49 protein-coding genes and 1 riboswitch (1 of these 50 cut by a window edge) are annotated in these 57671 nt (G+C 43.0%); of the genes, 11 read left to right on the forward strand and 38 right to left on the reverse strand.

Annotated features, from left to right (window positions below; genetic code table 11):
• Positions 1-208 precede the first annotated feature (208 nt).
• A complete protein-coding gene (locus EV146_RS00295) occupies positions 209-409 on the forward strand; it encodes an alpha/beta-type small acid-soluble spore protein (RefSeq protein ID WP_121609465.1) in 201 nt (66 codons plus the stop codon).
• A 46-nt stretch (positions 410-455) separates the two neighbouring features.
• On the opposite strand, the gene EV146_RS00300 is transcribed toward EV146_RS00295, so the two are convergent.
• The 13 genes from EV146_RS00300 to EV146_RS00360 all read right to left on the reverse strand — a co-directional run bounded on the left by EV146_RS00300 (position 456) and on the right by EV146_RS00360 (position 15214).
• Positions 456-1697 (reverse strand): anti-sigma factor domain-containing protein, encoded by a 1242-nt coding sequence (locus EV146_RS00300; RefSeq protein ID WP_132000663.1) that lies wholly within the window; start codon positions 1695-1697, stop codon positions 456-458.
• The gene (gene sigI, locus EV146_RS00305; RefSeq protein ID WP_241993761.1) at positions 1694-2452 is read right to left on the reverse strand and encodes an RNA polymerase sigma factor SigI; all 759 of its coding nucleotides are present in this window, start codon (positions 2450-2452) and stop codon (positions 1694-1696) included. Before sigI ends, EV146_RS00300 begins: the two co-directional genes overlap by 4 nt.
• Before the next feature lie 194 nt (positions 2453-2646).
• Positions 2647-3411, reverse strand: a complete 765-nt coding sequence (locus EV146_RS00310; RefSeq protein ID WP_132000667.1) for a TerC family protein — start codon at positions 3409-3411, stop codon at positions 2647-2649.
• Between the two features lie 127 nt (positions 3412-3538).
• Positions 3539-4021: a hypothetical protein gene (locus EV146_RS00315; RefSeq protein WP_132001430.1), complete on the reverse strand. Its 483-nt coding sequence runs from the start codon at positions 4019-4021 to the stop codon at positions 3539-3541.
• A gap of 318 nt (positions 4022-4339) precedes the next feature.
• The gene (locus EV146_RS00320) at positions 4340-7651 is read right to left on the reverse strand and encodes an efflux RND transporter permease subunit (protein WP_132000669.1); all 3312 of its coding nucleotides are present in this window, start codon (positions 7649-7651) and stop codon (positions 4340-4342) included.
• Positions 7652-7773: 122 nt separating this feature from the next.
• Positions 7774-9168: a Na+/H+ antiporter NhaC gene (nhaC, locus tag EV146_RS00325; RefSeq protein WP_132000671.1), complete on the reverse strand. Its 1395-nt coding sequence runs from the start codon at positions 9166-9168 to the stop codon at positions 7774-7776.
• 165 nt (positions 9169-9333) lie between these two features.
• Positions 9334-10911, reverse strand: a complete 1578-nt coding sequence (locus EV146_RS00330) for a peptide chain release factor 3 (protein ID WP_132000673.1) — start codon at positions 10909-10911, stop codon at positions 9334-9336.
• A 201-nt stretch (positions 10912-11112) separates the two neighbouring features.
• Positions 11113-11325, reverse strand: coding sequence for a hypothetical protein (locus tag EV146_RS00335; RefSeq protein ID WP_121609471.1), 213 nt, complete (start codon positions 11323-11325; stop codon positions 11113-11115).
• 259 nt (positions 11326-11584) lie between these two features.
• Positions 11585-12454 carry a carbohydrate ABC transporter permease gene (locus EV146_RS00340; protein WP_132000675.1) on the reverse strand — a complete coding sequence of 290 codons (870 nt, stop codon included), beginning with the start codon at positions 12452-12454 and terminating at the stop codon, positions 11585-11587.
• Entirely contained in the window at positions 12454-13425 is a 972-nt protein-coding gene (locus EV146_RS00345; protein WP_132000677.1) for a carbohydrate ABC transporter permease, read from the reverse strand. Before EV146_RS00345 ends, EV146_RS00340 begins: the two co-directional genes overlap by 1 nt.
• A gap of 91 nt (positions 13426-13516) precedes the next feature.
• Positions 13517-14815, reverse strand: a complete 1299-nt coding sequence (locus EV146_RS00350) for an ABC transporter substrate-binding protein (RefSeq protein WP_132000679.1) — start codon at positions 14813-14815, stop codon at positions 13517-13519.
• 128 nt (positions 14816-14943) lie between these two features.
• Entirely contained in the window at positions 14944-15078 is a 135-nt protein-coding gene (locus EV146_RS00355; RefSeq protein ID WP_132000681.1) for a YjcZ family sporulation protein, read from the reverse strand.
• Positions 15079-15112: 34 nt separating this feature from the next.
• Complete coding sequence (locus EV146_RS00360; RefSeq protein ID WP_121609476.1) at positions 15113-15214, reverse strand: YjcZ family sporulation protein; 102 nt, start codon at positions 15212-15214, stop codon at positions 15113-15115.
• A gap of 231 nt (positions 15215-15445) precedes the next feature.
• Here EV146_RS00360 and EV146_RS00365 point away from each other — a divergent pair, with 231 nt between their 5' ends.
• Positions 15446-16300, forward strand: coding sequence for a glycerophosphodiester phosphodiesterase (locus tag EV146_RS00365; RefSeq protein WP_132000683.1), 855 nt, complete (start codon positions 15446-15448; stop codon positions 16298-16300).
• A 63-nt stretch (positions 16301-16363) separates the two neighbouring features.
• On the opposite strand, the gene EV146_RS00370 is transcribed toward EV146_RS00365, so the two are convergent.
• From EV146_RS00370 to EV146_RS00385, 4 genes are all read right to left on the reverse strand, one after another.
• A complete protein-coding gene (locus EV146_RS00370) occupies positions 16364-17833 on the reverse strand; it encodes a UDP-N-acetylmuramoyl-L-alanyl-D-glutamate--2,6-diaminopimelate ligase (RefSeq protein ID WP_132000685.1) in 1470 nt (489 codons plus the stop codon).
• A 156-nt stretch (positions 17834-17989) separates the two neighbouring features.
• Positions 17990-18739, reverse strand: coding sequence for a protein-glutamine gamma-glutamyltransferase (locus EV146_RS00375; RefSeq protein ID WP_132000687.1), 750 nt, complete (start codon positions 18737-18739; stop codon positions 17990-17992).
• 155 nt (positions 18740-18894) lie between these two features.
• Positions 18895-21513 carry a cyanophycin synthetase gene (cphA, locus tag EV146_RS00380; protein WP_132000689.1) on the reverse strand — a complete coding sequence of 873 codons (2619 nt, stop codon included), beginning with the start codon at positions 21511-21513 and terminating at the stop codon, positions 18895-18897.
• A gap of 2 nt (positions 21514-21515) precedes the next feature.
• Positions 21516-22325 carry a cyanophycinase gene (locus EV146_RS00385; RefSeq protein ID WP_132000691.1) on the reverse strand — a complete coding sequence of 270 codons (810 nt, stop codon included), beginning with the start codon at positions 22323-22325 and terminating at the stop codon, positions 21516-21518.
• Between the two features lie 212 nt (positions 22326-22537).
• On the opposite strand from EV146_RS00385, the gene EV146_RS00390 reads away from it, so the two are divergent.
• Positions 22538-22666 (forward strand): 3-methyladenine DNA glycosylase, encoded by a 129-nt coding sequence (locus tag EV146_RS00390; protein WP_121609482.1) that lies wholly within the window; start codon positions 22538-22540, stop codon positions 22664-22666.
• On the forward strand, positions 22663-22872 hold the full coding sequence (locus tag EV146_RS00395) for a hypothetical protein (protein WP_132000693.1): 210 nt from the start codon (positions 22663-22665) through the stop codon (positions 22870-22872). Before EV146_RS00390 ends, EV146_RS00395 begins: the two co-directional genes overlap by 4 nt.
• An 83-nt stretch (positions 22873-22955) precedes the next feature.
• Here the strand turns inward: EV146_RS00395 and EV146_RS00400 are convergent, their stop codons facing one another.
• Positions 22956-23519: a M15 family metallopeptidase gene (locus tag EV146_RS00400; RefSeq protein ID WP_132000695.1), complete on the reverse strand. Its 564-nt coding sequence runs from the start codon at positions 23517-23519 to the stop codon at positions 22956-22958.
• 254 nt (positions 23520-23773) lie between these two features.
• On the opposite strand from EV146_RS00400, the gene EV146_RS00405 reads away from it, so the two are divergent.
• Positions 23774-24994, forward strand: a complete 1221-nt coding sequence (locus EV146_RS00405) for a sensor histidine kinase (RefSeq protein ID WP_241993762.1) — start codon at positions 23774-23776, stop codon at positions 24992-24994.
• A 39-nt stretch (positions 24995-25033) separates the two neighbouring features.
• On the opposite strand, the gene EV146_RS00410 is transcribed toward EV146_RS00405, so the two are convergent.
• The 4 genes from EV146_RS00410 to EV146_RS00425 form a co-directional block, all read right to left on the reverse strand.
• Positions 25034-26494, reverse strand: coding sequence for an alanine/glycine:cation symporter family protein (locus EV146_RS00410; RefSeq protein WP_132000699.1), 1461 nt, complete (start codon positions 26492-26494; stop codon positions 25034-25036).
• Between the two features lie 158 nt (positions 26495-26652).
• Positions 26653-27558: a YsnF/AvaK domain-containing protein gene (locus tag EV146_RS00415; RefSeq protein ID WP_132000701.1), complete on the reverse strand. Its 906-nt coding sequence runs from the start codon at positions 27556-27558 to the stop codon at positions 26653-26655.
• Between the two features lie 159 nt (positions 27559-27717).
• Positions 27718-28560: an STAS domain-containing protein gene (locus tag EV146_RS00420; protein ID WP_132000703.1), complete on the reverse strand. Its 843-nt coding sequence runs from the start codon at positions 28558-28560 to the stop codon at positions 27718-27720.
• Positions 28561-28596: 36 nt separating this feature from the next.
• Positions 28597-29628 carry an STAS domain-containing protein gene (locus EV146_RS00425; protein WP_132000705.1) on the reverse strand — a complete coding sequence of 344 codons (1032 nt, stop codon included), beginning with the start codon at positions 29626-29628 and terminating at the stop codon, positions 28597-28599.
• A gap of 303 nt (positions 29629-29931) precedes the next feature.
• Between EV146_RS00425 and yfkAB the strand changes: the two genes are divergently transcribed.
• Positions 29932-31074, forward strand: a complete 1143-nt coding sequence (yfkAB, locus tag EV146_RS00430; RefSeq protein WP_132000707.1) for a radical SAM/CxCxxxxC motif protein YfkAB — start codon at positions 29932-29934, stop codon at positions 31072-31074.
• Between the two features lie 101 nt (positions 31075-31175).
• Here the strand turns inward: yfkAB and aroD are convergent, their stop codons facing one another.
• Together aroD and EV146_RS00440 are read right to left on the reverse strand one after the other, a co-directional pair.
• The gene (gene aroD, locus EV146_RS00435) at positions 31176-31940 is read right to left on the reverse strand and encodes a type I 3-dehydroquinate dehydratase (protein ID WP_132000709.1); all 765 of its coding nucleotides are present in this window, start codon (positions 31938-31940) and stop codon (positions 31176-31178) included.
• 163 nt (positions 31941-32103) lie between these two features.
• The gene (locus EV146_RS00440) at positions 32104-32598 is read right to left on the reverse strand and encodes a shikimate kinase (RefSeq protein WP_373566077.1); all 495 of its coding nucleotides are present in this window, start codon (positions 32596-32598) and stop codon (positions 32104-32106) included.
• Between the two features lie 355 nt (positions 32599-32953).
• Here EV146_RS00440 and EV146_RS00445 point away from each other — a divergent pair, with 355 nt between their 5' ends.
• Entirely contained in the window at positions 32954-33367 is a 414-nt protein-coding gene (locus EV146_RS00445; RefSeq protein ID WP_132000713.1) for a Fur family transcriptional regulator, read from the forward strand.
• Between the two features lie 246 nt (positions 33368-33613).
• Here the strand turns inward: EV146_RS00445 and EV146_RS00450 are convergent, their stop codons facing one another.
• From EV146_RS00450 to EV146_RS00465, 4 genes are all read right to left on the reverse strand, one after another.
• Complete coding sequence (locus tag EV146_RS00450) at positions 33614-34564, reverse strand: siderophore ABC transporter substrate-binding protein (RefSeq protein WP_132000715.1); 951 nt, start codon at positions 34562-34564, stop codon at positions 33614-33616.
• Positions 34565-34951: 387 nt separating this feature from the next.
• The gene (locus tag EV146_RS00455; RefSeq protein WP_132000717.1) at positions 34952-35878 is read right to left on the reverse strand and encodes a hypothetical protein; all 927 of its coding nucleotides are present in this window, start codon (positions 35876-35878) and stop codon (positions 34952-34954) included.
• A 109-nt stretch (positions 35879-35987) separates the two neighbouring features.
• The gene (locus EV146_RS00460) at positions 35988-36875 is read right to left on the reverse strand and encodes a peptidylprolyl isomerase (protein ID WP_132000719.1); all 888 of its coding nucleotides are present in this window, start codon (positions 36873-36875) and stop codon (positions 35988-35990) included.
• 214 nt (positions 36876-37089) lie between these two features.
• Positions 37090-37317 carry a PspA/IM30 family protein gene (locus EV146_RS00465; protein WP_132000721.1) on the reverse strand — a complete coding sequence of 76 codons (228 nt, stop codon included), beginning with the start codon at positions 37315-37317 and terminating at the stop codon, positions 37090-37092.
• A 425-nt stretch (positions 37318-37742) separates the two neighbouring features.
• Here EV146_RS00465 and cls point away from each other — a divergent pair, with 425 nt between their 5' ends.
• Positions 37743-39191: a cardiolipin synthase gene (gene cls, locus EV146_RS00470; RefSeq protein WP_132000723.1), complete on the forward strand. Its 1449-nt coding sequence runs from the start codon at positions 37743-37745 to the stop codon at positions 39189-39191.
• A 62-nt stretch (positions 39192-39253) separates the two neighbouring features.
• On the opposite strand, the gene EV146_RS00475 is transcribed toward cls, so the two are convergent.
• A complete protein-coding gene (locus tag EV146_RS00475) occupies positions 39254-40162 on the reverse strand; it encodes a GNAT family N-acetyltransferase (RefSeq protein WP_132000725.1) in 909 nt (302 codons plus the stop codon).
• A 123-nt stretch (positions 40163-40285) separates the two neighbouring features.
• Complete coding sequence (locus tag EV146_RS00480; RefSeq protein WP_132000727.1) at positions 40286-41380, reverse strand: AI-2E family transporter; 1095 nt, start codon at positions 41378-41380, stop codon at positions 40286-40288.
• A gap of 144 nt (positions 41381-41524) precedes the next feature.
• Here EV146_RS00480 and EV146_RS00485 point away from each other — a divergent pair, with 144 nt between their 5' ends.
• Entirely contained in the window at positions 41525-42199 is a 675-nt protein-coding gene (locus tag EV146_RS00485) for a DUF421 domain-containing protein (RefSeq protein WP_132000729.1), read from the forward strand.
• Between the two features lie 84 nt (positions 42200-42283).
• Here EV146_RS00485 and EV146_RS00490 read toward each other — a convergent pair whose 3' ends face one another.
• Positions 42284-43540: a cation:dicarboxylate symporter family transporter gene (locus tag EV146_RS00490; RefSeq protein ID WP_132000731.1), complete on the reverse strand. Its 1257-nt coding sequence runs from the start codon at positions 43538-43540 to the stop codon at positions 42284-42286.
• Positions 43541-43673: 133 nt separating this feature from the next.
• Positions 43674-43819: riboswitch (cyclic di-AMP (ydaO/yuaA leader) on the reverse strand.
• 95 nt (positions 43820-43914) lie between these two features.
• Complete coding sequence (locus tag EV146_RS00495; protein ID WP_132000733.1) at positions 43915-45234, reverse strand: uracil/xanthine transporter; 1320 nt, start codon at positions 45232-45234, stop codon at positions 43915-43917.
• Positions 45235-45588: 354 nt separating this feature from the next.
• On the opposite strand from EV146_RS00495, the gene EV146_RS00500 reads away from it, so the two are divergent.
• Both EV146_RS00500 and EV146_RS00505 read left to right on the forward strand, forming a co-directional pair.
• Positions 45589-46164: a TetR/AcrR family transcriptional regulator gene (locus EV146_RS00500; RefSeq protein WP_132000735.1), complete on the forward strand. Its 576-nt coding sequence runs from the start codon at positions 45589-45591 to the stop codon at positions 46162-46164.
• A gap of 70 nt (positions 46165-46234) precedes the next feature.
• Positions 46235-47257, forward strand: coding sequence for a quercetin 2,3-dioxygenase (locus tag EV146_RS00505; RefSeq protein WP_132000737.1), 1023 nt, complete (start codon positions 46235-46237; stop codon positions 47255-47257).
• Positions 47258-47946: 689 nt separating this feature from the next.
• Here the strand turns inward: EV146_RS00505 and EV146_RS26700 are convergent.
• The 6 genes from EV146_RS26700 to EV146_RS00530 form a co-directional block, all read right to left on the reverse strand.
• On the reverse strand, positions 47947-48093 hold the full coding sequence (locus tag EV146_RS26700; RefSeq protein WP_158286953.1) for a hypothetical protein: 147 nt from the start codon (positions 48091-48093) through the stop codon (positions 47947-47949).
• Positions 48094-48263: 170 nt separating this feature from the next.
• Positions 48264-48500 carry a hypothetical protein gene (locus EV146_RS00510; RefSeq protein WP_158286954.1) on the reverse strand — a complete coding sequence of 79 codons (237 nt, stop codon included), beginning with the start codon at positions 48498-48500 and terminating at the stop codon, positions 48264-48266.
• Positions 48501-48732: 232 nt separating this feature from the next.
• Positions 48733-50289: a response regulator transcription factor gene (locus EV146_RS00515; RefSeq protein WP_158286955.1), complete on the reverse strand. Its 1557-nt coding sequence runs from the start codon at positions 50287-50289 to the stop codon at positions 48733-48735.
• Positions 50282-52030 carry a sensor histidine kinase gene (locus EV146_RS00520; protein WP_199232646.1) on the reverse strand — a complete coding sequence of 583 codons (1749 nt, stop codon included), beginning with the start codon at positions 52028-52030 and terminating at the stop codon, positions 50282-50284. The genes EV146_RS00515 and EV146_RS00520 overlap by 8 nt, the downstream gene beginning before the upstream one ends.
• 338 nt (positions 52031-52368) lie before the next feature.
• Positions 52369-54723, reverse strand: coding sequence for a glycoside hydrolase family 95 protein (locus tag EV146_RS00525; RefSeq protein ID WP_132000745.1), 2355 nt, complete (start codon positions 54721-54723; stop codon positions 52369-52371).
• Between the two features lie 104 nt (positions 54724-54827).
• Positions 54828-57671: the 3' portion of a glycoside hydrolase family 3 protein gene (locus EV146_RS00530; protein ID WP_241993763.1), read on the reverse strand. It continues 21 nt past the right edge of the window; 2844 of the gene's 2865 nt are visible here — the last part of the coding sequence; its start codon lies off the right edge, out of view — the gene reads right to left on this strand; it ends in the stop codon at positions 54828-54830.

Genomic DNA, 57671 nt, shown 5'->3' on the forward strand with positions numbered 1-57671 from the left:
TAAAGTTTTAAAGTAATAATCCCTCTTCGGTTATTTTACCTGTAATTCCTTTTTGACCCAACCATCGATTCCCTATTTCCGAAAATGATTACCATACATATGATTATCTAAAACGAGGGAAAATACAAGTGTAGAAAAAAAGCCGAAGCGTATTACTTAACGCTGCATCTTGGTATGGTTTCTACAAATCAGCAAGGAGTTGACTAAAATGGCAAGGAACTCAAATAAGCTACTCGTTCCAGGGATTGAACAATTTCTTGACCAGGTAAAGTTTGAAATCGCCCAGGAATTCGGTGTACAGCTTGGCTCAGATACAGTCTCCCGGGCAAATGGTTCCGTTGGCGGCGAAATCACTAAACGCCTGGTTCAGCAAGCACAGGCTGAACTATCGGGCCGGAATCAGCAGTAAATTAAATAAAAATGACAAAAAAGTCCGGTTTTCACCGGACTTTTTGCTATCTATTCTGTTTCTTTTCATTTGGATGTTCTTTTGAAACAGGCTGGGGATGGCTTTTCTTATCTTTATTATCCACTTTGCCCGGCTTCTGTTTTTCAGATTTTCCGTTGGAGAGATTCTTATTCTCTTTTACAGGAGGTCTAGATGAATTATTATTTGCTGACTTTCCTGGTTTCTTGGCAGATGGAGTCTTCTTTTGCTGCTGCCCCGTTTCTTTGTTCTTTTTGGGCTGGACCGGTTTTTCCACCTGAACTTGAGGTTTCGGATTCGCCGTTGGTGCTGCCTTCTTTGCTCCACCCTGACTCTTGCCTTGTTCTTTTGTTGTTTCCTTCTGTACTTTCCTTACTATTTTTTCTGCTTTCTTCTCTTCCTTCTTCAGTGCTTTTTTCTCTGTTTGACTTCCATTGTTTTGAGCTAGGCTGTTATCTTTATTCTTTTGAACCAAGGCTGCTTTTTTATCTTGTATGTCTTTAGGAGACTCCGTACGGTCTGTCGCTTTGCGAATTTCTAGATCCCGAGTGGGTTGCTTTATTTCTGCAGGCACTTCCGTATCCTTCTGGGAATTCCCAGGCTTCGGCTTAGTTTGAGTCTTTTCTTTAAAAACCCCGGTGGTGACCCCTTCTTTTATAGCCGTTTCCCTCTCTTCGGCCGTACCAGTAAGAACGGTAAACTCCAGCTCTTCTCTCTCGCCAGTCTCTTTAATCTCTGTTATCGCAGCATTAAGCTCTTTGTCGATAGAGTTTTTGCTCTCATCTGTTTTAACCGTAGCAATCAACACACTATCTTCTGTTTTTAGATATCCCTGCTCTTCTATTTCGTCCAGGACCTGTTCAGCAACCTGGGTGGCGTCTTTTCCTTTCCATTTCTCAAGACCTGATAGTATGCGTTCTCCTTCTTTATTGTACGGCTCTGCGCTGATCACTTCCAGGTGATCATTCAAACCAAGTTCTATGCTTGGATTAACATCAATCGTCATATAGGCATAGACTTGCCTGTTCTCGTAAATGGGTGCAAAAGTAAAAAACACAAGGACGATGCTTGATACCAGCACCATCATTTTACCGTTAAATCCGGTCCAAAACTTCAGGTGCTTTCTTTTCTCAGCCTGTATTGGAAAGAAGTGAATTTCCTTTCCAATTTCGTATGTCTGTTTAAGCTTGCGGGTCTGCAGGAATTCACCTTCAGGAGTCAATAATGTCACATAACGATCATTGACCTCAAGGATTACACCCTTTCTCATGTATCTAGCACCCCTTTAATATAATCCTTCAAGTAAATATAATCCCCAATTAAAATGAGCGAAACGGCTATTATATATTTACGGTTCCGCTCGATTGTTTTTCTGCTTAAATCGACTAAGTTTTCAAGTTGTTTTATTGGGAGGCGCTTCTTTTCCAGCAGCAGATCTTTAAGGTCCTGATTCTCACTCAAAATTTTCGCAACTTCCATTGCATTCCTTCTGGCATCGGCATGTTTCGGTGAATTTTCGACTAGATCCTTAAAAGAAAGCCCGAAATCCTTGAGTATATGCTGAAACTGTACAATTTCCTCTCTTCGCCGCTCTTCATCGGTCTTTTTACGGAAGCTTTCAATGGATAGTTCTGCATCTATAATGGTTGAGCGATGGTTTTCATCTTCGTCAGATTCGCTGCCAAAATTCATGGTAATAGCCTGGTTTCTGCTCTGCTGACGGATAAAATCAATGACTCTGCGCTTAATAAGGATATCGGCAAAGCTAAGGAGTGAATTGCCTTTTTCCGGTGAATATTTCTCAATGGCTTCATTAAAAGCAATGAGCCCAATGCTAAATTCATCATCCGTCTGGCTTATATACCTTTTGCACACTGCTGAAACGCTTTTTGCAATAAATGGTTTATACGCTTTAATAAGATCGTCACGAAGCACCAGATCCCCTTGCTGAATCAATGCAACTTTTTCCTCAAGCGTCTTTTGTTTCTTTTTTCCCAAGAATAATAGACTTAGCATTAGTCTCACCTCTTTTCTCCCAACATTATATCATGGGTGTCAATTTGGGTGTTCAGAGGTGGACAATCAAAAACGGCCGTTTTATCACTAAAGGATTACGGAGGGAATGTCATGGTTCTGGGGGTGCCAGTGTGATTATTTGATATTGTCTCTCTGCAGAATTGAAAGAGCCCAGCGTTAGCAGCCGAGCTCTGTTCCATTTATCACCCATGTTCATGGATCTTGATTTTTTTCCCTGAAACAATATATCCTCCGATTGCAACCAATAGCAGCACTGCCCAGAAGGTGACTTTCCAGACAGAAGATTCGGGGAAGTGTGGGTCTAGAATCCCAACTTGAGGATGCGCAAATGTAAAAATGGCAAGCTTAACACCAACCCAGCCAACAATGATGAAGGCAGCTGTTTCTAGCGCTGGGCGCTCTTTCAGCAGTCTCACGAACCAGGTGGCAGCAAAACGCATGATGACAAGCCCGATAATTCCGCCAAGGAACATAACCATAAATTGCCCGCCATCAATTCCTCCTATCCTGAACCACCCGGACGGAGTCAAGGTTACAGCCAAAGCCACCGCTGCAAGCATAGAATCAATTGCAAAAGCAATATCAGCAAGTTCAACTTTTAGTACGGTCCACCAGAATGACGAGGTTCCTTGTTTTGGCAGTTCTTCATCTGATTGGTTACCACGGGACTTCTTAATGAGGTTGCTGCCCGCAATATAAAACAGGTAAACAGCTCCAACAGCCTGGACCTGCCAGTAATCTGCAAGATAGGAAATGACAAATAGGGTCAAGAAGCGGAAAATAAAGGCACCAAACAATCCATAAAACAGTGCCTTTTTCTGCTGGTCAGCAGGAAGGTGCTTCACCATTACAGCCATAACCACCGCATTGTCTGCGGCGAGGATTCCTTCAAGCCCTATTAGGACCAGCAGCACCCATCCATATTCAAGCAGAAGTGCTGATTCCAAAAGAATCACCTCCTGCCCTTATTATTGGTGAAAACAAACCATATCAAAGTGTGTAAATCTTGGGCCAGGTTAGAGCTCAAACATGTTTTCAAAAATTAAGACCCTACCCTAGGGCAATGGTCATTGTTCAATTCACATTCTTTTTCCTTATACTATAGAATTTTAGCAGGATTGCCCTTACGATAAAACCGATTGCCAGCCCCGGAATCAAAAACAGCATCGGAAGGAAGACAGGCCCAAGGGATACGCCAAACAGTGTTATTTTGGGAGAGAGCATTAATCCGACTGTTATAAAATAAGCACTAAACGCGAACGGTAAGTAAGAGCCTTTAATATCCCCATCCAGCGTATTCCGAAAGGCATCCCACATTCCAAACATGTACAAACATGGGTAGAACATCACCCATTGATAATCAATCACTGAAAAAGCCTTATCAATTTCCCATAAGAAACTATACATAATGGCAGCATTGAAATGCCCATTTACATTAATCACGAATTCCAGGATTACAAACAGCGTTCCTTTAAGGAACTGCCCCGACAACAGCTGCGGGAAACCTGGGAGAGCAACGCTCCATAGGATCGCTTCAAGTTTGCTAAGTCGTTTCATCACTATGTTGTCATTCCTTTAATTAATAAAATTACGATCTTTTTGCTGAATATACAAATGCGTGCCATATTTAAATGAGCTGTTATTGAGACGTTTCGATTTTCTTATGATGTCCCTGGAGGAATTAATTTATTTCAATTGAAATGTAAAAAACCGCCCATAAATGAGATGTGAGCAATACAGTAGGCAAAAGGTCTGGATGGACTTAACTGATTTTACACGGGAAACGAAAAAGACTGCGGAAAAACTCGATTGTGATCGAATTTTATCCACAGTCTAAACTGTCTCCTAAATGAACGGCTAATAATTATCATTCACCTATTTATTTCGCTTTTGGTCACCCCTTTTATCTACATCATCCTTCACCATCTTTAAGAGTTCCTCAAGCATCCGCGCCATGTCATCCCGTGAGTATTCCTGGTCTGTCAGGCCGCTATTTTGAAGGTCATGAGTGGGGGATGTTTTAGTTGAATCCTCTTCCTTCCCTAATTCCCGCAATTCGCTGGGAAGATATCTCTTTTTCCCTTTCAGCAAATAACCCGGTACTAGATGGCCATCAGGAGTAGCATACATTTTATTCATCCTTCTGGTTTCCTTATCCAAAAGACTATATACGACAGGAATGATAAACAAAGTTAACAATGTACTGCTGACCAGGCCGCCAATAACTGCAATCCCCATTGGCTGGTTGATTTCTGTTCCTTCCCCAAAGCCCAGAGCAAGAGGGACCAGTCCCAGGATCGTTGTCAGAGCGGTCATTAAAATGGGGCGGAGCCTGTCCTTCACAGAGGTGACAATAGCCTCATAGGAAGGCATTCCACTCTTCTTTTTCTGATTGATATAATCAACAATAACAATCGCATTGTTCACAACAATTCCGGCAAGTACAATCAAGCCAATGATCACAGTCAAACTTATTGGTGTATGTGTTAAGGTCAAGGCTGCAGAAACCCCAATAATCATTAAGGGAACTGTAAACATGATGACAAACGGATATTTTAATGATTCGAATTGGGCAGCCATAACAAGGTAGACAAAAATAATAGCGAGTCCGAAGGCCAGATAAAGATCATCCATGGAGGAATCAAGCAGTTCCCTGTCCCCGCTGAACACTACTTCGGTTCCTTCGGACAGCCCCAGCCCGGCTATCTCTTCATCAACCTGCTTTGAAATGTCTCCAAGGTTAGTGGACGATTTATATTTGAGCGTAAACTGTACCGCATCCTGCTGATTGATCCGCTGAATCCGGACCGGGCCGCTGCCAGTTTCAATATTTGTTACTGCATCAAGCGGGATATAAGTTCCATCCGGCTTTCTTATCAGCAACCTTCCAAGGCTGTCAAGGTTCCTGGTAATGTCCGTGTCATATTCGACATTGACACCAAAGACTTCCTCTCCTTCAATCATTTGGGTTGCGATTGTTCCCCTCGTTACATCATTGACTGCCATTGCTATTTGCGCCGGGGCCAATCCTTGAGCATAGGCTTTCTCCCGATCAACTCTCACCTGCACTTCTTCAACCTTATCCATTAAATCAGTCGTCAGCTCATTGACATCCTCTAAATCCTTCAAGGATTCTGAAACTTTCTGCACTGCATCACGGAGGCGTTTTTCGTTCGTATCTCTAATACTGAAGCTTAGGGTGTTAGGACTGGAGCCGGAAGTAGACTGCATGTTAAAAGTGACCTCTGCAGTTTTATTTGCCTTTTTTGCCGCTTTCTCGAATTGGTCTTTTATATCATCGACAAAGGCAAATGTAGAGCGTTCCCTTTTTTCCATGTCTTTCATCTTAACGTACAGTTCAGCGACATTCGCATTGGTAGTGCCCCGGAAGCTCGCCTCCTGGGTCGTTCCGATCAGACTGACATAAACGTCTACTTCATTTTCAGCTTTTAATTGCGCTTCAAGTGCAGACAATACCTTTTCTGTTTCTGATAGTGCCGCTCCGTTTTCAAGTTCAACCCTGGCACTGAAAAATCCTTCATCCTGCGGAGGCAGAAACTGAGTTCCGACGGTAGTTAAACCATAGGCACTTCCTCCAAGTAAAAGAAGTGTGATCAGGATAACCAGAAGCCGGTGCCCCAGCACCCACCTGATTGTCCTGTCGATCCCCTTCATTGAACGGGAGCGCTGCCTTCTTGCCTCATAATTTTTTTTAGGAGCCTTGAGCAGCCGGCTCGCGAGCATCGGGATAACCGTCAGTGCCACTACCAGCGAGGCTAATAAGCTAAAGGAGATGGTCATCGCAAATTCTGTAAAAAGTTCCCCGATGATTCCGCTGATGAAGACAACCGGCAGGAAAACCGCTACTGTCGTCAATGTGGACGCAGTAATCGCTCCACCTACCTCCTTAGCCCCATCTCTTGAAGCAGTCTTGGGGTCTTTTCCCATAGATAAATGCCTGTAAATGTTTTCAATAACAACAATCGCATTATCGACGAGCATCCCAATGCCAAGGGCCAGACCGCCAAGGGTCATAATATTGAGCGTGAAATCGGAAAAATACATCAGCACAAATGTAAAAATGACCGAGTATGGAATAGCAATCCCTATTATCAGCGGACTTTTTATATTCCTGAGGAACAGGAATAAAACAGCCATTGCCAGGGCCCCTCCCAGAATCAGTGAATCCGAGATGTTGGAGATGGCCATCCGTATGTAATCTCCCTGGTCAAACAGTACGTCCGACTTCACACCAGCATATCTTTCCTGGCCAAGAAGTTCATCAAGCCTTGTTTTAAACTCTTTAGAAACGGCTGCTGTATTGGCATCCGATTGCTGTAAAACACTTAATAATACTGATGGTGACTGGTTTGTTCTGGTGATTGTCCGGTCATCCTGATTAACCAGACTGACGGAAGCAATATTTTTCAGGAGAATTTTTTGCCCGGTCCGCAGGTTGGACGAAACAGTTAAATTCTCCAGGGTTTCCACAGAATCAATTGAACTGACAATCCTGGTCGTCAATTCCTTTCCTTTTGTCTGAATCGTATCCCCAGGCATGGAAACATTGTTTGCACGGATGGTGTCCACAATATCAGCCTGGCTCAATTTATAGGTCCTAAGTTTGTTTTGATCCAGTTCAACCTTTACTTCCTTTACGGATGTACCTGACAGGTTGACACTTGCAACCCCTTCTAATTTTGTCAATTCCAGCTTTAAATCCTCCGCAAGCTGCCGAAGTGTGTCTTCTTTCTCTTCAGCACTCAGGGATAACTGAATGATTGGAAACTGGGAAGGATCGAATCTCATGAATCTTGGTTTTTCTGCATCTTCAGGAAGCTGGGCCATATCGAGCCTTTGAATAATATCATCCTGGATTTCTTCAATATCCGTCGTCCAGGAGAATTGCATCAGGATTAAATTTGCCCCTTCCTGTGAGGTAGAAGTCATTGTTTTAATGCCTGGGAGCGTAGCAAGGTTCGCCTCAAGAGGTTTTGTAACCTTCTCGACAATCTCCTCTGGACTTGCACCAGAATAATTTGTTACCACTACCCCCACCGGAGGGCTGATTTCAGGGATCAATTTAAGTGGTATATTCAACAGGCTTACTGCCCCAAGGATAAGAACCAGAAACATGGTAACAAGGGTAAAGATGGGTCTCCTAATCGAAAATTGGCTGATTTCCATACGAAAGCTTTCTCCTTTCAAGTCCTGGTGTTCGTAGACCTCATTCCATTTTAATCTATTATTATAATTTTTAAAAATTAAAGCCTGTCAATCACAGGGGAAATAAAAAACGGCAAGCTCAATCAAGCTGCCGTTTTCCCATCTTTCGTTATTGAAAAGCCTGTTAATCCTGCCAGAATTGTCAAAACCGGGGAGACCAGGCAAAAAACTGCGAATATTGCATAATCTACTGTTTCAACCCCAAGTACACCGCTTAAAAACACTCCGCATACACCCCATGGAACTAGGGGATTGACCACTGTTCCGGAATCCTCAAGAACTCTGGAAAGGTTTTTCCGGTGCAAACCTAATTTTTTAAAATGAGGCTCGAATGTATTGCCGGTTAAAACAATTGATAAGTATTGTTCTCCCAGTAAGAAGTTTACCCCAATAGCAGATGCTGCCGCTGAGGAAATTAAAAGGGATGCTTTTTCAAGGCCATTCCCGATTCCCGATAAAAGTGCAGGCAGGATGCCGAGCTTAAACAGCAGCCCTCCCATCGACAGAGCCAGCAAAACCAGGGACACAGAGAACATCATGCTTTCGATTCCGCCTCTTGATATTAAGGAGGAGACCTCTTCTACATTCGTCTCTGCTTTATAGCCTGAAAAAAGAATGGCTGCCAGGGAAGCCCATTCCCCTTTTCCATTGAGAAAAAAACTGACAATCAGCCCGGCAACTGTCCCGCTTCCAAGCGTGACCACCGCTGATACTTTTTTCAGGGCGAGGACAGCCAATAGAAGAAATGGAATTAGAGAGTACCAATGGACAAGATTTAGCCTGAGCAATTCTTCCTTGACAGCTGCGGCTCTTTCAAAGCTTGCTCCTGTTTCAGGAGGAGACAGGAGCAGGAAAATGATAAAAGAAATAATGAATGCAGGGATGGTCGTCCACAGCATATTTTTAATATGCTCGAAAAGGTCTACGCCAACAGAAGAAGAAGCCAGTGTCGTTGTATCTGACAAGGGAGACATTTTATCCCCAAAGAAGGCTCCCGAGACGATTGCTCCGGCAGTTATCTCCGGTGACAGTCCAAGCGCAGCCGCCACACCCATGAAAGCTGCCCCGATTGTTGCAGCCGTTGTTAACGAACTGCCAATGCTTAACCCGATTATTGAAGTCACAACAAATGCAATTGCATAAAACCACTTTCCATTAATCAATTCAAAGGCGATATAAATAAAGGTAGGAATGGTTCCGCTGGCCATCCAGGAACTGATCAGCATCCCAATGAAAAAGAATATGAGAACAGCACCCAGACCGGATTTTGCCCCTTCCATCATCCCCGTTTCGAGATCTGCAACCCGGACTTTTTTAATCATCCCATAAATTAATAAAAAGAAAATTGCCAGAATCACAGGTATATGAGGAACCAGCTGTAGTTTTATAATGCTGAAGCTTATGCCTGCCAACAAGATGATCGTGACAATGCCCGCTTCTAATGGATTTAATTTGAGTAGTGCGTTTCGTTGGTACATGTTACCCCTCCGCAGCTTTTTCGCTTAAACGCTTTTACGCACAAAAGCAATTTATGATTTTACTATAGTGATATATTATTAAGTTGTCAATTAGTTTTAACTAAGTTTCATAAAAATCCTGAAAATAGTGAGCCCGGCATGACTATTCATGCCGGGCTCTTTGTTTTATTCTGATCTGTCCATTGGGTTGTAAAGCTTGATTTCAGGGTTTTTCTCCTGGAACCAGCGTAATGCAAAATCATTTTCAAACAGGAAGGCTTTCTTATCATACCGGTCATGCACAAGCAGACTGCGGGAATTGGATAAGTTCTCATTAATGTCTTCATTTTCAATCCAGCGGGCTATTTTGGAACCCACTCGTTCCATATTTACTTCAACATTATATTCATTTCGCATCCTGTGCTCAAACACCTCAAACTGAAGCTGGCCCACAGCACCAAGGAGATATTCTTCCGTCTTGACGGTTTTAAAAAGCTGGATGGCGCCTTCCTGAACCAATTGCTGGATGCCTTTGTGGAAATGTTTTTGTTTCATGACGTTCTTTGCCGTAACCCGAACAAACAGTTCTGGCGTGAATTGCGGCAAACGTTCATATTCAAATTGATCTTTTCCTGTGACAATTGTATCACCGATCTGATACGTGCCCGGATCATATAAACCAATAATATCGCCTGCAACGGCCTCATTAACAGTGCTCCTGTCATCTGCCATAAACTGTGTTGATTGAGCCAGCTTTATTGGCTTGCCTGTACGGGATAAGGTAACCGTCATACCCCGTTCAAACTTTCCGGAACATATACGCAGAAAAGCAATCCGGTCACGGTGAGCAGGATTCATGTTTGCCTGAATTTTAAAGATGAATCCAGAGAAGTCTGTTGACAATGGATCGATTTTGCCCGTTGTGGAGTTCCTTGCCTGCGGTACAGGAGCAAACTCGAGGTAGGACTCCAGGAAAGTTTGAACGCCAAAGTTTGTCAGAGCGCTGCCGAAGAAAACGGGAATTAGATCCCCATCACTTACACGTTCAGCCGAGAAAGAGTTGCCTGCCTCGTTCAGAAGCATGATTTCTTCGAGGGTCTGCTCATACAGCGGAGAGTCCTTTAATGGATGTACTCCATCTATTTCCCCGTCTTCATTGAGAGAGACAAACTTCTGCTCTTCTTCCACACGGAATTGTTCAATCCGATTATGATGGCGGTCATAGATTCCCAGGAACTCCTTGCCCATACCAATCGGCCAGTTCATAGGGTAAGATTCAATTCCAAGGACTTCCTCTAATTCAGCGAGCAATTCAAGGGGAGTACGTCCCTCACGGTCAAGTTTATTTATAAAAGTAAAAATCGGAATGCCCCTCATTCGGCAAACCTTGAAAAGTTTCAGCGTCTGTTCTTCAATTCCCTTGGCAGAATCGATGATCATGACCGCACTGTCAACGGCTGTCAGGGTTCTGTATGTGTCTTCACTGAAATCCTGGTGACCAGGTGTATCGAGAATATTGACACGAAAACCATCATAATCAAATTGCATGACAGAGGACGTTACGGAAATACCGCGCTGCTTCTCGATCTCCATCCAGTCACTTGTTGCAAATTTCCCCGTCTTTTTCCCTTTGACCGTACCTGCATCCCTAATAGCGCCTCCAAATAACAGGAGCTTTTCGGTCAGCGTCGTTTTCCCGGCATCGGGGTGGGATATAATGGCAAACGTACGCCGTGATAAAACTTCTTCGTTAAATTTCGTCATATAGATAGATCCTTTCTGCTAAACAAGCATTGCAGTTATTGCAATCCACATTTTATCTCAATTAAGGAATGGGAAAAAACCATACTCTGGTTAAAAGCCTCATAACCTTTATCATATAGTTTACAGAAAAAGTTTTCAATTGCTTTTAATATCCAAAGAAAATAAAAAGAGGCAGCGTTTCTTCCGCTGCCTACCGTCCTATTAAAATTGCTGCTCGATATCTTCAATAATTTCGTCAATGGTCTCAGATACTTCATTCGTTTTTCTGGCTATGGAAATACTGAACTCCAATAGCTCTTTATATAAATCAACAGAGATCATGGTGTTTGTTTTTTGATAATCATTAATCTGCAAACCGATATTCTGCAAGATGACCAGCACTTCTTCCATTGAACCCTTTTGAACATCAAACATTTCCTTTTCCCCCTGTTTTTTATATTTTTATCTCATTATGGGGGAGTTTGCAAAAATATGAAATGGTAATATTTCCAACTATTATGCCATAATTGCCCATTATGGGTCTATACGCACAGAAAAAGGGCTCGAAACTTCCAAATCGGTTAGAAAAGGAGTCGCAAAATGATTCCATCGGCCCAGTTTATCCCCCATGAAACGAGGGCAGACATGCACTGATTCGTCTACTGTGCAAGCCCCCTATATAAGTGCCTGTTTCTTACCCTTTCGTTCCCGAAGATATATTCGATCCCTCTATAAAGTACCTTTGGAAGAAAAAGAACAATAGAACAACAGGCAGCAGGACAGTCACCGACATCGCCATCAAGTAATGCCATTGAGTCTGGACAGTGCCCTTGAAAGTCTGCAGGCCAATTTGAAGGGTATATAGATTTTCATCGTTAATATACAGCAGCGGGCCCAGCAAATCATTCCAGGCACCATTGAAAGAAAAAATGGCAACTGTGATCAGCGCAGGCTTGGTCAGCGGAATCATGATATGCCACCAAATCTGCAAATGGTTGGCCCCATCGAGATACGCTGCTTCAATTAATTCATTTGGAATGGTCATCATGAATTGTCTCAGAAGGAAAATGAAAAAAGCACTCCCTAAAAACGCGGGAACAATCAATGGAAGATAAGTGTTCAACCAGCCCAATTTTGAAAATAGAATATACTGCGGAACCATTGTGACAAAACCAGGAATCAACATTGTGGAAAGCACGAGCACAAACAATGCATTCCGCCCCTTGAAACGGATTTTTGCAAAGGAATAGGCTACCAGGGAATTCACGAGGACACTTCCCAAAGTCCCGCAGGCAGCAATAAAAAATGTATTAAAAGCCCACCTAGTAAAAGGGGCTGTCCGCCATGCCTCCATATAATTGGAAAAATGAAAATCATTTGGAATCAAGGTTGGCGGATACTGGGCAATTTCTTCCGGTGACTTCAGCGAGGTTGAGATCATCCACCACAGAGGTGCCAGAACAACAATGCTTCCGAGCAAAAGAAGAAAGGTGACAGCAGTACCCTTCGCTTTTTCTTTAAATCGTTTTGTCTCATAAAACCTGGGTGCCAACGCCGTCTTCATTACTTGTCCCCTCCTTCATAATGGACCCAGCGCTTCCCTAGCTTAAGGTTCAGGACTGTCAGGACCATAACAATGATAAATAAAAGCCAGGCCATTGCAGACGCATAGCCCATATCGAAAATTTCAAAAGCATTATTCCACATATGGAGATTATAAAACAGCAGGGAATTCGCGGGGCCTCCATTACCGCTCTCAGTCATTACATAGGCTTCCTGAAAAATCTGGAACGACCCGATGGTGCTCGTAATAACATCAAAAAAGATGATGGGAGAAATCATGGGGGCTGTTATGTAAAAGAACCTCTGCATAGAGCTCGCTCCATCCAACTCAGCCGCCTCATACATTTCATTGGACACTCCCTGGAGACTGGCTAAGTAAAGCAGCATCCCGCCGCCGACACTCCACATTTTCATCACAAGCAGGGCAGGCTTGGTCCATTCAGGGTCAAAAAGCCAGGCCGGCCCCTCAATCCCAGCCCAGCCAAGGACCGTATTTACCAGCCCTGTTGAAGGGCTAAGGAGCTGCATCCACAGAAAATAAACAGCGACACCTGACAGGACTGCAGGAAGATAATAGATGGTACGGAAAAACTTCATTCCTTTAACTTTCTGGTTTAGCAGCAAGGCGAGCAAAATTGCGCCTGCCGTTGTAAGTGGTACGGAGAACACAACATAATATAATGTATTTAATAATGAAGTCCAGAATAAATCATCCAGGGTGAACATCCGTTTAAAATTATCCAGTCCGATAAAGTTCATTTTCGAAGTAATATTATAATCCGTGAAGCTTGCATATAAAGAGAAAATTAGCGGGCCCAATGTCAAACCCGCGAACCCGATGAGCCATGGGCTGACAAACAGGTATCCGATAATGTTTTCCCTGGCCGTCCTGCTCAGCCTTTTCTTCTTTTTACTGGCAGCCTCTGGCTCATGGATATATGTTTCTGATGGCAGAATTTCCGTTTGTTTCATGCCTTCCGCTACTCCTCTCAAAGTGATTATAGTAAAGAGAGAAGCTATGCTTCTCTCTTCCGGTCCATGGGATCAGGAGAATCAGCACTCCCTATTCCCTTTTAATCTTGCTAACATCTTTTTCAGCCTGCCTCAGTCCATCCGCAGGAGAGTATTTACCTAACAGGATATTGTCTATGATTGGATTGATTCGATTATGATAATCAGGGTATTCAACCGGCACCGGGAACATTTTTGTTACCTTCAGATTATCTACGGTGGCCTGGTAAACGGTCTGCCCATCTCCGGTTAGTTCATCAATTACTGATTCTGCTGCTTTTATATTGGCCACATTGTCAAAATTTTTCTGTGCCCAGTATTTTTGTGCCTCCGGGCCTGTAAGATAGTCAATAAATTCCATTGCTTCTTCTGGATGATCGGAGCCTTTCGGAATCTCAGCGACAAACCCGCCGCCTTCAGCCCAGTGTTCGGAATCCTTAGAATACGAAGGGATTGGTGCCACCCCAAATTCTATATCCTTGCCGTAGTCCCTTAATTGTGTATAAAAAGTGCCGATATCAACCCACATGGCCACCTTTTCAGCTATAAACGGATTCGCTTGTTCACTGCCAAACTCTGCCTGAAAGGCCTGTACGGTATTTTCCCCAAGCCTCTCCTTCCAGCCTGCAATCCATTCAAGGGCCTTTACCTTATTAGGGGTATTGATTTTCAGCTCTCCGTCCTCAATGAACCCAGCCCCATTATCCGCGTTTGTCATCCAGCTGGATGCCCCGATGCTCCCCCATAATGGATAGAACCCAATACGCTCATAACGGCTGCCATTTTTAATATCAAGTTTCTTTGCGTATTCCTCCAGCTCCTCCCAGGTTTGCGGAGGCTTGTTTGGATCCAGTCCTGCTTCCTTAAATGCTTTTTTATTGTAGTAGAGCAGGCGGGTATCGGTATTAAATGGAACCGCGAATGGTTTATTCTGATATTGAACACTTTCCCATAAATGGGGATAGAATTGATCTTTAAATGAATCATCTATGTATTTGCTTAAGTCCTCCACCTGCTTGTTTTCTGCCCTTTGCGCCACGGTGTTGATATCATTAATAATGACATCTGCAGGATTTCCGGCAGCTACAGAAGCAAGATTCTTTGTCCAGATGTCGCCCCATGGCAGGAAAGTATGTTTTACAAAAATGCGATCTTGTGATTGATTAAAATCATCAATGATTTTTTCTATCACTGGCCTTCTTGTTTCCGATCCCCAGAATGACCAAAAATCTACCACTGTTTTGCCGTCTTGCGTCTTTTCCGCCTGTACGTTTTGTTCTCCTGATGAACAGCCTGTCAGCACCGCGAACATCAGTACAAACGGAATGAATATGCTTAAACTCCTTCTCATGATATCCTCCTATAATATATTGATATAAATACAATTCTTCCTATACCACATACAATTTCAGGTTAAACCTAAAAAAGTGCCCGCTGCTGCGGGCACTTCCTCTTTTTTCAGTATTCAGGTCAAAGTAATTAATTATAGCAGGCACATCCAACAATTATCAGCAGGATGAATAAGACAACAATCAGAACAAACCCGCTGCCGTATCCACATCCGCCGTAACTGTACCCGGATCCGCCAAAGCCGTGCCCATATCCGTATGGCATACTCCAACCCTCCTTTGTTTACAAACATCGGGGATTAATAGCCGCCGTATCCCCAAGAAGCTCCAATGATGATTAAAAGAATGAACAATACAACCAGCAGGGCAAAGCCGCCGCTATATCCGCATCCATCGCTCATTAATAATTACCTCCTTTTCAAATGTCAATATATCCTATTCAATTCAGGCAATTTGTGCAATTGAAGGACAAAAAAAATCTTGCCCAATTCCTTCCTTTTTTTAATAAAAGAAAGGAACATCTTGCTTCAGAGCCTGCAATGATTTATTTTTTAGCTAAAGGGAAAAGAAAGAGGAACCCTAAAAAACGGCACTGAACACCTTAATTATGTGTTCGAATTGGAGGCAGATCCATGTATTTCTTAAGACAGCTAAACCGCTTCCTCCATGTTTACCTGTCGATTCTGAGACATTTGCACTTGCCCCTTGCCTTTTTAACAGGCAAAAAAGATCGCCCTATCTTTATTGGCCATCGAGGGGCCTCCGGGTATTATCCAGAAAACACGATCCTTGCCTTTGACAAGGCGGTCGCTCTTGGCGCCGATATGCTTGAATTCGATGTCCAGCAGACAAAAGATGGAACTTTGATTGTAATACATGATCCAAAGGTAAACCGGACAACTTCCGGAAAGGGATATATCAAGAATTTGACCTATGAGGAAATCAAGGTACTTGATGCTGGAAGCTGGTTTGATCCCCGGTTCAAAGGTGAGAGGATTCCTACTTTGGATGCAGTACTGGACCGGTACCTTGGAAAAGTCCGCTTATTGATTGAACTGAAAAAACCATCCTTATATCCGGATATTGAAAGGCATCTGGCTGAAAAACTAAGAGAACGGGGTGCAGATCAACTCGGGGACGGCCAAATCATTGTCCAATCCTTTGACAGGAGATCGATGCAAGAGTTTCATCGTATTTTCCCCGCCGTTCCGGTGGGGGTACTCATTAAGAATCGACCAGCAGGAATATCGCCTAGGGAGATCCGGGGCATAGCTCAATATGCAAGTTACCTGAATCCAAAGGTGACCCTGGTGAATAAGCGACTTATCAAAAGGATTCATGGCTGTGGAATGAAAACCTTTGCGTGGACGGTCAGGGATAAAAAAACGGCAGGTGCGCTGTTAAAAATGGGCATGGATGGCATTGCAACAGACTACCTTGATTATTTAACAAAACCTGGCCCCATAGAAAAGGACCGCGGCAGATGAGCAGCGGTCCATTCTTAATGTATTCGGATCATTGGATATGGGCTTTAGACTCTTTACCCTCAACTATACGACTTGCTCTTCGGCGCATGTTTCTTGCAAGTACAACAAGGCTTCTTTATCGGATGAAACGGGCAATATGAAATCGGTCTTGTATTCTTCCGGACCCTTTCCGGTTATAAAGACCCAATCACCGTTCCGGGCATTTTCCCAGGCAAATTGGATTGCCGCGGTCCTGTCTGTAATAACGAGGCCCTTTTGGTAGCCATAGCGCGAATTCAGTGCATGCATTTCCTCAATCATTTCTTCTTCTGGAACACCGTTCAGGTCATCCAGGGTAAGGATGAATTGGTCACATAGCGAGGAGGATGCCTTTACCATATCTTCCCGTTTTGAAGCATCCCTGCCTCCCCGAAATCCATAGATATGGGTTATCTGCCTAGCATGATGCTGTTTGGCTGTATGGAGACAGTATTCAATCGCATCCCTGGTATGGGCATAGTCAATAATAAATATTGCTCCATTCGGGTGTGAAATCATTTCGAACCTTCCAGGTACTCCTGGAAATTCCTCTAACGCCCTGACAATTTGCCCTGGATTGATTCCGATGTCATAAGCGGTCAAAAATGCGAGTGCAGCATTATACACATTGTGAAGTCCAGGGCAGGGCAAATCCACTTTGAATTTTTCACCTTTGATGGTGACGGTGAATTGTGTGATCCCATTTAGTTTAATTCGATCGATTGACAAATCTGTACTTTTTGAATCACTTAATGTTAACGAAGGAATTTTCCTCTGTGCCAGTTCTTCCGACATTCGGCAGCCCCAGTCACTGATTTCTGACACAATAGCCTTCCCCTCAGGTTTTAGATAATTAAACATTTGGGTTTTAACTTTAAAATACTTCTCCATGGTTTGATGATAATCGAGATGATCATGTGACAGATTTGTAAATAAACCGTAATCAATCTCCAGCCCTTCGGCACGTGATTGAACTAAAGCGTGGGAAGATACTTCAAGAATCGCATACTCATCCATGCTCTGTGCAAGCAGCCCCTGTAATTGAAGAGCGTCGGGTGTTGTATTAGTAGGCTTGTACACTTCTTTATTGACCACGTAGGAAACTGTTCCAAACAACGATACCGTTTTTCCTGCAGATTCGAGGATATGTTTCAGCATATAGGAAACGGTTGTTTTTCCATTTGTGCCTGTGATGCCAATTACTTTTCGTTTTCTCGAAGGGTAATGATAAAACGCGCTTGCCAGCTTTCCAAGAGCTAAGCGGCTGTCGGCAACTCTGAAATAAGGGACCTCGAGCTCGAGATCCTCCTCACCTATAACCGCTGCAGCGCCCTTTTCAATTGCATCTTTTATAAACCTGTGTCCATCCATATTAAAACCCGTGATGGCCACAAAGATATTTCCCGGGATAATCTTTCTTGAATCCATTTGTATGCCGTTGATTTCGGTTTCCTTAACAGCAACATCAGCTGTCAGACATCCATCCAGGCACTCCAACAATTCGGCTAGTCTCATTTTCCAAAACTCCCTTATACCTTCCGTCAATTTCAGTCTGCATTTTTCTTAATAAATTTTGTCTCTTTTTATTTTCCCCTTTTTACTTAAACTATCCCGGCTTTATGAAGGTTTCTGTTTTATTCGTTAAAATAAGAAAAAAGACCGAAGTTCCCTTCAGCCTTTTTCCCTAAAAAAAAGTTGTTTTTTTGAAAATCGGAATAAATACCTGGCATTTAGCCTGCTGTGCTGATTGAGCATGTAAGCCGATCTCTTTGCTCCGGGTCTCCTTCTGGTATTGAGGGATTCAATCATTCCCTTTGCCGTCTTTACTCCTATTCCGTGCCCATAGTATTGGTCATTCCCCAAAACAACACCATTCTCTCCCCTCCAGATTGGCAGCTGGTAATCTGGATTATAAAAATAGACGATATCTCCGGGAATGAATTCCCGCCCAGACCGTGTAATAATCACAAGGTCAGGGTCATTATTCCAGTTCCAGACCAGCAATCCCCCAAATAAATAATTAAAATCTGATTCCCTGATAGAATCCAGTACCGCTTTGTAATAAATGAGAATCATTGCTGTAGAGCATTCAAACCCATATTTCTTCCCATTGACAAATATATCCCTGATTGCCTCAGATGGAAGTACATCCGGTCTTAGCAGATACCCGTATGAACTTCGCACCCAGTAAGCCGGATTAAAGGCTGAATACTCAAACGAGGTGAATACAGCGCCGCTTTTGTTAAGCTCTAATGCAGCTTTGATAATATTTTCCCTTAGAATAAGCTCAAACAGTAAGATGGCTGCTTCCTCATAATAAAAGATCTCGCTGCTTGCCTGCATGGCCAGGTAAATCTCTCTTTGTTTCCCTTTTAGGCTTGCAATCGGAATACCACTGGGGGCGTTTGCAATTCTTATCATGCCTGCCTCCTTTTATAAAAAGCTCCTTGATTCATTATTTTTATCGGATGTGATGCCTTTAAAAGCACCAGGATATCATTATCTAAATGGTATGAAGAAAAACAATTATTAAGACGTAAAAAAACTCAACCCTGATGGATTGAGTTTGTCTATTTTTATCGGTCTACCCTTGTCTTGCTTCCGGTGAGCTCAATAAACTTTTTAACTGCCTGAAAGTCCTCATATAAAAACAAGAGGAGGTCACCAGGTTCGGATATTTCCCATGCTTTTATAAAGGCTTCAGCCTCTGGCTTCACCAGATGGATATTTGATGGTGACAAATGTTTTTTCGCCGCTGTTTTTATTATTCCGGGTACCTCCCACGGCACTCTGCCTCTTAATTCAGCATCTTCCTTTATGACCATCACATCTGTATTTTTAGCTGCAATTGTTCCCAGCTGGGCAATATCCTCATCAAGTCTGTCACCCGGCGCGGACAGCACCGTTAGAACCCTGCCCATCTTTAATGATCGAACAGCTTCAAACACGGCATTAAGACCTGCACAGTTATGAGCATAATCGATGATGATCTGCCTGCCCTCCATTTCTATCCTGTTAAACCTCCCCTTTGAAAAGTGAAAATCAGGGACAAAGGAAAGTGCTTTACGCTTTAAATTTTCCAGGTCCACTCCCTGTGAACGGACAGCAGCAAGAGCCTGAAGAAGGTTTGAAACATTATGTTTCGCTGTGCCGTCAAAGGTGACTGGAACTTCACTGACAAGCAAAAACTTGGTGCATCTCCCATTTTCTGAACAGATGATCCAGCCTGCCAGATCAACATACCAGGCATCCTCTCCTTTTTTTAAAGCCTTTTGTATAAAAGGGTTTTGTTCATCTAAAGAGGTAAAGATCACTTTTCCTTTAGTATGGGATGCCATTTTTGCCACTTCAGGATCATCACCATTCAAAATGCAAGCCCCGCCATCAATGACGACCTCAGGTATAAGCCGCTTTAATTTCACCAGTTGATCAAACGTTTCAATCCCGTCAATTCCCAAATGATCTTCCGCTACGTTAGTGACAACTCCAACATCGCAGTAACGGAAAGCAAGGCCTTCCCTTAGAATTCCGCCCCGTGCGGTTTCGAGGACCGCTGCATCAACCTGCGGGTTGCTCAGTACTTTGCGGGCACTGATAGGTCCGCTGCAGTCTCCTTCGTCTATACAATGGCTGCCTATGTACACCCCATCAGAATTCGTCATCCCGACGGTCCTTCCTTCTGACTCGAGAAAATGCTTGATCATCCTAGTGGTGGTTGTCTTTCCGTTCGTGCCAGTTACAGCCAGGACCGGTATGGCCGCTTCTTCTCTGTCCTTAAATAAATAATTGACGATGGCCTTCCCTGCGTCCCTGCTTTTCCCTTTGCTGGGGTGGTGATGCATCCGGATACCCGGAGCAGCATTGACCTCAATGATGGCTGACTGTTTCGAATCTAACGGCTTGGCAATGTCTTTGCTGATTAAATCTATTCCGGCTATATCGAGTCCAATCGCCTTGGCTGCAGCAATGGCCAGTTCCTTATAGGTAGGGTGAACCTCATCTGTAACATCAATTGCAAGGCCGCCGGTTGATAAGTTGGCATTGCCCACTACTTGTACGATTTGCCCCTTATGGGGAATGGAATTTAGGCTTAAATCAAACTTTTCAAGGTAACAGGAAACCGTATAATTAAAGGGGATTTTTGTCATCGGTTTCTCGTGTCCATCCCCGCGCAGCGGATTTTTATTCTCAATCTCTATCAATCTCCGGATGGTGTCCTGTCCATTCCCAATGACAAACGGCGGCATTCTGAGGCTGGCTGCCACTAAATTCCCTCCAATGACAAGCAGACGATAATCGTGGCCCTCATAGTACTTTTCAATGATAAATTCTTTTACATGCCGATCCAGACAATGGACGACGTTAAACAGTTCGTCCTTGTTCTTGATATTGGTAATAACCCCTTGCCCCTGCCTTCCGTTCAACGGCTTAATGACTAAAGGAAAACCAAGTCTTTCGGCCGCCTTAAAGATTTCTTCATAGGAGGATGCAACTTCCCCGATAGGCACGGGCAAACCACAGCTGTTCAGGATATCCTTAGTGGCCTGTTTATCACAGGAATTTTCCACTGCCATACAGGAGGTCTGACTCGTTATGGTTGCTTGTACAAATTTTTGCCTTGAACCAGTTCCCAGGCGAAGTAAACTATTTGTTCCAATCCTTTCGACCGGAATGTTTCTTCGGATTGCTGCATTGTATATAGCCTCTGTACTGGGTCCAAGCTTATTTTTATAGTAAAAGGAAGATATTTTGTTTACATGGCGGCTGATTTCAATTCCTTTGATCCCGGAAATAATCTGCTCAGCAATTTCCATGGCCGCTTTAAAGGCATAATAACCGGACTCGGGTTCTCTGTATTCATATGTGACAAAATAGATACCTTCCTGCTTTCCGGTTACTGTCTTGCCATGCTTTACATGGATGCCGGCCATATTTTGAAGCTCAATGGCAATGTGTTCAAGAATATGGCCCATCCATGTGCCTTCATAGAGGCGTTCAACGAACCCTCCTTCATATCCAGTCGAACAAGTATGTTTCTTTAACCCGGGCATCAGCGAAATGAGGCTTTCGGAAAATCCAGCTATCTTGTTGGAAGGTTGAAATTCATATTCCTGAATGTCAAGTTCAATCCAGATCGTGGGATTATAATTAAAGTAATTGGGTCCTTTCAGGTATCTTACACGGTTGATTTTCATTGCTATGCCTCTTTCCTTTTCATGATTTTCCGGGTAGATAAATTGAAACTATAACCATCTGTCAGAGCGTGGAGCTTGAAGTCTGTAATGGTCAGTTCTTCACCGCCATTCTCCGATCTGACAAAATCTACGAGACTGCCGTTGAGTCCGTCTATAACAAAGACCTGATGCTCTCCAATTACTTCAAACTGCTTTCCATTCACCAAAATCGCTGTATTTTCATCGATGCCGATGCCGACTAATTCCTTATTCTCCGCGATGGCCCCAATTAATCGGCCAAAACGGGCCCGTTGAGAGAAATGCTGGTCGATTAAAAGATTCTTCTCAAATCCGAATCCTTTGCCCATCTCGATGACAAGTCTTTCTTCATCATTGTTCTTCATTTCCGAATAAATGATCATATCCTCGCCCATTATGGATGCTCCCGCACTGGTTCCCCCAATGTGCATTCCGGAGCGCCATTTTTCCATCAAAAGGGTATGGAGTTTTGAACCTCTAATTAAATCAGATAACCTCTTTTGGTCTCCGCCAGTTATAAATAGTGCACCAAGTTCCGATGTGGTCCCTAGAATCGAGGGATCATCCGCTTTTTCCCTAGTATCTACAGCCAGGACTTTAATTTCCTCTGCACCGAGATTTCTGAATACTTTTATATAATCCCTGCTAACCTCGTCGGGTATCTGCGAAGCTGCAGGCAAAATACCGACAGGTCCGCCTCTTTCCATAGATAGTTGTATAAACAGAGATAAAATATCCCCTTCTGTACATTTTTCCTCATTGCCGCCAATAATCAGCAATTTACCTGAATTCATCTTTTGTCTTTCACCTTTCCTAACCGAAGTGTGCAAAGCCTGTAATCGCAAGGGTAAACGATCTCCCGCGACAGGATGAATAACCCAAAATAACAGACCTTCCATTTTCTTTCTTTTTTTACTCCTATATCATGTTACCCAAACACTGCTTGTTTTCATTCGTTAAAAACGGGTACTGTACATTAAACACGATTAAAAGGAGGTTCTAATTAATGACTCAGCATAATGAGAACACCCAGAATGAATCTAAAGAACAACAGAAAAAGAGGCAGCATGAGATCGATATTGAACCGCAGCGTGAAGGCGCAAAAACAAAAGAAAAAAAGGAGTCCAATTCATGAAGCGTGACTCTGGACGAAAGGATATGGATAATCCAGAACAGTATGCGACCAGCAAAAAAAGTCTGTACGACATGCACGAGAGCGAACAGACGGTTGATTCCATTCCTCTCGAAGACTTAAAAGAAGAGCAAAAGGAAGAAAAACACGGCAGGAATACAAAGGATGTCTCTTCAACCGAAAAAAAATACAATGTAGACTATCAATAATATTCTTTGCCGGAACTAGTCAGAAGATAACAAAGGCAGGCCTGCTAAAAACAGGTCTGCCTTTGTTTATGATTACATCTATATTATGAGCTTTTAACGGTCATGGGCTGACTTGGGGGCCTTTCCCCCTTTTGCAGGTCATTGATGCTCAAGCCGAAGTCCATTTGTAAATGAGGGTAATCCTTAAAGTGCTTCCAGTCACCGCCCCACTCAAACCCAAGCTCTTTAGCGATCTCTACAACTTCCATCCAATCTGATTGACCATTCCCGTTCCCATCGTACCCCATATCCCATATCGCCTGGCCATTTGCCTTAATGGCAAAGTCAATGGCTAAGCCGAAATTATGAAAGGATTCTCCTCCCTTAGCATGTGTAACAATATTGCCTTGGGTCGATCTTCCCTTTTCGTATAGCCGGTCCTGTTCATGATGACTCCTAAAGCCATCCGTAATAATAATTTCAATCCCTTTGCCTGCACTTTGTTGAATCAACAATTCTGCATTATGACTTACTGCAGGGTGAAGGCTATCCGGGAGCGGCACATCCCGATTAGAAGTGCCATTGTGGATATATTGAAGGTATATCCAGACGCCAACGATGATAAGACAGAATGTGATGACTGCCCTTCCTGAGAATTTCCTTTTCATGCTCAAATTCCTTTCTGCCCACGTTCTACCTATATTAACGAGTTTAAGTGATAAATAATTTCATGGGAAGACATTTAACTTACTGCATACTGGAGGGTTCTTCCCAGTAAGCAGTACTAAGGAAAACTAAAAAAGACATTGTCGATTCAGCTCAAAGGTTGTAAAATTTTTCTAAGAGCTGCTATTTAGGGATGGTGATTTATTTGGAGATCATGAGGCACTTTTTATTCAATCTGTCCTTACTCATTATCTTTATGTATATTTCGTTAATGTGGCTGGACAGGCAAGGGAAGATGTCTTTTCCCAAACGCGGTATGACCCTCTATTTTATTGCAGCCATCTTCACCTGTTTTTTCTTCTCTTATGAACTTACTGATACAATCCAACTGGACCTTAGGGATGTGCCTGTTATCCTTGGCGGACTTTACTTTGGAGTGGGCCCGTTGCTGGCAATTGCAGCCATCTTTATTAGAGGATTTTATGGGTTTGATTCAGGTTTTATTGCCAATTTGCTGCTGTACAGCCTTCTTGCAGTCCTGCTTTGGCGTCTCCACCCCTGGTTTATTAAGCAGGTTCCCAAATTCAGACTCATATTTTCTGTTTCCTTCATTTTCATTATCAGCCTGGTAACGGTAGTCTGCCTGGAATTCATCAACCCTCCAGAAGAAAAAGTTGACGTATGGTTAGCTTACTTATTTATACCACCCATTGGAACGTGCATATTAGCTTATTCTATTGAATTTGTCCGTAAAAACATCCTCTTAAGGAAGCACTTAATAAAATCTAAGAAATTAGAAGTGGTAGAACAGATGGGGGCGGCCATATCCCATGAAATCCGCAACCCTTTAACCGCTGCAATTGGATTTGTTCAATTGCTCCAGGAGAACGGGGTCACGGCTTCAAAACGAAAGGAATACCTGTCGCTCGTTAAAGGTGAACTGGAATCGGCTGAAAGAGTGATCCAGGATTATCTGACATTCTCAAAACCCTCGCTGACTTCAGTAGAAGAATTGAACATCAGAAGAGAACTTGTTCATATTCTGGCGATTATTCAGCCTCTGGCCAACAGGAACTCAGTCCAGATAAAGACAAGCTTTGCCGGAATTGGATTTATTAACGGTGACAGGCAAAAATTGCACCAATGCTTCTTAAATGTTCTTAAAAACGCCATAGAAGCGATGCCTGCCGGAGGAATTTTAGAAGTGGAAACTTTATTCAGCGCTTCCCATGTAACTGTAACAATCAGGGACAATGGACTGGGAATGACCAAAGAGCAGCTTGACAGATTGGGAGAGCCCTATTACACCACTAAAGAAGGAAAAGGCACCGGATTGGGAATGATGGTGGTCTACAGCATTGTGAGAGCAATGAAAGGAACCCTTCGTGTCGAAAGTGCCCCGGGTTCTGGTACAGTCTTTCACTTTATTTTCCCATCAGCAAAATCTAAGACTCTGGATTCCTTCCCAATAGAATAATGAAAAAGAGGCAGGGAGAATCCCCCGCCTCTTCTCTGTTTATGAAACTTCTTTATCACGATCGAAGGTATACTCTTCTTCCCAATACTCGGCGTTCTTGATTCCAAGCTTTTTAGAATTAAAGACGGGGTCAAGCCCTTGCTTTTTCTGCTCTTCATAATCCCTTAGAGCGATTAAAGCGGGTTTAGCCAGAAGGACTATGGCAATCAGGTTCAGCCACACCATCAGTCCCAGCCCCACATCTCCCAGTGCCCAAGCCAGGGATGCTGTTTTGACTGAACCGTAAAATGTCGCGGCAAGAATCACGATCTTAAGTATAAACATAGGGAGCTTGCTGTCTTTACCTCTAGTCAGATAAGCAATGTTTGTTTCCGCGATATAGTAATAGGCCATAATGGTAGTAAAAGCGAAAAAGAATAGCGATATGGCCACAAATCCTGCACCAAAGCCAGGTATAGCCGTTTCAACTGCAGCTTGGGTAAATCCTGGTCCAGCCTCCACCCCCGGCAAATTCTCCGTCAGGAAGGTCTTCCCATCTGAGCCCACTGTATTGAAGGAGCCCGTAAATAAAATCATAAACGCTGTGGCAGAGCAAACAAATAATGTATCAATATAGACGGAAAATGCCTGGACAAGGCCCTGTTTAGCCGGATGTGAAACCTCTGCTGCAGCTGCGGCATGCGGCCCTGTTCCCTGCCCTGCTTCATTGGAGTAAATCCCTCTCTTGACACCCCATGCAATGGCACTCCCAATGATCCCTCCAAACATCGAATCTGCACCAAAAGCACTGCTGAATATTAGACCAATGACTCCTGGAAGCTCATTGATATTCATTCCAACGATAATGAGTGCAACAAGGATGTAGCCGACAGCCATAAAAGGCACAGCATATTGCGCAACTGTTGCAATCCGCTTCACTCCCCCAAAGATGATTGCCCCTAGGAGAACAACAAGAATCACACCAGTGAGTACCTTGCTCATTCCGAACGCATTCTCCAGTCCCAGGGCAATGGAATTGGACTGAATCCCCGGCATCAATAAGCTCATTGCAAGCAAGGCGGAAACCGCAAACAGGACAGCGAACCATTTCTTTCCGATTCCTTTTTCAATATAGTAAGCAGGCCCTCCACGATAAATCCCGTCTTGTTTAACTTTATAAATCTGCCCAAGTGTTGATTCAACAAATGCACTTCCAGCTCCAATGAAGGCAATTGTCCACATCCAAAAAACTGCCCCTGGCCCTCCCATTGCGATAGCCGTTGCAGTACCAGCGATATTCCCGGTTCCCACTCTGCCTGAAAGGGCGATTGACAATGCCTGGAAGGAAGAAACTCCTGCGTCCGAGCTCTTCCCCCTAAACATCAGCAAAACCATATCCTTGATATGCCTGATTTGCAAAAATCTTGTTAAAACAGAAAATAGTAAGCCAATCCCTAAACAAATGTAAATGACGGGGGTGCTCCATAAGATACCATTTAAACTATTAACCAACGCTTCCAACTAAATCCCTCCCTTTTTCTATTTATATTTTATATATTCTGAATTATATGCAAATTATTAGGCTTGCACAATACATCCAGTAAAACTTTTTTCAAAACTATGTCAGAAAAGTTTACAAAAAAAAAAAACGACCGGATGTCCGGTCGTCTTTAATGGCACTACTCTCTGTCTTTATAATCGCTGCTCATGTTTCTATCAATAACTTTCTCATCACCGTCTGTTTCCACTCTGGCTTCTTCGCGCTTAACACTTTCTACTACACGCTCGGTATCCTCTACTTCTCTTTTCCCAATAACAAGCTCTTCAGACACCACTGGCTGTTTGTGCACTTCTACTCTTTCTTCCATGATCGGCACTCGGATTGTTTCATCTTCATTGGCAATGGTTCCATCGAAATCTTCTTCGTTTACTGAGCGTCGTTCTACATATACCTCTTCACGAGTAACAGGTATATTTATATTTTGCTGCTCTTCCACCACTTCCTTGTGGATTTCAACTTCGCCTGCCTGAACGCGATCTTTCGAGATGTTCAATTGCTCTTCTCTAAGCTGCATGCTTCGTTCTTCCGTTCTTTCATCGCCGTATTCATTTACGGGGCTGTTAACAACATCATTGGACTCTTCTGTATAAGCTGTGCTGCTTTGCAGATTAGCTTCATTGCCAACAAATGAAGTCTGTTCAGGCACTAAACCTTCTGTTAATAGAATAATTCTTCCTTCACGCACATCTTCTTCATATTCTCTTGCAGCCTCTTCTGTTAATCCGATTTGGACAAGACGGTCATTAAGGGAGGCTGAATTTCCTCCAAGATTCTCGTCACCATCAAATACGTTCATCAGATTATGCCAGAATCCGCCTGACCTGTTATCTTGATTTTCATCAGTTACTACGTGATCTACTGATTCAGTCGACACCCCTGTCCTGTTTTCAAACCCCGCAGGCAAATCAGGAGTATCCCCAATTATTGAAAAATCCTGAACGGAGTATCCATCTTCTTTAAATCTTTCAATTGCTTGTATTAAATCAGATTGATTTTCATATACGCCAACTACTTCTTTAGCCATCTTTGATTCCCTCCATTCAATATATATCCAACATCGTTATACCCATTAACAACGGGTTAGTTCTTTATTACCCCGACAAATGAACAGGTTAAACCTCTTGCTGCAAAATCACAAAGCGGCCCCTCCCTGTTTAGGGAAGAGCCGCTGGCAATAATAGATTTAACGGTATTGTATCTTGGAAGCCAGAGCTTTAGCAAGATTGGTCTCGATTTCAACGTCCTTAAATGATAATCCCAATTGTACAGCGGTGGATGCAATTTCCGGCCTGATACCGGACAGAGTGGTTTTCACACCAATCAGTTTTAAAGCACTGATCAGCTGAAATATCTGCTGAGCTACCATCGTGTCAATCATGACAACCCCCGAAAGATCAATGCATAAATGCTCTACATTGCGTACTGCACATTGATTGAGTGTGTTTTCAATAATCATTTTAGCACGGGCTGTATCAATGTCGCCTACCAGCGGCAGCAGAGCTGTTACACGGGTTAGGGATATAACGGGCGAACTTAGTTCATTGATCATTTCCTGCTGGGCTTTCAGCTGATAGGTTGAGTAGTGATAGGTTTCCTCTGTAAACTTTAAAATGACACTGTCGATCACTTTAACGATGATCAGATGCCATTGGTCCAATTGTCCAGCCTTGACCTTTTCCGGATATTTCTCTGCAAACTCGTGGACTGCTTCCAAATACTGCTCCCGGGTCCTCATGAACTCCCTGATGACGAAATGAATGGGAGTATCCAGATGCTGCTGATCAGAAGCAATTTTATGAATCCATTTGTCAAATTCAAAAGAAAATTTATCGCGGTCTGTTTTAAATAATTCAATAAAATGCTCATGAAATTCATAATTCTGTTTCTTTACATTTGCTATTACCTTCTCATCGGTGGATGCATAAACGCCTTTGGGATCACTCTTATCTAATCCTTTATACCATTCTTCGGTAAAATCCCTTGCTTTGATCAGCAAGAATTCATACAAGTCCTTATTTTTATGCAAACCAAGTTCTCCTCCCTCGACAAAATTTCTTTTTAGTTATATTATTTGCCGTCCATCCTGTGCCAAAGCATAGTAAATCCCATGCTGCAAGGTTTGAAAACATTGATACTTGGTGAAATTAAATCCGGAGTTTGTCATGATCAAGCCAAGTTCGGCCGATACCCCTACCAGGATCATTTCCGTCCCAATCAGAGATGCTGCGGCTCCCAGCCTTTCTATCATATGGGCCGTGTAGTTATCTACTTCTAGATGCAAGCCTGTAAGATCAACAACTAAATATCTGGCCTGGTTTTTCGGCAGGCTGTACAGCGTCTTTTCGATCATATCATCCCCGCGGCTGCTGTCGTATCTTCCGACAAGAGGTACCACCACAATTCCCTCGAGGACAGGGATAATTGGGGAAGACAATTCTTTGACCAGCCCTTTGAGCTCGCTCGTCTGTTTTTCGACCATATTTTCAAGCCTTCTAATTTCTTCTGATTCTTTATTCCTTGTTAGCTCATGGATGTTCTTTGTCACCGTAATATTAGAAGGGAAGTATTCAATAAGGTCATAATCTTTCCCTTCCAACTGGCTCTCCAACACTTTAAACCAAAGGTTTTCTCCAAATAGACCAGAAAAAATTCCGGCATAATGGGCTGGCAGGTAGGTGCCAGCGTGTTTCTTTCCCTGTTCTTTATTGATTTTATATTCCCAGCTGTTTTGCAGCCTGATTTTCAAAGTTCTTTTATCCAGATCCAGCTCACTGACAACGGCCCTTCCCCAGCCTGCCGATGCATAAGTATTCGGCACAAGCTCCGCCGCTTCAGGGATACTTACACTTTTTAATTCACGGAAATAATCCCCGACTAGCAAACCCTGGCGAAACCCTGTAGCCTCAAGTACCAGGCTGGCGGCATCCTCACCCGATATTTCCTCGATTGTGTCAAAAAAGGTCTTCATAGCCGAAGTGATCCAGAAAAGAACTGCATCCTGCTGCTCAAACAAGAATTGTCCCTTCTCAATATCCCAGCTGAAATTCAGCCCGCCGACATTGATGTTTGAATCCGAAGAATATCTTCCAGTCATAAAAAAATCCTCCCACCATTGATGTTATGTATAAATAAGTGCTGCTGACCAGGTCGGCAGTACGGAACAGATGTCTACTCTGCTTAGTTTACCTTGTTTACATTGAGGATGTCTATCTATACAGCGTCTCCTGAAAATGAGTATTCTTTCAAAATATTTGGCAGCTTAAGCCATTTTCAGCATAGGCATTATAAAAGAGTTTTAGTTAAAGTTTCCTGCTTACCTTTAATTTCAAAAAGTCAGTTGACTTTGTCGCTCTTCTACTTAAATAATAGCAAAGGAGAAATAAAGGAGTGTTTAAGTATGGCTGTTAGGTTGAAGAAAAAGATTACCCCCAAGTTTGATCCTTGGGAAGCCTATATGGACATAACTCAATATGGAAAGCAAGTGTTATCCAATATTGAGTTTACCACAACGACATTGTGCAATATGCGCTGTGAACACTGTGCTGTTGGTTATACTCTGAGCCCTAAAGACCCAGAGGGGCTTCCAATTGAGCTGCTCTTAAAACGGCTGGATGAAATACCATTGCTGCGTTCGATCAGCATTACAGGCGGGGAACCGATGCTTTCGATTAAATCAGTGGAAAATTATGTACTTCCCCTGCTGAAATATGCCCATGACAGGGGCGTGTATACTCAAATCAATTCTAACTTAACATTAGATCTTGACCGCTATGAAAAAATCATTCCCTTCCTGGACGTTTTACATATTTCACACAACTGGGGCACAGAACAGGATTTCATTGAAGCAGGTTTTGCCAATATGGCTCGAAAGCCTACCTATTCACAGCGGGAAACTCTTTTTAAAAAAATGATAGAGAACAGCAGGATCATATCTGAAAGTGGCGTACTGGTGTCGGCCGAAACCATGCTGAATAAGCGGACTTTGCCCCATTTGGGGAAAATCCATACACAAATCGTTGACGAAATGGGCTGTAAACGGCATGAAATCCACCCTATGTACCCTTCTGACTATGCATCCTCTCTTGATACTTTAAGTTTAGATGCAATCCGTGATGCCATCCATTACTTGCTGGATATCCGTGACAAGGATACCTGGATGCTGTTCGGCACCCTTCCATTCTATGCGTGCAGTCAAAAGGAGCAGGATCTTGAGTTAATCCGGCGCCTCTTCTCTGAAAAGAATGTAACCGTCCGAAATGATCCCGACGGACGTTCGAGACTGAATATAAATATTTTCAGCGGGGATGTCATTGTAACTGATTTTGGGGATACCCCTCCACTCGGAAACATAAAAACAACCAAACTGGAGGATGCCTATCAAGCCTGGGCAAAAACCAATCTTGCGGCGTCCCTTAACTGCCATTGCCCGGGTGCAGGCTGTCTGGGTCCAAATGTCCTTGTAAAGGATCGATACTATCCAGAAACCGACTTTAATACCCGAAAAGCCAGCATTGATGTAAAAAATATGGCAACACAGTAAAAGGTATTGAAAAGGAAATTCCTTTTCAATACCTTTTCTTTCGTTGGTCCACAGTCTACAAAAGATACCGTAGTGGAGTTATGTATTGGAGTGCCGCTTCCTCATCTATTTTGATGGAGCAAGGACAAAACATTCCTTAACTCATGGACAGCAACCTGGCCGGGAGCCGAGGCCTTTTTGGCAGCGCCGAAGGTCACTGCAGAACCAAACAGCTCCCCTGTTAAACGGCTGATCAATCCCTTTCCAGCCATTGACATCGTAATGATCGGCCGGTCAGAGTACTGGTCATTCATTGACAGTGTAGCCTCCAATAACGTCAATACATCATTTGCAGAATTGGGCATTACGGCAATTTTGGGAAAATCAGCCCCCAGTTCCTGGGCTCTGCATAATCTCGCTATGATTTCCTCTTTAGGCGGAGTTTTTTCAAAGTCATGGTTGCTGATGATGACATAAACCTTGTTAGAATGTGCCGCATCAACAAGCACCTTCACATCCTCTTCCCTGTTAAAAAGCTCGACATCAATAATGTCAACCAGCCCAGACTCTGCAACCTTCTTGTTCAATTTTACATAACCTTCCTGACCTAGTTCCTTTTCTCCACCCTCTTTGGCACTTCGGAACGTAAAAATAAGGGGAGTTTCCGGCAATAATGCCCTTATTTTAGTTAGAGCCTCCTCCACTTTTTCGGTATCCTCCACTTGATCAAAGAAATCGGCACGCCACTCGACGATATCTCCATCGATGTTCCTCAGAGCCCCCGCTTCTGCTACTATCTCCATAAGTGTTCTCCCTACAAGTGGAACACATATTTTAGGTGCACCTTCCCCAATATTTACGCCTTTAATTGTTATCGTCTGTTTCAAAATCTTCTCTCCTATCCATTATGCGGATTTCATCTATCTTTTTTACGACCACTGATTACAGCCGTTTGAAAATACCGAATTGCAAAGAATAAATAGCTTTTTCTATAAAAATAGTGACCTTCCCGAAATAAAGGTCACCACTTCCTGATTTAAGCCCATACCTCTAATCGTAAAGCTCCCATGCCAACTTTAATGAGTCAACGATATAGTCTGCTACTTCTTCCATTTCCTGATTATCGGTACTTACCTTTGAATGATGGACTGAATAGATTTCCTGCCTTTTATAGAAAAGCTCCTCTATTTCCTCAAGCGACCTGTCCTGAAGGACTGGACGGCTGTCAATGATTAAGCTGATTCTTTCCTTCCATGATTCCCAGGACAAATCTAGAAAGAATACAATGCAGGAAGAGAGGCAGACATTCCTGATTTCCTCCTGTAAAAAAGCTCCTCCCCCAACAGAGATGATTTGTAATTTCTGCTGGCAATAATCGATAATCATGCTTTTCTCTCTTTCACGAAAAGCCTTTTCACCAATTGAACTGAATATTTGAGAGACAGGCATTTGATATTCTTTTTCAATTTCCTCATCAATATCGACGAAGTCCCGGTAAAGCTTTTTTGCCACCAGCTTGCCGATTGTCGTTTTGCCGACACCCATAAACCCAATAAACACTATACTTTTCTCTTTCAACGGTACTTCCCGGTTAAACAAAATGAATCCAGCCTCCTAAACGAACAAAAAAACGATAATGAATGGATTCATTATAAATTAAAAATGCCGGGACGTAAATCTCATTCAGAATGTTCAGTACATATTATTTCGTCATTTAATTATAATTATTATAATTTAGTATTGATTTTCATATAAAATCTGCTATTATTAAATCATCAATAAAATATAGGACATTTTATTCAAAAAAAGGCTGTAAAGAAAGCGATTTTTTTATCTTATTTTCTCAATTAGTGATTATTAGCTATTGTCGTTTTAAAACCAATCAAAAAGGATGTTTATTATGGATGATGCTAAATCTCTAGAACTCATTCCCTATTTAAAAGAACGCGGGCTTCGAATTACTCCACAGCGATTGATGATTTTACAATCGATTTTAGATCACCAGGGCCATCCAACAGCAGAGGAAATCCATCAAACCATACCTTTTACAAGCCTCACGACGATTTATAACAACTTAAAACTATTTGTAAGACTTGGTATCTTAAATGAACTCCCCTATGGAAGTGCCCTAAGCAAATATGAATTCAATTTCTCCAGGCATTATCACGTCATATGTCAAGAGTGCGGCAAAATTGTAGACTTTAATTATCCAGATTTACAAGAAATCGAACAGGTTGCCTCAAACCTGACAAGTTTTGAAATTCTTCACCATCATTTTGAAATCTATGGTGTTTGTGCTTCATGCCAAAAATAAAACAGTAGGAACACGTTGTTCGCAATCTAACACGCTGTTCTAATAGCTATGAGAGGATGGACAAAATGTCACATCAAAAACAGCTTTGCCCGGTTTGCAAAACGGAAATAAAACAACTAAAACACAGTATTCTTTGCGATTGTGGTCTAAAGATAAAAACCAGGAAGCCCATTACGGTATGATGGGCAAAATAAAAGGAGTGTACGTCACCAATGGATGCGTACACTCCTTCTTTTTTGGAAGTTTTTATTTTTCGATGCCTGCTTCAACTTCCTTAACCATTTCGGCTACAGAAGTAAGTCCCCCTCCGGACAAGTACCAATAATCCGGGTTAAGGTAAATCACCTGATTTTCTTTTACTGCTTTAATATTTTTCACCAATTCATTTTCCACAATCGATTTCCCGGACGTTTGGCCTCCCTCAACTACTGCGCCACGGTCAACGATAAACAGATAATCAGGATCCTTTTCCACCAGATATTCAAACGAAATGTTTTGTCCATGAGTGGAAACTTCCAGGTTTTCATCAACTGCCTTCAGTCCAAAAACATCATGGATCAGACCGAATCTGGAGCCTGGGCCATACGCACTGATGTTTCCTTCATTTGCAAGGATAACAAGTGAGTTTTTATCAAGCGTGCTTGTCTTTTCTTTTAACCCGTCAATTGTTTCTTTCACTTTTGCAAGTTCAGTTTCTACCTCGGACTCTTTTCCGAAAATTTCACCGAGGGTCTTTGCATTTTCTTCATATGATTCCATGTATCTTGCAGTGTCAACACCCATAAAAATAGTCGGGGCGATCTCGCTTAAATCTTCGTATGCTTCCTGCTGTCTCCCGGAAATGATGATTAGGTCTGGAGCCATTTCATTGATTTTTTCAAAATCCGGTTCTTTAATGCCGCCAGCATTCTGATATTTTTTATCGGCGTACTTTTCAAGATATTTAGGCAGATTGTCCTGTGGAAGTCCTGCAACTTCTACACCAAGTTTATCAAGTGAATCAAGGACACCGAAATCAAACACAACAACATTCTCTGGATTTTTCTTAACCTTTGTTTCTCCTAATTGATGCTTTACCGTAATTTCCTCAGCCTTTGTTTCTTTTTCAGATCCGCTTGTGCTCTCTGAATTTGATCCACATGCTGCAGCTATTATTGCCACTATGGAAATAAGGAATATTAATGCGAATTTTCTCATGGTTCCACCTCATATTTATTTTTTGTTTAAACTCTATAGCTAAATGATAATGATTTTCAATATCGTTTGTCAATGACGAATTTGTGAAAAATGTAAATTTTTTAGTTTAGTAGTGTAAAAACTATTTCCAGTTATGGATAATATGGAGCTTAGCAGGCTAAATAATCATATAGTCCTAAGGTGCAAAGGGCCGGTTTTAATACACTCATCAGAGTAACAAAGAGTTAATGATACATATGCCTTCAGCCTGGCTGTGATTATCATTGGCGGGTGAAGTTCGTTCCCCGGTACTGAAGCTGGATACAAAAAAAACTCCCTTAGTTTGTACACCAAGAGAGCGATTTTATATGGATCCATAAATTAGTTTGCGGATTCTGCATTCCCTTTTTACTTGTCCTTGCCATGCTCCACCTTTTCCATATGATGTAAGTGCGGAACATGGGGAAACGGCAGCAGCTTTAATTCTTTTGCCTCTTTTTCGTGGTTAATAAAAATCTCGTCCATAAGCTGATGTGGAGTTTTGCCTGCTGGATCAATCCCTAGTTTTTGTGCTGCCTGAACAATTTGCTTTTTTCGAACCTCATGTGCTAATTCATGAAAATTCTTATCTTCTGTTTTTATCTCCAGCTCTTTAGCCTGCTGGTAAACTTGAGCTTTATGAACTTCATAAGCCAGCAGTCGGAATCCCTTCCCTTCAGTCCTAATACCGAGTTCTTTTGCTTGTTTTTTTATGTTCACTTCAAATATTTCCCGTGCAATTTCTTTCAATTCTTTCCCTTCTGTGGACACCCCTAATTTCTTAGCCTCATTTTTTATGGCCTTTTCTTCAACCTCAGCCAGAAGTTGTTCAGCATCCTTGTCTTCAATGGAAATCCCCATTTCTTCGGCCCTTTTTTTAGCTATTGCCAAACGGACTTCCTTTGCGAGAACATCTGATTCTTTATTTTCTGTTTCAATCCCTAATAGCTTTGCCTGGCTTTTTATATGATGCTCGCGTATTTCTTTCATGATTACTTTAGTGTCTTTTCCTTCTGTCTGAATGCCGATTTCATCCGCCTGTTTTTTTATATAGGCGGCTTTTACCTCACGGGCAAGTGTCTCGAAATCCTTTCCTTCTGTAGATATACCCATCTCTTCCGCACGTTTTTTGATGAATTCTGCATGTTGTTTTGAACGATCATGGTGATCAGGGAATTTTGCGGCTGTCTCAGTTCCGAAGCCTGACTGACTCTGTGCTTCTGCCTGTACTATTTCTCCTTTTCCGAAATAAAAAGCAACGGCAATTAAAATCAAATAAAGGGGCATCCTCATCATCTGCCAATTTCCTCCTTTAAGGATAGTAGTTTACAAATGATAGGATGCCCCAAAATTATGTCCAAATTATGAAAAATAACGGAACATTTGATTACATAGTAAAGTGTGACTAATCTTCTAATGTATTTTCAATCTCAGCCTCATCTTTTTTCTCCTGCAGCCATGTGGCATATTCTGACTGAAGCTTTTGATCAAATAAGATTTCTTTTATATCTTCCTTATGATCCTCATAAACAGCTTCTATTGCAGCCTTTTTATCCGTCACTTTAATGATATGATAGCCATATTCTGTCTTAACAGGGTCACTGATATCTCCTTTTGCCATTGAAAATGCTGCTTCTTCAAACTCGGCTGCCATTTCTCCTTTTGAAAAATAGCCTAATTCTCCGCCGCTTTCAGCATTGGAAGCATCTGTAGAGTACTCCTTTGCCAGCTCCGCAAAATCTTCGCCATCAGCAAGTTTTTGGGCCACCTCTTCAGCCGTTTTCTTATCATCTACCAGGATATGGCTTGCCTCCACCTGTTCTTGCTCATTGAAGGACTCTTTATTTTCATCAAAATACGTCTTCATTTCTTCTTCTGTCACTTTAACTTCCGGTTTCAGCAGCTTCTCGATTTTAAGATAGTTTTCAACATCTGATTTTACATCGTTCTCCGTTAGTCCGCTTTGCTCCAAAGCAGACTGAAAGGCTTCTTCTCCGCCATAGGAGTCTATATAAGTCTGGAGTTCTTCGGTTATTTCCTTATCTGTAATGGTAATATCCTTCTTCTCCGCTTCCTGTTCAATAATTTTATTGTCGATTAGTGCCGATAGTGAACTTGCTCCATATTGCTTGACCAGCGTACTATACAATTCTTCTTTGCTGATTGAATCCCCATTTACACTGGCTACAACATCTTTGTTGGAAAATGCGGTGGCAATTAAAAATACTGCAAGGATCAGGGCTAGTCCGGCTATTGGCAAATAAAACTTTTTATCTCTTAATCTTTTTATCATGATTTCCTCCATCTTTACGTCTTTAGTATGCCCTTATTCTAGCTTGTAAATATGAATAAACTATTAACAAGCTTTTAAAGAGTTATGAAAAACAAGAAAGCCTCCACCTTGACGGCTTTCTTGTTCATAAGGAATCGTTATGACCGCACATTTGATGATTTCAGTTTATCCCATTTCTCTCCTTACCTGCTCTTGTAAAAAATATTCTTCCTGTTCAGGCAGTACTTGATTGGGCTTCCAGTTTGTCAGCTGTCCCTGCAATCAGTAATTCCAGCTTTTTTTCTAAAAATAACTGCCTTGTCAGCGCATCTTCTCTTTTTTGAATTTCAGACTCCATATCCCTGATCGATTGTTTTAACATTGATACAGGGTTTTCTATTTTATCCAGTGCGCTGTTAAGATCCGCACTAGCAATACTCTTCATGCTTTTGAAAATGGTCATCGTTATCCTCCTAAATCTATTTAAAAATGCGGTTATAAAGCTGTCCCCGTTTGCTGTTGTGTTTTTTCCCGATTCCCTGATAACGTATTTTTTGACATTTCCTGGCGAGATACCAGAAAACGATGATCGCCACCACTCTATAGACTCTCAGGCTATCTCCCTATCTCACCTCGATACGATTTAGCTTGTTTTTAATCCTACAGGCTTTATATGAACAAACTATTACGAAACAATTGCGGAATACGGAATTATTGGAGCGTAATGTTGGGACAAGAATAAAAACCATCAACCCGCTCCGGAATTGATGGTTTTGTGCAATAGAAACCTAAAAGGCTTGCTGCAGCATAAGATATAATATGCTTTACTTTATTAAGTCCTGCGTTTCGGTATACTATAGTAGTGACTATTTGACGAGAGGAAAATGTATGACTATAACAACGGTTCTCCTTGGATTAATTCTTGTTCTGAATATTATATTTGCTGTATTTGTCATTTTTCAGGAAAGACGTGATGCCAGTTCAACCTGGGCGTGGCTGCTTGTATTGTTTTTCATCCCTGTTTTGGGCTTTATTATGTATCTCTTGCTGGGACAGAACCTCAGCCGCTCGAGATTGTTTAAATGGGAAGATAAGAAAAAAATCGGCATTGAGCAATCCCTCGATATACAGCTGAAGAATATTCGTTCCGGCCAGTTTGAATTTCACAATGAACCAGAACGTTTCAGCCAGGAGCTCATATATATGCATTTGCTTGGGAATGATGCTCCCATGACCCGGGATAATTCGGTTGAGATTTTTACTGATGGCAATGACAAATTCGATCAGCTGCTTAATGATATCAAATCGGCCCGACATCATATCCATCTGCAGTATTACATCATCAAAAATGATAATCTGGGCAAAAGAATAAGGGAAGCGCTGATCAATAAAGCGAAGGAAGGGGTTAAGGTCAGGGTATTGTACGATGAATTGGGATCCAGAGGTTTGACAAGAAGGTTTTTCTCCGAGCTCCGCAAGGCCGGGGGAGAAGTAGAAGTCTTTTTCCCATCTAAATTTGCTTTAATCAATTTCCGTCTGAATTACCGCAATCATCGCAAAATCGTTATCATTGACGGGAAGATTGGCTATATAGGCGGATTCAATATTGGGGATGAATACCTTGGACTGAATCCTCGATTCGGCTATTGGAGGGACACCCACCTAAGGATTCTCGGAACATCCGTTCATGCAATCCAGACCCGTTTCATCCTTGACTGGAACCAGGCATCCTACAGCCATGATATTGAATACGATCCCGTTCTTTTTCCCGATCCGGAAATGAAGGGATCTGTTGGGCTGCAAATCGTTACAAGCGGTCCGGATTCCGAGTGGTCGCAGATAAAAAATGGATACATCAAAATGATTTCCCTGGCAAATAAATCCATCCTGATTCAAACTCCCTATTTTATACCCGATGCCAGTCTTTTGGATGCTCTCAGAATTGCCTGCCTATCTGGAGTGGAAGTCAAAATTATGATTCCAAACAAGCCAGACCACATTTTCGTTTATTGGGCTACATTATCCAATATTGGTGAACTGCTGAAAGCAGGGGCGCAGGTATATATATATGATTATGGTTTTATCCATGCAAAAAGCATCGTAGTGGATGAAAGAATCACTACTGTAGGAACTGCCAATATTGATATTCGAAGCCTTAACCTGAATTTTGAAATCAACGCTTTTATTTATGATACTAAAATAGCTAAAGCATTAATTACAGCTTTTGAGAGGGATATGGAGCACTCGAGATTATTGACATGGGATAGCTATCAACAGCGATCGAAGTGGATACGTTTTAAGGAATCCATTTCCAGGCTCCTGTCTCCAATCTTATAAAAGCGATTTTCATACCAGGCAGTAGTGGAGGCAAGCTTGCAGCTTGCCTCTTTTTCAGCAGCTCAAGATTCTGAACGGGAAAGATCCAGATACTGTTTATGTATCTCTTTTAACATAAATACCTGGCGGGCAAAAGGCTTGAACCCGATCCTTCTCATATGTGGGTAGGTATAACTGCTTTTCGGAAGGTTGATGATGATCCTTTTGATATCAACATCCATTGCTCCAAATACGGCCTCCAGGAGACCCATAACAATGATGTCAGCATCAGGATGATCAGGATCAGACTCACACTGATATAAAGTGGTTCCTGTATGTCTGCCTTTCTGGTCAAAGCTCCTGCGAAAATAAGCATATCCCCATCTATTCCCTGCCGAGTCCTGCAGGAAAACAGCCTCTCCACCCGCCGCCCTTTCCCAATGAGTTTGCCATGGGTAAAATCCTTTATAAAAGGAAAGCGTTCCTGCTTCCTGGGGCAAGCCTTTTACAATTTGATAATTCCCTCGCTCCTTGAAGGGATTATCCCCAAGCACTCCGGCCAGCTCCAGGTATTCAAGTTCATCTGAAACCCGGTAGCCAAGCTTTTCATATAATCTGATCGCCTTCTGATTTTCACTAATCGCTTCTAATGTAGCAACGTTAACCCCTTCCTTTTTGTAAACTTCCAGGGTGTGCTCCATCAATAACTGCCCGTAGCCCTGGTTCCTCCAGGCTGCCGCAATGCCAGTCCCCCCATTCCACGCCACCCTTCTGCCTTGAGACTCTTTTATTCCATTTAAGATAATGCCCATGGGCTCCTTCTCTTTAAAGGCCACAATCGAGAAAGCTGGTGAAAGACCTTCAGTATCTAACCTTTTCATAAATTTTTCCTCAGTGGAGGCTGCGTCAAAGTAATAGCCTTCAAATCCAAGATTCCAGACTTTAACCGCCTCCCCCAGTGTACATTCTTCCAGGGTTTTAATGATTGCCAACAGATCCCCCTCCAATAGAGAAGCTCATTCTTTCTTCTAACTTTATGCCCGTCTTATCTATTTCATTATTTTTTGCCATAAAAAATACCCTCCCATGAGGGAAGGTATTATCAATCGGGTTATTTACGTTTTGAGGGTCGCCTCTTTCCTTACTCTTAAAAATCGGACTGTGTTCAATACAATTGTTTTTGTTACAGCATAGGTAGGAATGGCCAGGATCATGCCTAATACTCCTGCTAAATTGCCTGCCACAAGCAATAAAATGATAATCGTAGCCGGATGGGTATCGAGAGATTTGCCGAGGATCAATGGGGACAGCAAATTGCCTTCCACCTGCTGGGCGATCACAATGACCAATAAAACCAACAGCGCTTTGGCCGGCGAATCAAAAAGACCAACAATGACAGCCGGAGCTCCTCCGAGAATCGGTCCAACATACGGAATAATGTTTGTTATCGCCACAATCAGAGCCATAACAAGGGCATATGGCAAATCAATGATTAAGTAGCCAATAAAGGCAAGGGTTCCTACAAATAAGGCAACTGTGATTTGTCCCTGTATGTAGGCTGACAGAGTTTTAGCTGTTTCCTTCAGTGTTTTCACGCCTTCCTCCCGATAAGGAAGCGGAATGAATTTTGAAATAGCTGCTGGAAATTTATCTCCGTCTTTAAACATATAGAATAACAAAAACGGGACAGTCACAATGGTAATTGCAATATTAGTAATCAGACTCACTATATTGGATAATCCATTGGTGATTCGGTTTGGCAGGGTATTGGCAAATTCCGTAGCTCTTTCCGCAATTTCGTCCTGTGTTATGTACTCCTGCTCCATAAACCATCTGAATTGATCAGAATCAGAAAGATTATTGACGAAGTCCTCGGTTTTATTCGCATATCCCGGCAGATTTCCTGCCAGTTCTGTCACCTGTTTAGAAATAGCAGGTGCCAAACTTCCTATCCCAAGTACAATCAGGCCAATGACCGCGCAATAAATGACCAGTATGGCCAAAGTCCTGGGAAGCTTCCACTGTTGTAGAAGATTAACCAGAGGGTTCAATAAAAAATACAAAAACCCCGAAATGATAATTGGGAAGAAAAGGGTTGATACAAAAATTCCTACTGGCTCAAACAGGAACGAAATTTTTGTTGAAACATAGGCAATCGTTAAAATGATAAGCACTTGCAGGGTCCAATACTGAAATTTCTTCTTTGGCATCGTCTCACCTTTTTCTTGAAAACATATGAAATCATTATAACAAACAACTGACTAATAATTCATTTATTTTACGTGCGGTTGAGATATAAAAAATAGGGAAAGAAGAGAGTAAGCAGCTGCTTATTCTTTTATGGAGGGAATATCATGTACGGAACCATTGCATTAAAACTTATTATCGGACTTATAGCCTTGCTGATTGTGATCCGTATCCTCGGAAAAAAGGAGCTTGCTCAAATCACCCCATTTGATTTTATCTATGCTTTAGTTCTGGGGGGATTCTTGGAGGAAGCCATTTTTGATGAAAAGGTCAGTATTGGGCATTTAACGTTCTCAATCGCTCTTTGGGCAATTCTCATATATGGAATCGAGGTTTTAGTGATGAAATTCGACAAGCTAAGACCATTATTAAAAGGGGAACCGATCACGATCATTGAAGATGGAAAGCTGGATTTAAAAGCGCTGAAAAAAGCAAAGCTGGAAATGGAACAGCTTAGGACAATGCTTAGACAGCAAGGAATCTTTTCAATAAAAGAGGTGAGCTATGCCATCCTCGAACCAAGCGGCCACTTAAGCATCATGCCCGAGCCGTTTGCTGCACCCGTTACAGCAGAAATGCTGGATCTTAATCCCCAAAAATCAACCCCTTCCATCATGTTAATTGATGAAGGAAGAGAAATTGAAAGTGGCTTAAGGCTTCTTGGGAAAGACCAAAATTGGCTGATGGACCTCCTAAAAAAACATGGCGAAAGCAAAATCAGCGATATTTTCTATGCTGAATGGTCCAGCCAGTACGGCTTCTTATTTAAAAAGTTCAACTAATTAAACTGTTATCCCGAAAAAATCACGATAAAAAATAGCCTGAAAGAGGTCATTCCTCTTCAGGCTATTTTTTTAGCTGTATTTTTATGATGCCTGGTTGACGTGTTCGTTTTCTTTCAATGGATTAAATTTGCCTTCCCACTTGGAAATAACAATTGCGGCAAGTGAATTTCCCACAACATTGACTGCTGTACGTCCCATATCAAGTATTCTGTCAATCCCGGCAATGAATGCCAATCCTTCAACCGGCAGTCCGACAGTTCCGAGTGTAGCCAGTAAAACGACAAAGGATACTCCCGGCACTCCGGCAATTCCTTTTGAAGTGACCATCAATACAAGCAACAGAGAAATCTGCTCTGCTATGCTCATGTCAATGCCGTACATCTGCGCAATAAAAATGGCAGCAAGCGCCTGATACAAGGTAGAACCATCGAGATTAAAAGAGTAGCCTGTCGGGATAACAAAGGATGTAATATGTTTTGGGCAACCGATTTTCTCCATTTTCTCCATGATTCTTGGTAATACGGATTCTGAGCTGGCAGTAGAGAAAGCGAGGATTAGTTCATCTTTTAACACTTTTATTAATCTAAAAATGCTGTAGCCAGATAATTTAGCGATTAATCCCAAAACAACCAGTACAAAGAAAATCATGGTTCCATAAACCGAAAGCACAAGTTTGCCCAGCGGAATCAAAGAGGCAAGGCCAAATTTTGATACCGTTACTCCGATTAAGGCGAATACGCCAAACGGAGCAAACTTCATAATTTGATTCGTCGCATAAAACATAGCATCTGCTGTTCCCTGGAAAAAGGCAATCACCGGCTTCCCCTTTTCACCGATTGCGGCAACACCTAATCCGAATACTAAAGAAAAGAAGATAATGGCAAGCATGTCCCCTTCTGCAACCGCTGCGATCGGGTTCGTAGGAACGATTTCAACCAGGGTTTGAACCATGGATTTGCTTTCAGTTGTTTCTGCTGTATCCACATAACTGGCAATATCCGTTTTATCCAGCTGGCTCATATTTACACCATCACCGGGCTGTAACAGATTTGCGGCAATGATTCCGACGATAATGGCGATTGTAGTAACAATTTCAAAGTATAGGAGTGTTTTGCCGCCGATTTTGCCCAGCTGCTTGATGTCCCCCACTCCAGCAACCGCAACGACAATACTGGCGACTACAATTGGCACCACAATCATTTTAATTAACCGGAGAAAAACATCTCCAATCGGCTGTAAATAGGAAGCAACGGCGGGATTCCCAAAGAAAATTGCTCCAACAATAATACCAAGGACCAACCCGATAAAGATTTGTCCGGCTAAACTGATTTTTTTCAATTAATATCCTCTCCTTCTGAAAAAAATTCTATGTTGGTATAACAAAAGTCCAGAAGAGAACGATAATAGCTGTTTTTCTTCTGCAAAAAAAAGACACGGAGCTGCGTCTTTTCCTGCCCAGTAACAATTTTCATCACGTTCCCTTTAGACGCTGACGGGGTTAGCTGTCGGGTTAGGACTTGGAAACTAATAGCCCCTTCAAGTAAGAATTCACCCCAAGCAGACAAGCTGCAAAAATGGGTCCCCCGCTCTTTACATAAGATTAAGCGAAACAACGAATAGATAAATATTATAGTAAAAACATTTTGTTGTAAATAACCAATAATCACCTCAGTTGGTTTAGGACTTCCTCACGGGTAAACTATGGAACAGCCCTAGTTCGTTTTAGCGTCCTTTGCTAGAAGTGTATGTTCGTAGGCTTTCCAATTAATCGTCTTTTCTAAGACAATAGAGATGATTACTCCCATAATTAAACCATTTGTGATGAATGGCTGAATCAAGATGGGAAGGTTATTAAACATGGTAGGGGAAACATTCATAAGACTGACTCCCACCAAAACAGGGGCAGCCAGCCTAAAAATCGTATTTGAGTTAAAAGTCCTTCCATTCAAATTGCTGAAAGCTGTGCCGAACATCTGTAAATAAGCTACAAACAGGACTGCGTTTCCCACAGTAATAGGCATCGCTGCCAAGAATGAACTAAAAGCCGGAACGAGACCGATAAAGGCCAGCAAACCTCCTCCAATCAAAAATGGTTCCCGTTGATACACCCTGGTACTCTGCAGGAAACCGATTGTAGAGGTAAACGGAGTATAGGGAACGAGCCCAAAGGCACTGCCTATAATTGTAAAAATGCTTGTTATCGATATCGAACGACGGAAACGTTCTTCCGTGGATTCAAGCTGCAAAAGTTTTGTGCCCGTACTGATTGACGCAATTGAATTGCTTAAATTCATCACCACTGCAAAGAAAGTGACTCCGATAATTCCCATCTCAAGGTTCGGTTGTCCTAATGGAAAAAAAGAAAAACCGTTTTCTATTGATTGAGAATTGGCGGTACTTTCACGATTGAATAGTAATTCATAAAAAATCCAGCCAACACTCAAACCAATCAGAATGGAAAAATTGCTGACCAGTTGATTTTTCTGTAATTTCAGCAGGCCAACAAAAATAACTATGCCAACCGAAAGCAGACTTACCCCAACATCAAGAGTTCCCTGATCATTTATTTTCAGCATTCCTTTAAAAAAGATAAAGACCAGCTGAAACGTTAACAGGAAGAGATAGACAGTCATGACCATCGGACTAAATACGGATTGGATCAGTTTAATCCCATTAAAAGCAATCAAAATTAGAGTAAATAAACTCGCAAGAATGACGCCGGTTGCAATCCCCCCGCCAATTGTAGATAAATCCACACCCAAAGAAGATGCAGACATTCCCAGATTCAGGATGACCCCCCACAATAAGCCGGACGGACCCTCCATTAAGGGCATCCTGTGCCCAATCCAGCCTTGGAAAATACATACAATCCCTGTAATGATCAGGGACGTTCGGAGCATGAAGGCTACCGTTTCAGGAGGGACCTCAAATAACGTCCCTACCGAAATAGGCACTACAACAGTATTAGCAAAAATAAAAAAAAGCCACTGAACAGAAGATAAGATTGTCACAGATGAAAACCATTTATTCACTGAAATACACCCTTTGCCAAGCTTCAGGCTCCTATTAGAACCTTTTATGTTACTAATATAATAAATTCACAACTTTCCTATTATACCATAATACCCCGGCTTCTGATTTTATGTATTTATAACCAGCCTCTAAGCTAGGTCAGAGACGTGTTGCATTTGCGGTTCATTGCCCCTTTATACTTCGGATAAGCTCGGTGTGTTACATTCTTTCAAAAAGGGTTAATAAGATATTTGGGATTACATTACAGTCAAAAGGTTTAATCTAAAAAATTCTGCCCATTTTGACAGGCCTTTGTCTTTTTCCTATAGTTAAATCAGTGTGTGTTTTCATAACATTTAGGGGGGCCATCCTTCATGGCAAACAAGCCAGATTCACGTGAAAAAATCCTGCAAACAGCGTCGAGACTATTTCAGCTCCAGGGCTACCATGCCACCGGATTAAATCAGATTATAAAAGAGAGCGGCTCGCCAAAGGGGTCTCTCTACTACTATTTTCCCAATGGGAAAGAAGAGCTGGCGGCTGAGGCCGTTAAATATACTAGCAGATATATAGAAGCAAAAATACAAAGCTTTATGGAACAGGTTCCTGACCCAGTAGTGGCCATTCAGGAGTTCATAAAAGAGGCAGCCAGCCAATTCGATCAGCCGGAAACGATTAAAGGGATTCCTGTCGGTTTACTTGCTAGTGAAACAGCCTTAATAAGTGAGCCATTACGTAAAGTTTGTGTACAGGCCTTCAAAAACTGGGAAACGATTATAGCCAATAAGTTAATTAAAAATGGGTATGAAGAAGACGAAGCCGTGAAGGCTGGAACAGTTATAAATTCCATGATTGAAGGAGGGATTATGCTCTCTCTGGCCAACAAAAGCAAAGCCCCGCTTCTGACCATTTCAGAAAGTATTCCACTTATATTGCATAGAAAAGGGTAGCATTTTATTAACCTTTTCACTATGATTATATAGACTGGTCTATAGTTATGGTTAGAAAGGAGATTTATAAATGACTGCACTTTTAACGAATAAACTCCCGAAAGAGAAAGTGCCTTACCTCCTCCAGAGCGGAGAAGGAAATCGTTATTTAGTAGGACGGCAGGTTGCAACAGTTATGGCGGACGCAAAAAGTACGGGCGGAATTTTTGAAATGGTTCTGCTATCGGGAGGCAAGGGAGATGCTTTCCCCGCACACCTCCATCAACATGCCCATGAAGGCATTATTATCATTGATGGAAAACTGGAACTTACATTGAACGGTGAAAAGCATTTGCTCCTGTCTGGAGATTACGCCAATATTCCTGCTGGAACCATCCATAGTTACCAGATGAAAAGCCATAGAACCAGATTGGTTTCCTACACGATGAAAGGAAACATTGCCAAATCGTATGAAATAATTGGAAAACCGTATGAAAAGGTTGAATATCCCCCACATATCAGCTGTGAGCTCCCTGAAGAACTTTTCTTGGAGGCCGCCAAAATGGCCGATATAACATTTATACCTGATCAACAGCAGACTAGTGCTGCTAAACTGGTTGAAAATTCTAAGCTGCCAGACGAGACAGTCCCTTATGTACTTGCCAGCGGTGAAGGAGACCGTCTTCTAACAGGGGACCAGCTTCACAGAATTGTTGCCGCTCAGAAGAATACCGATGGAGAATTTATTATCGTTTCATCTGAAGGACCGAAAGGCGACCGAATTGTGGACCATTACCATGAAAAGCATACGGAAACCTTTTTCTGTCTAGAAGGACAGATGACAATGTGGGCCAACGGGGAAGAAGTCCGGTTGAATCCTGGAGATTTTCTTCACGTTCCTGCTCATACTGTTCATTCCTATCGCCTGGATTCTCATTATACGAAGGTAGTAGGTTTACTGGCATCCGGACTTTTCGAACCCTTTTTCCGCACATTGGGAGATCCCTATGAGCATTATATTTTCCCAAGCGAACCACAGCCGCTACGTTTTGACCGGGTGATTCAGAACATCGATAAACTAGATTTAAAAGTTGTCAGCAAGGGGAGTTACTAAAGAATAATGTTGCTAGCACAATGGGAGGGAGAATTCCTTTCGACCTTCCCTTCATATGTTCATCCACTGCTTCGATTTATTTTTATTGATTGGCTGCTCTTTTCTTCAGGACTAGGCTGTGTATAAAAACAGCTTGTTCTCGCTGTTCTAGTCATATCGGTGCATGGATGCTGCCAAGTTTGATGAGGTTATAAAAATCATCTGCAGCCTTCCCAGAGAGACTGATTGTAAAAGGGGCTTCCGGAAGCTGCTTTAAATTCTGTCTTGCAGTTTAACCTCACCGGGCTATGGGTGACCTGCACCAGGCACGCAGGTCATTCCTAAGTCGCCCCTTTCTCCCCTGGTTTCCACATTTGTTTGGGCACTTAGGCTCTTTCTATGTACCTTGCTGCTTTATTCCCCTTAGGCCGGGCACGTAGTAGAACCCCTCTATCTTACCTTTCTCCTCTGGTTTTCCTTCTGCCGGGCACTTAGAACCTCTCTATCTTACTTTCTCCCTCTGTTTTTCCTTCGGTTGGACACGTAGAACCTTTCTATCTTACCTTCTCCCTCTGGTTTTCCTTCGGTTGGGCACGTAGAACCTTTCTATCTTACCTTCTCCCTCTAATTTTCCTTAAGCCGGGCACGTAGAACCTCTCTATCTTACCTTCCACCTCTGGTTTTCCTTCGGTTGGGCACGTAGAACCTTTCTATCTTACCTTCTCCCTCTGTTTTTCCTTGAACAGGGTACGTAGAACCTCTCTATCTTTCCTTCTCCATCTAATTTTCATTGAGCCGGGCACGTAGTACTTCTCTATCTTACCTTCTCCCTTCTGTTCTTCCTTCGGTCCAAGCATATAGAACCTCGGGACTACGCAGAACTCGGGCTCGCTTTTTCATTGCATTCCTTCTTCCTCAATTTTCCCGCGCACCAGGGCACGCATTTTCCCTTTGTGTTCCCTCCTCCTCGTTTTTCTACCGGACCAGGGCACGCATTTTCCCTTTGCGTTCCCTCCTCCTCGTTTTTCTACCGGACCAGGGCACGCATTTTCCTTTTGCGTTCCCTCATCCTCGTTTTTCCCCGAACCAGGGCACGCATTTTCCCTTTGTGTTCCCTCACCCTCATTTTCCCACCGGACCAGGGCACGCATTTTCCCTTTGCGTCCCCCGGCTCCGATTTTTCACCCGAATTGGTAACGTATTTTTTTCTGGCCCCGCTTTGCCTGACAGCACGCATGCTGCTCCCCACTAGATTCGCACCCATAAAAGTCCAATAAATTCCAGGTGCCATTCTCCCAGTTTTTCCATGTCGCAATTGAAACTTTAATCATCATTAGACCTATTGCCTTTTTAACACCAATAATAAAAAAAGCCATAAATTCTTCAAGGCAAAGAATTATAGCTTAGTAACCAGTTATTCTAATATTCTCACATGGTCTCACGTTTCACATGGAGCATTTTTTTAATGTGCAAAAGTGCGTTCCTCAGAAAATACCTTACTTCCTCTTGGTTTTCCTGTACACGCTTGGCGATAAGCCCACATATTTTTTAAACTTATTATGAAAATAGTCAACATTTGTATATCCGACACGCTCTGCCACCTGATAAACCTTCAGGCCGCTTGATAGTAAATGTTTTGCATTTTCTATCCGTACTTGGTCGAGGTACGTATTAAAGTATTCCCCGGTATGGTTTTTAAAAAGTTTACCTAAATAGGCGCTATTATAGTTGAAAAGGCCAGCTAATGATTCAAGCTTTAGATGCTCCTGATAATTCCGGTGGATAAAGTCCACCAATTTTTTGATCTGGATGGTCTGATCTCCTGAATCCAAATTTTCAATAAGCTTTTGAAAAGATGAATCCAATAACCCAATCAGTTGATGAAGATTGTTTTTTTGTTCGATCTCGGCAATCTGGCTCATTAAATCCGTGATAATAGGCTGCATTTCCGGTTTCATGGATGAACACTTGCTCAGTACCATGGTGAAAAGCTTCATAAAATTCTTTTTAATTCGCTCCTCGGAAAAATTTAATGTGACCATTGTCCGGGCTGCATCTTTTAAAACATCTTTTACCCCTTCCTCGTTTACCAGGTCGATTGCATAGTAAACTTTCTCAGTAAACAGGTGTACAGGAAATTCCTTCCCATCTTCCTGTACTTCATCATCCCTCTTGCTGAAGAGGGGCGCCGTCTCCTTTAAAAGCATGGGCTGGGGAGGATAAAAAAATTGATGATCCAGCAGGTATTTCACATTTTTATAAGCTTCTCCTATCCCCGCTATATCTGTAAACACGTCGCTGAGACTGCAGATGATCTTATGCTTTGAAACCGCATCCTCCAGTATATTGCTCAATCGCCGCCGGCTTTCTTCATCTCCTAATCTCTCATTCAGCAGAATGCCAATCTGGCGTTTGTAGCTAAAAACCACTGCCTTTTGTGACTCGAGTGCAGAGGCTGTGATTTTTTTTATTTCGGTGAACTGGCTGTCACTCAAACTTTGTTTCGTCGAGATGTCCATCAGCAGCAGGCGATACAGTTTCCAATCGAACTGTAGCTGGGATGCTTCATCCTGAAAGGCAGGATCCCTGATGAACGCAGGATCCTCAAGGATTTTCAAAAGAAAGGTCTCTTCCTTTTGCTTGTCATCTTCACCCTGAAACTGGCTCGCGGCTGTTCTCTGGTCAATCCTTTTCCTTAGATTCTCCAAATAGCCGGCAAGTTCATCTTCATCAACCGGTTTCAAAAGATAGCCCGCCACATTGGCGGTAATTGCTTTTTGGGCGTATTCAAAATCTGCGTAGCCGCTCAGAATGATAAAATGTATATCGGAGTCCTGGCTTCTGATTTGCTGGATTAGCGTGAGTCCATCCATTCCTGGCATCCGGATATCAACAATCATCAGGTCTATTGTGTACTTTTTATACTTTTCGAAAGCTGTCCGTCCATCCGATGCAGTATCTATTACCCGGAAACCATAATCCTCCCACGGAATCAAGCTTTTCAGCCCTTCCCGGATAACCGGTTCATCGTCAACAATCAATACATTATACAAATTCATTCCTCCCCAATGGTATCGTGAATGAAATAGCTGTACCTTTTCCTTGTATACTTTCGATAACGAGTCCGCTCCCAGCACCAAATGTTAAAATTAAACGTTGATGGACATTCAACAAACCAATCCTGTTTGCTGCATTATCCTGGATATCGTTTAATGCATCCTGTATCGAACGAAGCTTTTCTTTGCTGATCCCTACGCCGTTATCCCGGACGCTCACATGTAGTACGTCGTCGCTGGTTTTAACTTCAATGGCAACCCTTCCGCCTCTTTCTTTATCCTCCAGCCCATGGATAACAGCATTTTCTACTAAGGGCTGAATGATGAGCGGATGGATCAGGACATTCTCGGCATTCGAGCCTGTGATCACTTCATAATCCAGACGGTCCTCATAGCGGAACTTCTGTATCTCCAGATACGCACGCACCATCTCAAGTTCATGCCGCAACGGAATCATTTCACCTGTCACTTCGATGCTTTTTCTCATCAGTTTGCCTAGTTGCTTCACAGCACCGGAGATTTCTTTTTCCCCTTTTAAATGTGCCTTCATCCGGATGGATTCGAGCGCATTAAATAAAAAATGCGGATTTATTTGGCTTGCCATCATTTTAAGTTTGATTTCCTGCTGCCGTTTCTCCATTATGTTCTTTTCACGGTGCATCTTCTCTACTTCAGCAATAAGATCCTTGATATTCTTTACCATGTGATCGAGCTGCCATGAGAGCAGCCCAATTTCATCGGCTCCTTCCACTGTAACGTTGGCATCGAGATTCCCATCTGCCACCTTGTCGATCTGCCGGCTTAATCTGACAATGCGTCTGGAGACGAGCTGAGAAAAGAAGAATATCAGTATGATAGCGATTACAAAACTGGCAGCAACTACCGCCAATCCTAGCAGAACAAAGCGGTTTGCCTCTTTCATGACCACTGAACTGGGAATGACAGCTACAAATTTCAATTGATTCTGGCTCATGTCCGGCAAGAGCAAGTCGACAACAATTTCCGCTTTCTCTCCATTAACGGTACCTGTAAAAGTATCTTTGGAATGCACTCCAGCCTCTTTTGTCCTGACAATGTCTTCAAGTTTTCTGCCAATAAAACCGGACCGGTTGGAAACAACTACAAAGTTGTTGTCATCCACAATCATGATGGGTGACTGCTCCTGGGCGAGTATTGTATTTAAGTTATCACTGTTGATATTGATTGCGAGGATGGAATCAGTTTTATAAATTTTACGGACAAGGCTTAAATATTTACGATTGCCTTTCGTTTCATCAGCCATGTAATACCAGCCAAATAGTCCATTAGCCTTCTCAGCTGATTTATACCAAAATGAATTTCTGATTTCCCGCGTGGCCGGAATAAACTCCCAGTTGTTGATCATCTTCGGGTTTGTTACATATAGGCGGATGTTCGATATTTCCTCGTACGTATCAAGATAATAGCCAAACTCGTCAAATTCCCTATAGGCCCAAACAACCTCCCTCAGGGAACGGTAGTCGTTTTTGACGGTGGTTTTTAATTGTTGATTAAGCGTAAGGTTATTTGCAATATAAATAGCGGTTTCAAGTGTTTCCGCTGTACGCTTTTTCACTCTGTCAACATTAGCTGCCGATTCCTCAACAGCCTCGTTCAGAGCAGTCGTGCGCAGTTCATGGGTAAGTATGACGCCAACAATCAAAACCGGGATAATGCACGATATAATAAAAGCAAATACCAGCTTTGAACGAATTTGCATGTCATTGAATTTATTCCCGAGAGATTTCAACAAGTTCACCGCCACCAAGAAGTTAATTATTTTCTGTGATTCCAATTAATAGAAATTATACACCATCTTCAAGCAACGGAGAATGATAGAATAAAAGACCTGAAGAGCTTTTCAGGCCTTTTATTCCTCTCTTAAACAGCATAATCACCAAACTGTTACAGTCCAATGGGCGGAAGCTCCCCTCCTGGTTGGATTGGAAAGTTATCGTCGCCCTGCTAAAATCAATCCTTGCTGTCTTATTTTATTTTTCATACAACCCTTTGCACCGGCCTCCGACTGGAACTCACCATGACAATCTAGTAACGGATTCACCTTGAATAGTCCGCTTTAAGGGATGCAAGGGTCACTGTTACACTTTCATCTTTTTCCATATAAAAGGGCTGGCAGCCATCATACACCATACCATTATTTTTTTTGATTGATAATACGGCATTGCCACAGTGAACTTCACACCAGCCCGCTTTTACAGCGGATATTTGCGCCTCTTTCAATTGGCCTCCGGTCCACTCGATTGTGACGAGAAAACTCCCCCTGGCTTTAAGTCCTTTTACATAGCCTTCAGGCCAGCTGCCTGGCATGGCAGGAAGAAGTTCGATTCCCTCATCATGACTTTGTACGAGCATCTCCGCAATCCCGGCGGTCCCGCCAAAATTTCCATCAATTTGAAAGGGAGGGTGATCATCAAGCAAGTTTGGATGGGTTGAACGAGCCAGCAGTGTCTGAATGAAAGAGTAAGCCCGTTCACCGTCCTGCAGCCGGGCAAATAAATTGATCAGCCAGGCGCAGCTCCAGCCCGTATGGCCCCCGCCATATTCAAGCCTTCGTTCTAATGATTTCCTGGCAGCCTCCGCAAGTCCAGGCGTCTCCTTTAAATTGATTTGATTTCCAGGATACAGCCCATACAAATGGGAGACATGCCGGTGTCCCGGCTCATGCTCCGGAAAGTCCTGAAACCATTCCTGCAGGCAGCCTTTATCATTTATCTTAAATGGGTATAACCGTTTGAGAGAAGCCTCCAGCATACTGTGGAAGCTTTCATCAATACCCAAAATTTTGCTCGCCTTCAGGCAGTTCTGAAATAGCTCTCGTATCAGGGTCATATCCATTGTTGAAGCCATTGAGATACTGCAGGGCTTGCCATCCGGCGCCACAAACTTGTTCTCCGGCGAAGTTGACGGATTCGTAACCAGATACCCCTCAGGTCCTTCCACCAGCCAGTCAAGGCAAAATTGAGCCGCCCCTTTCATAAGCGGGTACGCCTTTTCTTTTAAAAACTGAACATCCTGATTAAAGGAATAATGTTCCCATAAATGGCTGCACAGCCAGGCTCCCCCCAGCGGCCAGAATGCCCATGACGCCTGTCCGGACGAAGGAGTGGACATTCGCCACAAATCCACATTGTGGTGAACCGCCCAGCCTTTGGCACCATAAAGAACAGCCGCCGTCCTTGCTCCCGTCTTGCTCAGTTCTTCTAGCATCTGGAACAGCGGCTCATGGCATTCCTCCAGCTGGCATACCTCCGCTGGCCAGTAGTTCATCTGAACATTAATATTGGTTGTATAATCAGAATTCCAGGGGGGCTGTACATGCGGATTCCAAATCCCCTGTAAATTGGCAGGCTGGCTGCCCTTCCTGGAACTGGAGATCAATAAATATCTTCCGTACTGGAAATACAATGCTTCCAGCCCTGAATCCCTTTTGTCCAGCTTATAACGGCTCAGCCGTTCATCAGTTGGCAAGTGCCCTCTGCCTGAATCACCTAAATGAAGATCGACTCGCCCGAACAGCCCGGAGTGATCCTTCACATGCTGTTCCCGCAAGTTTTCATAAGGAAGAATCGAGGCTTTACAGAGCCATTGTCCGCACTGTTGAGCCACTGTATCCAAAACGGGTTCCGGCAGTTCATCAAATTTTTTAAACGTCGTTTTAGCTGTAAGCAAAAGCAGGACCGAATCAGCATTTTTTATTTCGAGCATTTTATTGGACACCGTGACACTGCCAGTGTTCGGGAATGCCTGAAGATGAATTTCAAATTGGAGGCCGGCTGTTTCTTCATACAGGACCTCATTGGGAACTTTGACCGAAAACGGGCTTTGTCCTCTAAGGATTAATTTATTGCTGCACTCTTGAACTCCATGCCTCAGCTTTGAGTCCAGGTGGGCACTAATATGGAGGGGCTGTCCATTTGACTGAAGCTGAACAGCAAGTACTTGATGCGGGGCACTTATAAAGGTTTCCCTCTTATATTTCGTACTTCCCGCCATGAATTCACAAAGAGAAATTCCTGTCTCCAGATCAAGCTCTCTCCTGTATTGATGAATGTAATCTGAATCTGAAAAATGGTGCTGAATCACCAAATCCCCTAACGGCTGGTAAGCCTCGCAGTCCTCACCGGCCATTTCGTTCTCGATCAGCTCCTCGGCCTTGCTGTAATCGCCATCAAAAACCAGCTTCCTTGCCTGCTGCAAATGCGGGAATGCCTGAAGGTTTGCTTTATCACCAGGGATACCCGACCAAAGCGTATCTTCATTTAACTGGATTCTTTCGTTATGGGTTCCCCCAAACACCATCCCGCCAAGCCTTCCATTCCCAATGGGCAATGCCTCCTCCCACATCGACGCAGGCTTGCTGTACCACAGCTTCCAGGGATTATCATTTGTCACATCCACTCACCACCTATCTTTATTGGTTTGGCTGGCTCCCACAATAGCCAAACTTTATGCCGGAAATAGGAGCCTTTTATAAACACCGGTATTGAGACCAGGAATTATGCAATAAAACGAAATTTAGTAATTCGGTTTCGGCCTTTGAAGACAAGGTACACATTCTGGCGGTCTACTGATTCCTCAAGCTGGATGGCACAGGTTCCTGTACTCCAGGATTGGAGGCCTCCTGTGTCTTGCATTGGCAGCTCGCCGATAAGCCGGCCAGCCGGACTGTTCAGCCGGATTTCAACCACTCCGCCCTCTGCAGAATCGGTTGCAGTACGGGCTTCAAAGAAATGTGCGCCTTTTTGGAGACTGACATCAGAGAATTGAATCCAGGCTCCTGCTTCGGTTGATTGTACACAGGCACCGCCTTCTTCGCTTTCCTCTAAAATCACTGAGCTGTAGTCATTAAAGGAATCAGCGGAGGTCATTTGATATAAATTGCGTGCTGGGATTGTTTCACCCTTGACCCTGATGGTTTCACTCACCTTGATGGAAGCAGAGGATTCCCCCGCCATCAGTTCATACTCTCCGGACTCCACCACAAACCGGTTCTGCGACACGTCCCAGACAGCGAGTTCCGATGCAGGGAGTGTAAATTCTATTACTCTTGATTCCCCGGCTCTTAAGTGGACCCGTTCAAAGCCTGCAAGCTGCTTCACCGGCCTGGGGATACTAGAATCCAATGCACGGACATAAAGCTGCAAAACCTCATCTCCCGGGATGGAACTGTCATTTGTTACCTCTATGCTCATACGAATTTCATCGTTTTGGCACACTTCCCTCGTCCATGACTGGTACTTGCGGCAGCTGAAAGATGAATAGGATAAGCCATGCCCAAAAGGATACAGAGGCTCCCCGTCAAAATACTGATAAGTCCGCTTTCCTTTAATAATGTCATAGTCCAGCAGATCTGGCAGCTGATCAATCGACTTATACCAAGTCATGTTTAAACGGCCTGCCGGGTTATAGTCACCGAAAAGCACATCACTGATTGCCTTCCCAATTTCCTGCCCTGCGTGGGAAGTGTAAAGGACGGCCGGAATATGTTCATCCACCCAGTTCAGTGCAAATGGATAGCTTCCGACTACGACGACGACCGTATTTGGATTTGCCTGGTAAACCTCCTGTATTAACAATTCCTGGGATGCAGCAAGTGTGATATCTTCCCTGTCGATTTCCTCTTTCCCGTTTATCAGTGGATTGTTTCCCACAAATACAATCGCTGCTTCCGATTCCTTCGCAGCTTTAACTGCCTCAGCAAGACCGTTGCTCAGTACTTCTTTTCTCAAACAGGTCCCGCTGTCATTGTCTGCCTTATTGGAGTCCAAAACTTGAAGTATGCCATTTTCTCTTGCTGCGACACCTTGATGGTTCCAGGTTGTTAACTTCTCCTCCCCATCATCATTTGGGCCAAGATGGAAGGCTTCCTTCACAAACCAGCCGTAAACCTCGTCGGCACTGGCGGAGACATAGGTATCATCGGCATTTGAAAGATATTTTCCGTTTTTTTCGGACCTAAACGTTAGATTGCCCCAGCCCCAGTCCGTTAGCTCAAAGATTTCTGCATCTTGCTTTGAGGATTGATTTGCTGCCAGCCTGTTTTCTGAACCTGCAGCAAATCCGATATATTGGCTGTCTGATTTTAAAACCACCCTATCCTGCCCACTATGGAAGCTTACCTGGCTGTTTTGAAGCTTTTCCTGTATGCCCTCTAAAGGAGTGATTTTATAAGGCAATGTTCCAGAATACCAGTCTCGGTAAACAATATTGGCCAAAGGACCAATGACTGCCACCTTCTTGAGCTTGTTTTTATCAAGGGGAAGGGTCCCCTTTTCATTTTTTAAGAGAACAATAGACTCTCTCGCACTTCGTAAAGACAGTTCGCGGTGCTTATCACCACAAATAACTGATTCAGGAATTGCGGCAAAAGGATTCAGCTCTTCTGGATCAAATTCCCCTAGACGGAAGCGGACCCTGAACGCATTCCTGAGAGCGTGGTCCAGATCATTTTCGGACAGCAATCCCTGTTTAAGCGCTTCCGAGATTGCCTTTGTTGAAATCTCCGCATCATCGGTAATGCTGTCAATTCCATTCCGGATGGCACGTGCGGCAGATTCAGCATGGGAGCTGTAATATTTGTGATCGTTGACAACCCCCAGCAAATCACCAGCGTCACTGACAACGAAACCGTTCATTCCCCATTGTTCTTTCACAATTTCTTTTACATATGGGTGGAACAGGGCAGGAATCCCATTGACCGAGTTGTAGGCCGTCATCATTGAATAGGCCCCGCCTTCTTTAACAGGCAGTTCAAACGCTTTCAAATAATATTCATGCATATTCCGGGGACTGATGCTAGCGGAACAGCTCCCACGGTCCACTTCATTATTATTCGCCAGGAAGTGCTTGAGCGTAGCAACTGCTTTGAAGTAAAAAGGGTGATCGCCCTGAATCCCTTTTACGAGCTGTGCTGCCAGTTTCCCTGTAAGATGAGGGTCCTCCCCATACGCTTCCTCGGTTCGTCCCCAGCGAGGGTCCCTTTCCATGTCGACGGTAGGCGCCCATAGTGTTAACCCATTGACTTCGGGGTTTCTTTTATAGAAAGCCCTTGCCTCGGTTCCGATTACATCACCGATTTCCTTCATCAGCTCTTTATTCCACGTACAGCCAAGCCCAATAGGCTGTGGAAAGGAAGTCGCTTCACCGAGCCATGCCATGCCGTGAGCGGCTTCTGTTCCCTGTTTGTGTGCCCTGATTCCAAGCCGGGAAATCGCCGGCTGATATTGACACATTAAATCAATCTTTTCATCAAGAGTAAACCGTGAAACCAGATCATTTACTCTCGTTTCAAGTGGAAGTGCAGCATCCTGAAATGGATATGTTTCCTGTCTGACCTGAGT

This window comes from Mesobacillus foraminis (assembly GCF_004340465.1).
Lineage (GTDB): Bacteria > Bacillota > Bacilli > Bacillales > Cytobacillaceae > Mesobacillus_B > Mesobacillus_B foraminis.

Bases quoted from the DNA above. Each gene is read 5' to 3' on its own strand.
- EV146_RS00340 (WP_132000675.1), bottom strand. From the start codon at position 12,454: ATGAAGACGGCGTTGGCACCCAGGTTTTATGAGACAAAACGATTTAAA.
- EV146_RS00320 (WP_132000669.1), bottom strand. From the start codon at position 7,651: ATGGAAATCAGCCAATTTTCGATTAGGAGACCCATCTTTACCCTTGTT.
- EV146_RS00505 (WP_132000737.1), top strand. From the start codon at position 46,235: ATGACTGCACTTTTAACGAATAAACTCCCGAAAGAGAAAGTGCCTTAC.
- EV146_RS26700 (WP_158286953.1), bottom strand. From the start codon at position 48,093: ATGCTTGGACCGAAGGAAGAACAGAAGGGAGAAGGTAAGATAGAGAAG.
- EV146_RS00450 (WP_132000715.1), bottom strand. From the start codon at position 34,564: ATGAGAAAATTCGCATTAATATTCCTTATTTCCATAGTGGCAATAATA.
- EV146_RS00365 (WP_132000683.1), top strand. From the start codon at position 15,446: ATGTATTTCTTAAGACAGCTAAACCGCTTCCTCCATGTTTACCTGTCG.
- EV146_RS00405 (WP_241993762.1), top strand. From the start codon at position 23,774: ATGTATATTTCGTTAATGTGGCTGGACAGGCAAGGGAAGATGTCTTTT.
- EV146_RS00400 (WP_132000695.1), bottom strand. From the start codon at position 23,519: ATGAAAAGGAAATTCTCAGGAAGGGCAGTCATCACATTCTGTCTTATC.
- EV146_RS00440 (WP_373566077.1), bottom strand. From the start codon at position 32,598: ATGGGTGTCGGCAAAACGACAATCGGCAAGCTGGTGGCAAAAAAGCTT.
- cphA (WP_132000689.1), bottom strand. From the start codon at position 21,513: ATGAAAATCAACCGTGTAAGATACCTGAAAGGACCCAATTACTTTAAT.
- EV146_RS00355 (WP_132000681.1), bottom strand. From the start codon at position 15,078: ATGCCATACGGATATGGGCACGGCTTTGGCGGATCCGGGTACAGTTAC.
- EV146_RS00520 (WP_199232646.1), bottom strand. From the start codon at position 52,030: ATGCAAATTCGTTCAAAGCTGGTATTTGCTTTTATTATATCGTGCATT.
- EV146_RS00345 (WP_132000677.1), bottom strand. From the start codon at position 13,425: ATGAAACAAACGGAAATTCTGCCATCAGAAACATATATCCATGAGCCA.
- EV146_RS00485 (WP_132000729.1), top strand. From the start codon at position 41,525: ATGTACGGAACCATTGCATTAAAACTTATTATCGGACTTATAGCCTTG.
- EV146_RS00360 (WP_121609476.1), bottom strand. From the start codon at position 15,214: ATGAGCGATGGATGCGGATATAGCGGCGGCTTTGCCCTGCTGGTTGTA.
- EV146_RS00335 (WP_121609471.1), bottom strand. From the start codon at position 11,325: ATGTTTGATGTTCAAAAGGGTTCAATGGAAGAAGTGCTGGTCATCTTG.
- EV146_RS00395 (WP_132000693.1), top strand. From the start codon at position 22,663: ATGAAGCGTGACTCTGGACGAAAGGATATGGATAATCCAGAACAGTAT.
- EV146_RS00415 (WP_132000701.1), bottom strand. From the start codon at position 27,558: ATGGCTAAAGAAGTAGTTGGCGTATATGAAAATCAATCTGATTTAATA.
- EV146_RS00300 (WP_132000663.1), bottom strand. From the start codon at position 1,697: ATGAGAAAGGGTGTAATCCTTGAGGTCAATGATCGTTATGTGACATTA.
- EV146_RS00500 (WP_132000735.1), top strand. From the start codon at position 45,589: ATGGCAAACAAGCCAGATTCACGTGAAAAAATCCTGCAAACAGCGTCG.
- EV146_RS00385 (WP_132000691.1), bottom strand. From the start codon at position 22,325: ATGAATTCAGGTAAATTGCTGATTATTGGCGGCAATGAGGAAAAATGT.
- EV146_RS00350 (WP_132000679.1), bottom strand. From the start codon at position 14,815: ATGAGAAGGAGTTTAAGCATATTCATTCCGTTTGTACTGATGTTCGCG.
- EV146_RS00425 (WP_132000705.1), bottom strand. From the start codon at position 29,628: ATGACTGGAAGATATTCTTCGGATTCAAACATCAATGTCGGCGGGCTG.
- EV146_RS00510 (WP_158286954.1), bottom strand. From the start codon at position 48,500: ATGGGTGCGAATCTAGTGGGGAGCAGCATGCGTGCTGTCAGGCAAAGC.
- EV146_RS00370 (WP_132000685.1), bottom strand. From the start codon at position 17,833: ATGAGACTAGCCGAATTGTTGGAGTGCCTGGATGGATGTCTGACAGCT.
- EV146_RS00390 (WP_121609482.1), top strand. From the start codon at position 22,538: ATGACTCAGCATAATGAGAACACCCAGAATGAATCTAAAGAACAACAG.
- EV146_RS00445 (WP_132000713.1), top strand. From the start codon at position 32,954: ATGGATGATGCTAAATCTCTAGAACTCATTCCCTATTTAAAAGAACGC.
- EV146_RS00480 (WP_132000727.1), bottom strand. From the start codon at position 41,380: ATGCCAAAGAAGAAATTTCAGTATTGGACCCTGCAAGTGCTTATCATT.
- nhaC (WP_132000671.1), bottom strand. From the start codon at position 9,168: ATGTACCAACGAAACGCACTACTCAAATTAAATCCATTAGAAGCGGGC.
- yfkAB (WP_132000707.1), top strand. From the start codon at position 29,932: ATGGCTGTTAGGTTGAAGAAAAAGATTACCCCCAAGTTTGATCCTTGG.
- EV146_RS00375 (WP_132000687.1), bottom strand. From the start codon at position 18,739: ATGATAAGAATTGCAAACGCCCCCAGTGGTATTCCGATTGCAAGCCTA.
- EV146_RS00330 (WP_132000673.1), bottom strand. From the start codon at position 10,911: ATGACGAAATTTAACGAAGAAGTTTTATCACGGCGTACGTTTGCCATT.
- EV146_RS00315 (WP_132001430.1), bottom strand. From the start codon at position 4,021: ATGAAACGACTTAGCAAACTTGAAGCGATCCTATGGAGCGTTGCTCTC.
- cls (WP_132000723.1), top strand. From the start codon at position 37,743: ATGACTATAACAACGGTTCTCCTTGGATTAATTCTTGTTCTGAATATT.
- EV146_RS00455 (WP_132000717.1), bottom strand. From the start codon at position 35,878: ATGATGAGGATGCCCCTTTATTTGATTTTAATTGCCGTTGCTTTTTAT.
- EV146_RS00465 (WP_132000721.1), bottom strand. From the start codon at position 37,317: ATGACCATTTTCAAAAGCATGAAGAGTATTGCTAGTGCGGATCTTAAC.
- EV146_RS00295 (WP_121609465.1), top strand. From the start codon at position 209: ATGGCAAGGAACTCAAATAAGCTACTCGTTCCAGGGATTGAACAATTT.
- EV146_RS00460 (WP_132000719.1), bottom strand. From the start codon at position 36,875: ATGATAAAAAGATTAAGAGATAAAAAGTTTTATTTGCCAATAGCCGGA.